We start from the raw sequence: 57,671 nt of genomic DNA, 5'->3' as shown, positions 1-57,671 counted from the left end.
TCATCGCCACCATATCCAATGGTCAATAATTGGCAACTCTTAAAATGCTTATCAAAGTAATCTTGAACGACAACTACAGCATCCTGAATTTCTTTTTCCGAGTATAATTCCGATGCTTCCATCGGCTCAATCTTTGCCTGATAAGCTGCTCCTGTCCGACATCCTACCAAAAATAGACAACAAAACAGACTACAAATAGCTAAACATTTTCTCATCTTTGTTACCCCAAGTCAACAATCGTTGCTGAAAAGCCAATCTCTTCTACAAAACGCAAAACATCTTCTGTCTTTACAAAAATCGTTTTCGTATTAACATTGGGGTGGAAGGTTAGAATGGGTTCAGAAAGGATTTCTTTATCAAAAAAGACTTGAATATCCTTATCAACATTATGTAACAAGCCAAAAACAGATACCGCACCCGCAGGCAAGTGCATTTTTTCCATCAAGCTATCGCTCGAGGCCATCCGAATACGGTTTGCCCCGACCAAATCCCTAAATAAGTCCATATCCAGCTGCTTCTGGTCATCCATGATCAGTAAATAAAATGCAGTCTTTTTCTTATTAGTCAGAAACATGGACTTGGTCCGTACTCCTTCTAACCCTTCAATGTAAGAGTCTGCTTCCTCAGTTGTCCGAGCTGGTGGATGCTCTACAATGGTGTAGTCCATTCCCAAGTCAGCTAATGTTTTAAAAACCAATTTATCCATGATAGCACTCTTGCTATATTTAGTATATTATACTGCTTTTTAACCGAAAATTCAAAGGATAAGAAAAGCCTGGATTGCTCCAGACTTTAGTCAAACTGACTGCCCTATTTAATAATCAATCTTCCCAATACTCCTCAACATTTGTCACGCTCTGAGGGATACCAATTAACTGAATATCAAATTTTAAGGACGGTTCTACTCTTGAAGAAGCATTGTGAATGCGAAAACTGATAGACCAACCATTATCCATAATCAACTCCAGAGTATTTTTAGAACCTCTCTTGTAGTCTAAAGAGAAAATTCTTGTTGGTAAAACAGTTGACAAGCCCTTAACCCTTGTCTTTGGACGAATGGTTTGATAATTGATAGATAAGGTATCGTTTAAGTTAAATGCCTGAACAATCGTTTTCCGTTCCTTATCCTTTGCTATTACTTTATAAAAGTCTTTTCGTCCTAGTAGATACTCAATTAGAAGTTGGGGGACATCCTGATGTTGCTCGTATAATCGAAGCAACTCAAATTTAAAAGCTTCAAGAACAGGTAAATAAATCTCCACTTCTTTATTTTCAAACATAGTCCATTTATGCTGCTCAGCTTTATCAAGGTGCTTGGTTTCATCCCTCAAAGTTGCTAACCTAGTGAATACGGGCTTAATGGCTTCAAAGTAATCGTTAGAAACTGGAAGTCCCAACCATTTCAAACCAAAATCTATGTCATTGGATAGCCTAGAATGTTTTAGGGCATGATGATTATGTTTACAAGAAATCCCAATCTCCCAATCAGTTTCACCTTTGATAAATACAATATCCCTAACATCACCATCTCCACCACTTTTATCAACTAAAATGGATAAGGTTACTAATTCCTGACCATTAGACAGATTTGGTTCTGCCTTTAGAATGGTAGTTAGACTCGCCTTAGCCGCTTGGAACATATCTTCTTGTAAAACGCTATCTAATTTTTGGAAATTATCCCGTGCAGTTAGATAGGCCTTGCTCTCTTCAATTTCACACCTCATCCCCAACTCCGTTAAAGCCTTGTAAAAAGTTGTAATACAAGCATATTCAAATCCTTTTCCTTGTACTGTCTGCTTAGCCATTTCTACTACTCCTATATTTTTACTAGCTTTATTATCCCACAATAGTTTCTACTGGCCAAGTTTATTTTTTTTTGTTATACTTGTAAAGTATATATTCAGTTGGGAGTTCTTATGAAAAAAACAGACAAGCAATTCATATCTTCATCCACCTTCACTGTGGAAGAAATTGAAGAAATACTACAGGCGAAAATCAAGGAAGAAACTCAAAAAGTCGAAGAGGCCATTACGCAAGAGGAAAAAGATAAGGAACAAGCTATTATTGATACTATTCAATACGATGAAAGTAAAATCAATATTGTTTCTCTCTTTAGTGGCTGTGGTGGACTTGATTTAGGTATCGAATTAGCTGGCCTTGTTGCTCAGTACGGTCAGGAAAAAGCCTATCAACTATTCCAATCAAAGCTGTCCTATGATAGTCACAGAAATAAGCTTATCAATTTCATTTTTTCAAATGATTTATTTGAATCAGCAAATCAGTCTTACCTGAAAAACTTCCCTCATACGATTTACAAAAGTTCTAAAAATATCCAGAAAGTTTCCCTTTTTCCAAAAGCTAATATCATGCTCGGAGGATTTCCTTGCCCAGGCTTTAGTGTGGCAGGTCCACGCTTGCTTGATGATGAGCGTAATTTTTTATACATTCATTACATCCGTGCACTCATGCAGTCAAAACCTGAGTTCTTCATTGCAGAAAATGTTAAAGGTCTAATGACTCTCGGAAAAGGAAAAGTGCTAGAACAAATTACAGAAGACTTTGCAGCGGCTGGCTATGTCGTTACTGCCCACCTTGTAAATGCACGAGATTATGGAGTTCCACAATTAAGAGAACGTGTTTTCATTATTGGTGTAAGAAAAGATATTCAGAAAAAATTCAACTATGTCTATCAACTGCCACCAGCAACACACGGACCAGAAAAAGAAGCATATGTCACACTCAAAGATGCCATCGGAGATTTACCTCTTGAACCGAGCGATGTCTTTGATTCAACATATTCTTCTATATATATGAGCCGTAACCGTAAGAAATCTTGGGAAGAACAGAGCTTTACAATCCAAGCCAGTGCTAGACAGGCACCCCAGCATCCCCACGGATTGCCTATGAAAAAAATAGACAAGGAAACATGGGTATTTCAAGGAAACCATAATCGTAGACTATCTGTCAGAGAATGTGCTCGCATTCAAACCTTTCCGGATTGGTTTGAATTTTCTAATGGAAATAAAGGAAATGTGACAGAGAACCATCGATTAAATGAACAATATAAGCAAATCGGAAATGCAGTCCCTGTTGTTCTTGCTGAGAAAATTGCCAGACCTATTATCGAATTTTACTACAAAAATCTACTATAAAAAATAAGAATCCTGCTACAAACACAGGATTCTTTCTTTACCTTTATTGACACATAAACATCAAACTAATCAAACAACTTATAATAATCTTCCAGCTTCATCTGGGACTTCTCTTCGCTAGTCTGGTCTTGGATAATCTGACCATTCTTCATGACAATCAAGCGATTGCCGTGGCGAAGCGCATCTTCCATCTGGTGAGTAACCATGAGAGCTGTCATTCCCTTGGTCGCAATCAACTCATCCGTTAAGTGCATCAGGGATTGGCTGGTTTTAGGGTCAAGGGCTGCGGTATGCTCATCCAAGAGCAAGAGTTCTGGTTGCTTCAAGCTAGCCATTAACAAACTCAAGGCCTGTCTTTGCCCACCTGATAAAAGCCCTGCTGGTGTGTCCAAATGCTTTTCCAAACCATTTCCCACTCTCGGCAAGAGCTGGGCAAATTCTTCCCTTTCTTGGACCAATCTACGTGGCACCAAGCCCCGCCCCTCACCACGATACTTGGCAATGAGCATATTTTCTGCCACTGTCATCCGCGGAGCAGTTCCCATTTTAGGATCTTGGAAGACACGAGCCAGATACTTGGCCCGTTTTTCAGCAGGCCAGTTGGTCACATCCTCACCAAGTATGTGGACCGAACCACTTGTCAAGGGCAGGGTACCAGCAATGACATTGAAGAGGGTTGATTTCCCAGCACCATTGCCACCTAAAATAGTAATAAAATCCCCTTGGTAGATGGTCAAATTGACATTGTCCAAAATCACGCGCTCTTCATCAAAACCGTTGGTCACCACCTTGGTGGCATTTTTTAATTCAACAATTGCTTTCATCGTGACAGGCTGGCTCCTTTCAAGACTTTATTTTTCAACTCAGGAACCATGAGGCAGACTGCCAAAATCATAGCTGAGAAGATACGGAGGTAGCTGGTATTGATACCGAGGGAGATAACCACCAAAATCAAGAACTGATAGAAAATGGCACCCACTGCAATGGCCAAGAACCGTTCCAACATGGTCAAATTTCCATATAAGACCTCACCGATAATCAAGCTAGCCATCCCAACTACGATGACCCCGATACCACGGGATACATCCGCATAACCTTCTTGTTGAGCAATCAAGGCACCCGCAAGAGCAATAATCCCATTAGAAAGAATCAACCCAAGCAGTTCCATTCTGCTAGTATTGATACCAAAACTGCGAGCCATATCTGGATTATCCCCCGTCGCGATAAAGGCTTGACCCAGGCGAGTATAAAGGAAGAACATCAAGGATCCAATGACTAGGGCAACACTTCCCAAACCAAGCAAAAGACCATTTACTTGCTCGGAAAAGGGAAGCAAGTCCTGCAAGCGACTGGTATTTAGCAAGCCTAAATTTGCCCGACCCATGATAAAGAGAATAATGGAGTGACAGGAAGACATGACCAGAATACCAGCTAAAAGTGTAGGGATTTTCCCCTTGGTATAGAGCAAGCCCGTAATCAAGCCTGCCAAACAGCCTGCCAAAACGGCTGCTAGGGTAGCCAAGACAGGATGAACTCCCTGGGTCAATAAGGTTACTGCAACTGCTCCTCCCAGCGGAAAAGAGCCCTCTGTCGTCATATCCGGGAAATTCAAAATCCGAAAGGTGACGAATATTCCCATTCCTAGTACAGCCCATAAAAGAGCCTGTGATACTGTTGATACAATCATAACTTTCCTTTGTTTTATTCGATAACCTTGCTTGCCTTATTGATAATCTCTTCTGACAAGCTGATACCTAATTCTTTTGCAACTTTCTGGTTAACAACGACCGTACCTTCATTGAAGATTTGGACTGGTGTATCCGCTGGATTGGCACCATCAAGAATTTTCGCAGCCATTTTACCTGTTGCCACACCCAAGTCATATTGGCTGAGGGTTACAGATGCAATACCTCCACCTTCGACCATGTCTTCTACACTAGTGAAAATCGGAGTTTTCGTTTTATTTGCCACAGAAACAACTGTTGAAAAGGCAGAAGCAACAGTATTGTCTACTGGTGTGAAGAGAACATCTGTCTTACTTGTTGCCACTTCTACTGTAGAGGCTAATTCATTACTTGATGCCACTGCATACTCCAGAACGGTATAGCCAGCTTCTTCCGCTGCAGCCTTAAATTCCGCTACTTGAATTTTTGAATTGTCTTCGTTTGAAGAATAGAGGACGCCGATTGTTTTTGCCTCTGGTGTGATTTCCTTGATGAGGGAAACAGCGTCTGCTACAGGTGTCTGGTCAGACACACCAGTGATATTCCCACCAGGATTTTTCAAGTCTTTTACCAAGTTGGCACCAACTGGGTCTGTTACCGCACCCATGATGATTGGCAATTCAGTCGTTGCGTTTGCCAAACCTTGTGCAGCTGGTGTCGCGATACCGATTAAGAGTTCATTACCATTGTCCACCAATTTTTTACTCATGGTCTGTACCTGTGACTGGTCAGCCTCAGCATTCATAAAATCAATGTCCAAATTATCCGTCGTTGAATAGCCTCCCTCTTTCAGTCCATCCTTGATCCCCTTATAAATCTCATCTAGTGAATCATGGGTTACGAACTGAAGAACCCCAATCTTAACTTTCTCCGTTGATTTAGATGAATTGCTCTGCTCTTTTTGTGTCATAAACAAAGCAGCAACTACCATAACAGTAAGGGCAACAATTGTAGCAAGTAAGTTTTTATTTTTCAACATATTCATTCTCCTCGTAAAATACATAATATTCAATTTCTACGTCTTCAAAATTTTATTCCACCATCGCCATCGTTTCATCTTGATTACCTCGTAATTTCTATCATTGTCAAAGTAGAAGGTCATTATCTGTATTTCATTTTTCATTTGAACGACAATCTACCAAGACAATGGAAAAGCCCCCGCATACTGAAAAACAGTATGCGAGGGCGTCAATGACACGGTGCCACCTCACTTATGGGATTTGTCTAGAATCCTCCCATATCTCATCTCCTCTAACAAGGAGTTGCACTGTAAGGTGTGCGGACCGAACTATCATTGTTTTAAGTTCTTTTACGTGACTGTTTTGGTCGATTACTTCGTTAGCTCTCCTTGCTATACCACCACAAACAATCCTTGTGAATTTAGGGCATTTTAGGACTAGGCAGTCGAGTGAAGGCAGTACTGGTGGTACGGCAAGCACGACTAACGACGTCATAAAATAGACATAAATACACATCAGCCCATTTCATAAAACTCCGCCACCTGTTCTCAGCACCACAGGCTCCCTGAAGACTTCTGCTTTACTACTTCTTCTGATTACAGACGATTATACGGTATCAAAATCACTTTGTCAAGACTTTTGATTAAATTTTCTGAAAATTTTTCTACTCCCATTCTGCAACTCTCATCAAAAAATCAACGAAGTGTGATATACTAGACAGAGTTAGACCAGTTAGAAAGAGGAACACCATGTCTTTTGACGGATTTTTTTTACATCACATGACAGCTGAATTGAAAGCCAACCTAGAAGGCGGGCGGATTCAGAAAATCAACCAGCCCTTTGAGCAGGAAATTGTCCTTAACATCCGCAGCAACCGCCAGAGCCATAAGTTGCTCCTGTCTGCCCACTCTGTTTTCGGACGGGTTCAGCTGACCCAGTCGGATTTTACCAATCCCAAGGTGCCTAATACCTTTACCATGATTTTACGAAAATACTTGCAGGGTGCTATTATCGAGGATATTCGCCAGTTGGACAATGACCGTATCTTAGAATTTTCGGTGTCCAATAAGGACGAGATTGGCGACCATATCCAAGCAACCTTAATTGTGGAAATCATGGGCAAGCACAGCAATATCATCTTGGTGGATAAGTCTGAACAGCGGATTATCGAAGCTATTAAGCACGTAGGTTTCTCGCAAAATTCCTACCGGACCATCTTGCCAGGTTCCACCTACATTCGTCCACCGGAAACACATTCTCTCAATCCTTATGCGGTGTCTGACGAGAAATTGTTTGAAATCTTATCCACACAAGACTTATCAGCCAAAAATCTCCAACAAGTCTTTCAAGGTTTGGGACGGGATACAGCTTCTGAACTAGCAAGTCGCTTACAGACAGACCGCCTCAAGAACTTCCGTTCCTTTTTTGACCAGGCTACACAGCCTAGCCTAACGGACAAGTCCTATGCTGCTCTGCCATTTGCCAATAGCCCTGAAAACCAGCCACACTTTGAGAGCCTGAGCAGTCTGCTGGACTTCTACTATCAGGACAAGGCGGAGCGGGACCGAGTGGCCCAACAGGCCAATGAGCTGATCAAGCGGGTGGCCAGTGAGCTGGAGAAAAATCGCAAAAAGTTGGTCAAACAGGAGCAGGAATTGGCGGATACAGAAGGTGCGGAGTTGGTGCGGCAAAAGGGTGAGCTCTTGACCACCTATCTGCATCAGGTGCCCAATGACCAGGCGAGTGTGACCTTAGACAACTACTATACGGGCCAGGAGTTGGAGATTGAGTTGGATGTGGCTCTTACTCCTAGCCAGAATGCCCAACGTTATTTCAAGAAATACCAGAAACTCAAGGAGGCGGTCAAGCACTTGACCAGCTTGATTGAGGAAACCAAGACGACCATTGTCTATCTGGAGTCCGTTGATACCATGCTGGGACAGGCGAGTTTGGCAGAAATCGATGAAATCCGTGAAGAATTGATTGAAACAGGCTACCTCAAACGTCGTCATCGTGAGAAAATCCATAAACGTCAGAAACCTGAGCCTTACTTGGCAACGGATGGAAAAACCATCATTCTGGTTGGGAAAAATAACCTGCAAAATGATGAGCTGACCTTCAAAATGGCTAAAAAGGGCGAACTCTGGTTCCATGCCAAAGACATTCCAGGCAGTCACGTGGTCATCACAGACAACTTGGACCCAAGCGACGAGGTCAAGACCGATGCGGCGGAGTTAGCTGCCTATTTCTCCAAGGCAAGGCATTCTAACTTGGTTCAAGTCGATATGATTGAAGCCAAGAAACTTCATAAGCCAACAGGTGGCAAACCTGGTTTTGTGACCTACCGCGGTCAGAAGACCCTCCGTGTCACCCCAACTGAAGACAAAATAAAATCCATGAAAATCTAGTTCATGGATTTTTTTGCTACTTATAACTACTCCGCCTTATCAATATCTTCTCTAACTTCCTTAGCATTGAACTTAGCAAACAGATACTGGCGGTCCTGAACTGGAAAGCGTTGATCCAGCTGATCGACTGGGCCAACCTCGATATTTCCTTGTGAAATGATATAGTCCATGACATGACCCCCAAAGGTCAAATCGTCTGAGATAAAATGCAAATGATAACCTGCCACACTGACACCATGAAAAATCTCTGGTGTCCAAATACCAACAATAGTACCCGAAATGTTCTCGGCGGTATACTCAGGCTGACGACTAGCCACCTCCGCAAATCGAACATCCGAAGCCGATTTAGGAATCATACGGACATGCATCCGTGAAAACGTCCCTTTGATTTTGATAGAACGAAAAAGATTTTCTCCATCATAATAGGATTCAATCCGCTGGTGCAATTCATCGCTAGTCATTTCAAAGCGTTGTTTAAAAATCACATCTGCTTCATGGAAAATAACCGCCGCATAGGGAACCTTCATATCGGCAGGAACTTCAACCACTTCTGGTTTCTCCCCAGCCCCCTTGGCCTGATAAGCCTTTCCATCTAGGACAATCAACTCACCATCAATAGAATCCAGTGTACCTAAACCCAAATCACCATGTTCCAACAATTCGCCCACCGTCAAAGAACCGTCATATAAACCCGCCATCAAGGCACCGAGTGTATTGTATTGAAATAATCGATTTACTTGCATAACTTACTCTTCATTCAAAAATTCTTGCATGGCCAAGTCATCTGGCACCAATTGGATATAACGGCTAGCTTGTTCTCTTGCCTCCTCCAAACGACCAAGTTGACGTAATAAACCTACATAATCAGCCAAAAATTCAGGATTTTCTGCCAATTCTCTAGCTAATTCAGCGTAAATCTCACTCGCTTCCTCATCTCTTTCCAGAGCTTGATAGGCCTTAGCTACATTCCAACGCGCCAAGACATTGGCCAAATCCTCGTCAAAGAGGGCCACAACCTCATCAAACCGCTCCTGCTCCAAATAGAGATTGGACAAGCGCAGAGCTAGTTCGTTACTGTCATCTGCCACTTCCCTTGCTTTGAGAAGATAGTCTTCAGCAGCTGCCTCATCGTGCATTTCATAAGCATACTGAGAAGCTTGCAGCAAGAGATTGGCATCAAAATCATTTTTGGTCAAGCCCTTTTCTGTCATTGCCAAGGCTTCTTCAATCTTATGCTCGGCATGAAGGGATTGGGCGTAGGCATATTCATAGCCCTCAAAATCAGGATTGATGGTGTCCAGCTGCTTGAAGTAGAGATTGGCCTTTTGGTATTCTTCGCTTTCAAATAGCAGAGCAGCTAACTCAAAAACAGTCTGGTCATCGTATTCCAACTCGACAGCTTTTTCCAGAAATTCAATGGCCGCTTCAAATTTCCCCAAACTTGCATAGGCAATGCCAATTCGCTGATAGGTAGACACTCCCGTTAATTCGTAGATTTCACGATTATCCAGCTGGGCATAGTAAGAGATGGCTTCATTAAAAAATTCCAACTCCATATCCAACTCTGCTAAGCCAAATAAAATAATTGGTTCATCTGATAAGTGACTTGCTTCTAACAATTTTTCACGCGCCACATCTGACAATCCTTCTGCCTGATACAAATCTGCCTTGACCAATAAAGCTTCCACATAAACTGGGCTATCTTCTGGGATTTCCTCCAAGTATCCGAAAGCTTCTTCAACCAGGCCATCCTCAAAAGCAATCTGAGCCAGTTGTAAGGCTAACTCAGGAAAGTCAGGCAAGAGCTTGGTATAGATATCCCGTGCCTGATGAAAGAAGCCAATACTTTCCAGATAAGTGGCCAAGGATAAGAGCGTGTCGCTGTCATCTTCTGCCAAGGCACGTTTGAAATACTTATCTGCCTTCTGTAAATCCTGCTCTTGCAGGCAAATCAACATTTTTTCACTATTATTCATCTCGAACCGTCTGTTCCCCTTCCTCAACATATAAACCGCTATACTCTCTATACCAGTTAAAAGCCGCCTTGACCACTACCTTAATAGAGGCATAAATTGGAATTCCTAACAAGACCCCTAACACACCATACATCTGACCAGCAGTCAACAAGACGAACAAAATGGTAATGGGGTGAATACTCAAAGAGCTACCAATAATAAGTGGAGTTACAAAACGACCTTCAATGGTCTGCTCCAACATGAAAACAATCAAAACCTTGACCAACATGACAGGTCCAGCAATCAATCCTAACACTACTGCAGGAATCATAGCCAAAAATGAGCCCAAGTAGGGTATCAGATTAAGGAAACCAGCCATAACCCCCAAGGTTACAGGATAACTAAGTCCAATCACTGAAAACATGACAGAAAACATGAGAGCAACAATAATAGCAACCGTCACCTGACCACGAACATAGTTAGACAACTGAGCATTGACATCTGTCAAAACCTTGCTGACGGATGAACGCCATTTTGTCGGCAAGTACTGGGTGACATGACGATTTAAATGCTGACCATCTCGTAATAGATAGAAGAGAATAAAGGGCATAATCAAAATAGCCACGATAATCTGCGATGCCGTTGAAATCAAGCTACTAGCCCAGTTTACCGCACTGGAAGAAAATTTCTGCGCATAGGAAACAATTTGGTCATTGACCTTATTCAAAATTTCCAAGGCAGTTGGACGGAACTGTTCAAATTGTTCATTTTCCAATAAGGTCGTCACTTGACTTTCAATCTTTTGAATATTAGACGGCAGATTTTGGGCGAAAGAAACGACCTGCCCTTGAATACTTGGAATAACAACAGCCAAGCCCCAAACCAAAAGCATGCCAATCAATACAAATAAGACCGAAATAGCAGCTGTCCGTGTAATCTTATATTTCTCTAACCAATCCACAATAGGATTTAAGAGATAATAGAGCAAACCTGTCAACAACATGGGCAGGAGAATAATTTCAATAAAACTCCCAATCGGCTTCAGCAAAAAGCTGACCTTAGTAAAAACAAAAATAGTTAATAGAACCAATAAGGTTACTAGAAAAAAAGTAACAGCCTGATTGTTTACAAACCACTTAAAAAACCAGGACATTCTAAATCGTTGCTGCTGTTCATCCATCTCGCTCACTCCTCATTCTTTTTCTCTATTGTATCATGTAATGGAGTATTTTAGACAAATAAACCATAGGCTTTCTCAGACTTTACAGGAGAAATATGGTATAATTTTAGCAACCATTTTCAAAGGAGATAAGCATGGCTGTCTATTTCGGTACTTATACCAAACGTGAATCAAAAGGTATTTATAAGGCACAATTTAATAGCGAAACTGGGCAACTCAGTAACTTAGAATTGGTTGCTGAAGAGCCAAACCCAACCTACCTTGCTTTCGATAAGGCTGGTCGACTATACTCAGTCGGAGCTGAAAATGGACAAGGGGGAATCGTAGCTTTCGATACAGATTTCAGCTTGCTAAACCATGTCGTCAGCGAAGGGGCGCCCCACTGCTATGTAGCCATAGATGACGAACGAAATCTAGTTTATGCCGCCAATTACCACAAGGGACAAGTTCTGGTCTATAAACGACTAGAAAATGGCTCCCTAGAACTTACTGATATTGCTCAGCACCAAGGTTCTGGTCCACATGAAAATCAAGCATCCGCCCATGTTCACTTTTCTGATTTGACACCTGATAAGTTCTTGGTGACCTGTGATTTAGGTTGTGACCAGGTCGTGACCTATAAGGTCAATGAACAAGGAAAAGTAGAAAAATTGGCAACCTATCAGGCCGCTGCTGGAAGTGGTCCACGCCACATCGTTTTCCATCCGGTTGCGAAAATTGCCTACCTCATCTGCGAACTTAATTCAACTATTGAAGTCCTTATTTACGATGGCTGGGGAGAGTTCGAGCACCTACAAACTATCTCTACACTTCCACAAGACCATACAGGCTTCAATGGCACAGCTGCTATTCGTATCACCAAAGATGGAAAATTTGTCTACGGTTCTAACCGTGGTAACGACTCAATCGCCGTCTACAAAACACTTGGTGATGCCAGTCTTGAATTGGTCCAAATCGTGTCAACCCAGGGCAAGACACCTCGTGACTTTACCCTAAGCCCAGACGAGAAACATCTGATCGCCGTCCACCAAGATTCTGATAATGCGACTGTTTTTTCAAGAGATACAGAAACAGGTCGACTGACGGAACTTTCTCATGATTTTTACCTACCAGAAGCTGTATGTGTCACATTTTTTGAAGACTAATCAGTTGTGAAATCGCTCTATTTTTGGTTTAATATTTGTATAGGAGGTGAATTACATGAATCCAGTAGATCTTTTCAACGAAGTTAAAGACTTAATCGCAAACAAAGACTTTGACGGAGCTAAACAATTTATCGAAGAAAACAAAGACAACTTCGGCGAATACTTGGAGCAAGCAAAAGGCTTGTTGTCAGGTTCTGAAGGCGTAAGCGGTCTTTTGGACAAGGTTAAAGGCTTGTTCTAATACATGTAAAAACTAGGCTGAGAATGTTCAGTCTAGTTTTTTTGTTTCTTCAAAAATATTTGTTATCTCTTGCAATGAAGTAATTACCCAATCACTCTTCAATCTTTCATTTTCACTTGTTCTTACTATAACCCTCGCTATTCTAACTCGAGGATAAATTAGTACACTGGACTACGAAAAACAAGTCTGGAGATTTCCAGACTTGTTCTTACTATAACCCTCGCTATGCTAGCTCGGGGATAAAACAGTCTACCAGACATTGAAAAACAAGTCCGAAGATTTTCGGACTTGTTTTTATTATAACCCTCGTTATACTAACTCGGGGATAAATTAGTACACTGTACTAATTTATTTTTTCAAGTTGTAGAATGAGTTCAAGCCTTTGTAGACTGCAACTTCACCAAGTTGATCTTCGATACGAAGTAATTGGTTGTATTTAGCAATACGGTCTGTACGTGACAATGAACCAGTCTTGATTTGGCCAGCGTTAGTTGCAACTGCGATGTCAGCGATTGTTGAATCTTCAGTTTCACCTGAACGGTGTGACACAACCGCAGTGTAGCCAGCTTCTTTAGCCATTTCGATAGCTTCAAATGTTTCAGTAAGAGTACCGATTTGGTTAACTTTGATAAGGATTGAGTTAGCAGCACCTTCTTTGATACCACGTGCAAGGTAGTCAGTGTTTGTTACGAAGAAGTCGTCACCAACCAATTGAACGCGTTTGCCAAGACGCTCAGTAAGAGCTTTCCAGCCATCCCAGTCGTTTTCATCCATACCATCTTCGATAGTGATGATTGGGTATTTGTTAACCAATTCTTCAAGGTAATCGATTTGCTCTGCAGATGTACGAACAGCAGCGCCTTCGCCTTCGAATTTAGTATAGTCGTAAACTTTACGCTCTTTGTCGTAGAATTCAGATGACGCACAGTCGAAACCGATCATGATTCCGTTTTCGCCAGCTTCGTAACCAGCAGCTTCGATAGCTTCGATGATTGTTTCAACACCATCTTCAGTTCCTTCGAACTTAGGAGCGAAACCACCTTCGTCACCAACAGCTGTTACCAAACCACGAGCTTTCAAGATTTTCTTCAAAGCGTGGAATACTTCAGCACCCCAACGAAGACCTTCTTTGAATGAAGGAGCGCCAACTGGCAAGATCATGAATTCTTGGAAAGCGATTGGAGCGTCTGAGTGAGAACCACCGTTGATGATGTTCATCATTGGAGTTGGCAATACTTTAGTGTTGAATCCACCAAGGTAAGTGTAAAGTGGCACTTCAAGGTAGTCAGCAGCTGCACGCGCAACAGCGATAGAAACACCGAGGATTGCGTTTGCACCCAATTTACCTTTGTTAGGAGTACCGTCAAGAGCGATCATAGCGCGGTCGATAGCTTGTTGATCACGAACGTCATAACCAATGATAGCGTCAGCAATCACGTTATTTACGTTGTCAACAGCTTTTTGAGTACCAAGACCAAGGTAACGAGATTTGTCACCATCGCGAAGCTCAACTGCTTCGTGCTCACCAGTAGAAGCTCCTGAAGGAACCATACCACGTCCGAAAGCACCTGATTCAGTATAAACTTCAACTTCAAGTGTAGGGTTACCGCGTGAGTCAAGGACTTCGCGAGCGTAAACATCAGTAATAATTGACATTATATTACTCTCCTTTGAGTTTAAAATAGTTACACTGCTATCATACCCTAAAATAAGAGATTTTTCAAGAAAAAATAGGCTATTTTACTGAAAGAAATAATGTAAACGCCTTCCTTTGCGTTTTTACTGGGATATGCTATACTAAAACTATGACTAATTTACATACTACAATCCTACAAAAAGCCTCTGGTGAAACCCGTCTAAACCCTGATGAACAGCGCTTATACATGGGCACCTATCGCGAGCGCGTTGTCCTTCTTCTCACCTTCGAGGACCTAGCAAATGAGTTTGTCATATCGGCATTCGATACCATCTGCCAAAAGCTAGCAAATAGCTACATACCTCTCTTTCTTAAACTCTCTCCCTCCCTGGCGGACAAGCAACAAATTTCCTTGATGAAACTCGCTCAAGCCCATGGAATTACTACTTCCATCATCGATGAGAAAATTGGGCAATCTCCGTACGCTCTGGTCTTCCATACAGATCATGCAGTTGATTTAGAAGAAATTAACTTAGAAGTTATCTTTCCAAATCTTGTCCAGAAGGAAGAAAAAAAGGAAGAGCAAAAACCCTCCTTCTGGAAAAAATTATTTGGATAAGCTATTTCTTTAATCAAATTCCTCCAATTTTCCTCCCAACTGAAGAATTCTTGCCACCTGTTCTGCTGTGCGGACCAGGGTTTTTTCTGCTTTTTGAAGCGTGTTTTCTAGGTTATCAACTTCCGCAATAATAGGAAAAGCGGCGCAGATATTTTCAAAAGGAAAATCAGGTAAATCATCCTTCAAACTGCCACAAATAGCGATGATGGGAATAGGTGCTGGGGTCCTTCGAGCTACACCGATTGGCGTTTTGCCTGCTAAACTCTGGGCATCCAGCCGCCCCTCTCCGACAATAACTAGGTCAGCCTCAGCTACTCGCTTGTCAAAATCTAATTGATCCAGAACAAAGTTTATACCTGTTTGGATGCGGGCACCTGCAAACTGCACCAAGCCTGCCGCCATACCGCCTCCAGCACCAGCTCCAGCCAATGTCAAGATTGCTGGGTTAACAAGCTGATAAAATCTTTCCATCTCTCTATCCACTTGCTCAAACTTCGTGGCCTCCAGCCCCTTCTGACCAGCAAAAACATAAGTGGCTCCCTGAGGCCCGCAGAGTAAATTATCCACGTCAGTTACCAAATCAATCTGAACAGACGACAAATCAATACCTATGTCATCTTGGGAAAAGTCCGCAATCTTACCCAGATTAGCCCCAATGGCTTCCAGTTCCTGCCCCTCTCTGTCATAGAATTTCATACCAAGGCCTGCTGCCATTCCAATGCCACCATCATGGCTGGCAGATCCACCAATTCCGATGAAAAACTGGTTGGCACCTTTCTGCACCAGTTCAACCAGCAGTTCACCCACCCCTCTAGTAGAAACTTGCAAAGGATTTCTTTTTTCTAGCGGAATGCTGGCAAGTCCCACTATCGCAGCCATTTCAAAAACAGCAAGACCATCTCGCATTGCATAGGTAACACATATCCTATCCCCAAATGGTCCTGTCACTTCTGTCTGGTATTTCTCTAAATCCAAGGCTTGCGTCAAACTGTCGAGGGTTCCTTCACCTCCATCACCCAAGGGAAGCAAATCATAACTTGCCTGGGGATAGACCTTTGCAAATCCTTGCTTTATGGCTTTAGCAACCTCTGCTGCTGAAAGAGATTCTTTGAAGGAATCTGGAGCAATTAGAATACGCATAGATATCCCACCTTTCTATATAAATTGTAGCACTCCTTTCCAGGTCTTTCAAGAAAAATTCGAGTATTTCCTTAAAACATGATATACTGGACAAAAGGAGGCTTCCATGTATCAGACTATTTTATTTGACCTTGACGGTACCTTAACAGATTCTGGGCAAGGTATCCTAAATTCCGTCGCCTACGCATTGGACCAAATGGGTATTGAAGAGCCTGACTTGGCTAGTTTACAACGCTTTATCGGTCCACCGCTCTATGAATCCTTTTCTCGTTTTTATCAACTAAATCCAGCAGATACCCAGGTAGCTGTTGATGCCTTTCGAGTTTATTTTAAAGAAAAGGGCATGTTTGAAAACCAACTCTACGACGGTGTTATTCCTCTTTTAGAAGCTCTGACGGAAGCAGGTAAAACCTTGGCTATCGCCACCTCTAAACCGGAAGTCTTTGCTAAGCAAATTCTAGAATATTTTGGCATTGCTCATTATTTTGATATTATTGCTGGAGCCAGTTTAGATAGCAGCCGTATTCGTAAGTCAGATGTCATCACCTATGCCTTAGCACAGCTGGATTACGATCCGCAAACAACCATTATGGTCGGGGACCGTGAACATGATATCGAAGGAGCCCAGGCCAACCAACTAGCTTCTATCGGCGTCCTATATGGCTACGGAAATCGACAAGAATTGGAAAAGGCTGGCGCAACAATGATAGCCGAAAACCTTCTGGACCTAAAACAACTCTTAGTCTAAGCAAACAGAAAAAGCCAGCAAACAGCTGACTTCCTCATTATTTACCATCCAAAATCTCTATTAGTTTATAGAGATTTTTTTCATTGATTTGATAAGGTGCCTGTTCTTGCACAATTGGCTTGGCACAGAAGGCCACACCAATTCCTGCTCTTTGAATCATCGGTAGGTCATTTGCCCCATCCCCCATAGCAATAGTCTGAGATAGAGCTAGGCCATTTTCAGCCGCCCAGGCTTCCAAACAAGCCTTCTTGGTATCCTTGGTCACAATATCTCCCAAAACTTGACCTGTCAAAAATCCATCAACTACTTCTAAACGATTGGCACGAACATAATCTAATTCTAACTGACTAGCAAGACGATCCACTGTTTCATGAAATCCACCTGATACGACTGCAATCTTGAAACCACGATTTTTTAATTCCGTAACCAATTCCACTGCCCCTGGTGTAAAATGAATTTTTTCCATGATTCGATCAAAAACAGAAACAGGCAGTCCCTTTAACAAGGCAACACGCTCGCGTAATGCTTCTTCAAAATCCAATTCCCCACGCATAGCACGTTCTGTAATGTCTGCAACCTGCTCCCCTACACCCGCTTCCTCACCAAGAAGGTCAATACCTTCTTCCATGATAAGTGTTGAATCCACATCCATAACCAATAAACCTTTTGTCATTTTCATATCCTTTCTTGTATAAAAATAAAAAGCCAAACGGCTTTTTATTTAGTAACGAATTGCTTCGCGTGTTTTTTCATAGGAACGAACAAAGCGTTCTGTTACACCGGGTTCAACTGTTTCCAAGGCAAATGAAATTTCTTCAAAAGCTGCTTGGTAGTCAAAGTCTCTTTCAAAAATGTCTAGTGAACGATTGAAGGCTGCTTGAATTCCTTCATCAGTTGAACGATAGCGGTTAGAATACTGCAAGAGTTGTTCTGTCAAGGTCGCATTCTGAACGATAAGGTAAGCTAATTCTTCCAACTGATTCATATCGTAAGTCGCATTTTCTAACAAACGATTAACAACTTCGATGTTAATTCGTTTATAATCCAATTCTGCAATCAGACCTTCCACATGGTCACTGGTTCTGAAGAAGTTTGTCAGAAACTCAGCCGGGATACCAGGAAGATTGCGTTTCTCCATGTAGCGTTTTAGGGTATGAAGCTTATTGATATAGAGAGTAGCTTTCTTACGAGCTGTACTTTCTGATAATTCTTGTGATTTAAGATATTCAGCCAATACAATTTGTTCTTCTTCGATTTCTTTCAAACTAGAAAGCGAATGTTCCAAGCGTTCTTCCAAGATTGAGTAAGCCACTTGTGGTGTCTCAATCCCCTCAACACTCTCAGCTACGACGATTTCAATGGTTTCCAAACGTTTTTTCAGCTGGTTGATACGAGAAAGCTTGCTATCTGCCAAGAGGTAATGGGCATTCAAACGTTGGCTTTCTTCATCCAAGAGCTTGGTATTTTGTACCACATGCTCCAAGAATTTTGGCAAGTTCTTGCTAATCTTATTAGCGGACTTATTCGCCTCAATCTCACGATTAAAGAGCTTATACAAGTGATCAATCTTCCCTTGAATACCTTCATTTTCAGCTTCTGCAGCATCCAAGTCAAAGGAAACAATCAAGGCAGTATTTTCACGAATTGAAACGCGGATATTTTGGAATTGGGACTCGATATTTCCTTCTGTAAACAAGTAGTTTTGCTCCACAAGTTTACGATAGCCTGATTCCAAATCTTCCAACTGTTCTGGAAAATCCTTGCTCACACGTTCAATCAAATGAGGAATGCGATCCATAATCTGATTGAGGGCAATCATATGCTCCTCAGTCTTATCAAGGATTTCAGAAGCTTCAATCGGATCTCCAGATGAATTGAGCATAACAAACTCTGAGAACTCAACTTCAATATTCTTCAGTTGTTTTTCAAGTTCTGGCAGGGTTTCTCCAAAACTTTCAGAATTATCACGAACAGCGGCTTGTAGATTTTCAAACAAATCCAAGGCGTGTTTGACACGACCAGAGTTCTTCTCCTCTTGCTCTTTCAAATCCATCAGACCGTGACGGATAGAAGCAATGTCTTCTTCAATCAAGTCGATTTGGCTTTCAATGCTGTCAATCGCATTTTTAGCACTGACAAAACGGAAAGAATTGTTAAAGGCTTCTGCTTCAAAAATATGATTTTCAATATCGGCAAATGAATTGAGGGATAGATCAACCCATTTTTGATTCCACTCACGGAAGGAAACCTGGCTTTGACCAATCAAATGAAGGGATTTTACCGCTTCAACTTCTTCATTTACAGGGAGGTTAAATAGCTCTTCCTTGCGCTCTTCTAATGCAACCAAGAGGTTGTCATTACGTTTGCGAACAATCAGGCAGGCTACGTAGGCAACGATTAAAATAATAACAATCGAAACGATTAAGATGATTGTTCCTGTAGGCATGTAAATCTCCTTAGTTCATAGTAATTACTAGAAAATATTGCTTTATTATACCATAAATCTCTAGCTTATGCACTTGTTTTCTCAGTTTTTAGACATCTAATGTTGAATATACCGCATTTTCTTCGATAAACTCACGGCGAGGCTCAACCTTGTCCCCCATCAACATATCAAAAATCTTATCTGCTTCTGCAGCATCATCAACTGAAACACGCGCCATCAGACGATTCTCTGGATTCATGGTTGTTTCCCACAACTGATGGTCATCCATTTCACCCAATCCCTTATAACGTTGGATGGTTGGTTTAGAACGTCCAGTACTATGTCTTTCTAAGGCTTCTTGTAATTCTTGTTCCTGATTGGCACCCGGTTGAATGTATTCTTTAATCTCACTTCCAACCTTAACACCATAAATTGGTGGCTGGGCAATGTACACATATCCAGCTTCTACAATCGGACGCATATAGCGGTAGAAGAGGGTTAAGAGCAAGGTACGAATATGGGCTCCGTCAACATCGGCATCGGTCATGATGACCAATTTCTGATAACGTGCCTTCTCTACATCAAAATCCGCTCCAAAGCCAGTTCCCATAGCTGTAAACAAGCTGCGGATTTCCTCGTTGGCCAAAATCTTATCCATGCTGGCCTTTTCCACGTTCAAAATCTTACCACGAATAGGCAAAATAGCTTGGAACTCACGGTCACGACCAGATTTTGCTGAACCACCCGCAGAATCCCCCTCTACAATGAAGAGCTCTGTCTTGGTTGCATCGTTTGACGAACAATCCGCCAATTTACCTGGCAGGTTAGAAATTTCAAGACCTGACTTCTTACGGGTCACCTCACGCGCCCGTTTGGCAGCAATCCGCGCCTTGGCCGCTACAATCCCCTTGTCCACAATCCGACGAGCAATCTGAGGATGCTCCAAAAGGAATTCTGAAAAGGCATCCGAGAACAAACGGTTAGTGATTTTGACAACCTCGCTATTTCCAAGCTTGGTCTTGGTTTGTCCTTCAAACTGAGGACCTGGGTGCTTAACAGAAATAACAGCTGTCAGACCCTCACGCACATCCTCACCAGTTAGGTTGTCATCATTTTCCTTGAGAATTTTATTCTTCTTTGCATAGTCGTTGATGACACGCGTCAGAGCCGTACGGAAACCTTGTTCGTGGGTGCCACCTTCGTGGGTGTGGATATTGTTGGCAAAGCTGACCACATTTTCATGGTAGCTAGTCGTGTATTGCATAGCTACTTCGACTGTGATGTCATCCATTTCACCCTCTGTGTAAATAGGTGTTTCAAAGATAACATCTTTGTTCTCATTGAGGTATTCCACATATGAAGCAATACCACCTTCATAGTGATATTCCTTAGTCTGTTCCATTCCCTCACGCTTGTCCGTAATCGAAAGATTTAAACCGCGGTTTAGGAAGGCTAGTTCTTGGATCCGCTTATTTAGTTTAGCAAACTCGAACTCCGTCGTTTCAGTAAAGATTTCTGGGTCTGGTGTAAAATGTACAGTCGTACCAGTGCGGTCTGTTTCACCCACAATCTTCAAATCAGCAACCACCTCACCACGACGGTATTCTTGGAAATAAACCTGACCATTTTTATAAACATGGACATCCAACTGGGTCGAAAGGGCATTTACTACGGATGAGCCTACGCCATGCAAACCACCAGAAACCTTATATCCGCCTCCGCCAAATTTTCCTCCGGCATGGAGAACGGTGAAAACTGTTTCTACGGCAGGTCGACCTGTTTTTTCCTGAATATCGACCGGAATACCACGACCATTGTCCACAACTGTGATGGAATTATCTGGTTCGATATAGACTTCAATCTTGCTGGCAAAACCGGCCAAAGCCTCGTCAATGGAGTTATCGACAATTTCCCAAACCAGATGGTGAAGACCCTCTTTAGAGGTTGTTCCGATATACATACCTGGACGCATACGAACAGCTTCCAGACCTTCCAAAACCTGAATCTGACTGGCATCATATTCCTGTGCTTTTTCTTGTAAATCTTTGATTTCTTCTGTCATTCTTATTCCTTTATTTCTAAGCTCTACTCTCAAAAACGTTAAACCATCCGACAAGATTTGAAGTATCTGGATAGGAAAAACAAGAGTATAAAAACTTTACAATCGTACCCAACATTATACCATATTTTTCATAAAATTCCCACCAAAAAGGAGCTGAATTTTCTCCTTCAGCTCCCTAGTGTTGAACACATTGTTCCTCTAATTTTTATGAACCATGACCTTTGCCAGCCCTTGACCATCGCCACCAAGTAAGTCAACCAATTTGTAGGCAAACTCCAGGCTAGTACCTGCGCCTCGGCTGGTAATAATCGGTCCATCGACGACTACATTTTCTTCAACATGACTGCCTAAATCAATGTCCGCCTCTTTTCCTGGGAAACACGTATAGCGACGACCATCTAGTAAACCAGCCCTATCTAGAACGATTGGGGCCGCACAGATAGCCGCAACCCGTTTCCCATTTGCAACAGCCTTTTGCAATTCTGCAATCAAACGGTCATCATCACGGAGATTTATTGAACCAGGCATCCCTCCCGGTAGGACAATCAAATCATACTGGCTCAAATCCCCATCAAACAAACTGTCTGCTTCAACCTTGATAGCATGGGAACCTTCCACACGAATACTGGTTAAACCAATCATATCGCATTGAAAATCTGCTCTTCGAAAAATATCGACAGGGGCCAAGGCTTCAATTTCTTCAAAGCCATTTGCCAACATAACTGCAACTTTTACCATAGTAACCAACTTTCTAACGTTCTAACGTAATTTTCCTGTATTTCCGTGATCTCACTTCTTCTTTTTCATCCGCCAGATGCGACTGGTAACTCATGGATAGTACCAAGCCAATCCCAATCAGATTGGACACTATAGAAGAGCCACCTTGAGAGATGAATGGAAGTGGGATACCTGTCAGAGGTAGTAAACCAGTAGCTGCCCCGATATTTTCAAATACATGGAAGAGGAGCATCATAATATAACCTGTAGAAATGTAGGTATAATATCGATTATTGGATTTTAGTGTAATCCGTAACATCCGATAAATCAGCAGGAGGTAGAGGCCAATCAAGACTGTCCCACCGATAAAACCAAAATCCTCACCGATAACTGTAAAAATCATATCACTTTCTCGAACGGGAATGAGCAGATTTGTTTTATTGAACCCTAGACCTTTCAGACCACCGCTACCGATAGCAATCAAACTTTGAGCCTGTTGATAGGTCGTTGATTGTGCGTGTTTAAAGGGGTCTAACCAAGCTGAAATACGGTTGATTTTATAGGTATCCATTCCCATATTATGCAGGAAGGTTGTTCCACCTGGCGATACAAAAATCAGCATAAAGCCTGCAAGCAGTACTAAGATGGTCACAGCTGTCGGTAGGAGGATTTTCCATGACACCCCCGACAGGAGAAGCATCCCGCTGAATATGGCCACGAATACCAAAGAAGTTCCCAAGTCACTCTGCAAGGCCAGTAGTACCAAAACAGGAAGAGTAAAGAGAGTCATATAAGCAATCAGCATAAAATCTTCTCGAAGACCTCGTTCAGTATGGTGCTTATGGAAGGTGACAATAACCCTTGCAATCATGACAATATAGGATATTTTCATAAATTCCGACGGCTGAAAGAGGGTCATACCGCCAATGGTTACCCAGTTTTTCGCACCTGTCGAAGCCACCAGGTCTGGACTGTAGAAGAACAGGGGAAGGACCATCAATCCTAGGCCAAGTACATATAAAAATGGAGTTATCTGCCAGAGAAATTTGGTCGAAAAGAACATCACCAGGAATGCTGCTCCGATTCCAATACCTATCCAGGCAATTTGTTGCCCCACCATTTGTAGGACGCTATCTGGATAGTCCTGACTCACTGCAATAAAAAGAGCTAAGATGCCTACAACCAATAAAAAAAAGACTGGTAAAATAAGAGAGTAGTCAATTCGACTATCTATCGTTCCTCTGTATTTCATAGATTACCTCATACTTTCGTTTCTAAGAACTGGTATTCACAAGTAAAGTGCTAAACTGTGAATACAGCACTAAATATAGCTTTTAACATTATAGCAAAAAAAACGAAAAGGCTCTAGCAGGAAGAAAAAATCGACTGGTCAACACACTAAAAACTCGAACATTTATCTACAATGTATATTCAGACAAATGGCAATCATTTTGGCAATCACTCACCAAAAAAGCCCTCTTTTATTTCTAGAGGCAAAGAAAAAATGGTCCACTGGACCATAACTCGCTCTTTTATTTTCAAGCTCGTGAAAAAACAACCCGTTGGGGTTGTATTCGCCTTTTCGTATTTAAAGATGCGAAGAAAAAACAACCCGTTGGGGTTGTTTTTTACTTGAGACCGTATTTTTTGTTGAAACGATCCACACGTCCATCTGCTTGAGTGAACTTTTGACGTCCAGTATAGAATGGGTGTGAGTCTGATGAAATTTCCACACGGATCAATGGGTAAGTTTCACCTTCGAATTCTACAGTTTCGCTAGTTTTCTTAGTTGAACCACTAAGGAACTTGTAGCCAGTAGTTGTGTCCATGAAGACAACAGTGCGATATTCTGGATGGATATCTTTTTTCATTTTAAAAATTCCTTTCTGCCATGGACTCTTTCCGAGCCATAGATTATAACCATTTAAGTTTACCAAAACTTTTTTCTTCTGGCAAGTCTTTTTACCGATTTTTCAAACATTTTTAGCACATTAGAGGACAGAAGCCCCAGAAGCCAGGTCTGAGGTCACTCTTGCCCCAAATCCCCCTCTGGATGGGCTCCCCAAACTATCTGAGATTCGCTCCTTGCCTGCCAGAATTTTTTCAGAAAGTCCTGAGGTCACAAAAATCTTCCCATCGAGACCTATCAAGACCGCCTCAAGACCATCCGTCTCTTCGACTTCTTTCAAAGTCTGATTTATGGTTTGACCGAACAGTCTGGTCGTCCAAATTTCACCATCGACAGAGTTTTTAGACACAATGGTCACACTGGCCAGCTGACTCTGGATAGGATAACCCGTTTGCGAACTTAAAATGTGGTGGTAGGTCTGACCATCTACCGTGAGGCTACGTTCGTAAATACCAGAGGTGACAACCGACTCTTCGCCTATCTTGAGGACGAGGGCATTTTCACCCCGTGTTTTCTGAGGATCCTGAATCCCAATTCGCCAGCAACCATCTGGATTATGCGGAGCCTGTCCAAACGTCAAGACATTGCCTCCCAGGTTAATCAGCCCAGCCTCTACTCCAATCCTTTTTAGAAAATCAACAATCCTATCTGCTACATAACCTTTGGCTAGGGCGCCCAGATCAATGGCCATGCCTTCTTTTTTTAGATAGACCGTCTGCTCTTGGTCATCGAGTTCGATATCCCTTGGATTGATGAGCTGGAGTTTTTCTGAGATGACTTCGGGACTAGGGAGCTTAGCATCACTAAATCCAATCCGCCAGGTTTGCACCAAAGGACCAATAGTAATGTTCAGAAAACTAGCCTCAGCCAGACTGTGTTCCTTGCCCAATTTTATCAATTCATACAGGTCATCGGCAACAGGAACTGCTTGAACTCCTGCGTTTAGATTGACCTCCATCAATTCAGATGTCAAATCATTGGCAGAAAACCGATCTTTATAGAGATAGAGCAATTCTTCTACCTGATCCAAAATCGGTTCAGCTTCTGGATGCCATATTTTAGTTTCTATGATGGTTCCCATTAGACGAAGGGAACGGCTACTTGCTTGCATTCCTCACGACCTCTTGAATTTCTTGATAGATTTGCTCATTTTCGGAAAGGGAATAAGAGTTAGCACCGCTGGCTAGTGGGTGGCCACCGCCATCGTGGCGCTTGGCAATCTCGTTTATCGGAATGTACTTGCTGCGTAAGCGAACCCTGTAATTTCCGTCAGTTTGTTCCACAAAAATCCCCCAAGATTGTACAGTGCCAATCCGCCCTGGAGCCCCAACGATAAAGGATGTATCCGCATCAGTCACCCCGTATTTTTTGAGGATATCCTGAGTCAAAATGACCCGTGCCGCACCGTGCTCATCGACTTCCAAGTTGTCGTAAACGTAACCTGTCAACTTGGCAATCTTGAAATCAATGGTATCCATCTGGCGAGACATCCTTGCGAAGTCAAAGTCTTCATGACGAAGTCGAGCAACAATTTCAAAAGTGCGTGAGCTAGTCGCCGGATAAAGAAAACGTCCCGTATCACCAACAATACCAGCATATAACAGACAAGCAGTTTCCCCATCCAATTCCAACTGGCTTTGAAGGGCCAATTCTGCAATCATTTCACTGCATGAGCTAGCCTCAGTATTGACCCAGAGCAAGTCGCCGTATGGCTCTTCATTTGGATGGTGGTCGATTTTAATCAGGAAATCACCCTGAGTGTAGCGGTCATCATCCACACGCGCCGTATTGGCAGTGTCTGTCACGATAACCAAGGCCCCTTGATAATCTTGGTCGGAAACCTGATCCATTTCTGCCATCCAAGCCAGATTCGGCTCATTGAAACCAGTTACCTTGATGGTTTTTTCAGGAAAATTCTTCTGCAAGAGTTTTTGCAAGCCAACCTGACTGCCAATAGCATCTGGATCTGGTCGTTGGTGACGATGAATGATAATGGTGTCGTATTCGCGAATTTTTTCGATAATTGTATTGTAAATAGTCATAGCAACTCCTTTTCATCATTTTAGCATAAACTTCCCCTTTTGAAAATGATGGGAGTATGGTATAATAAGATTACTATGTAATTTGGAGGAAATTATGGCACTAGCAAAAATTGTTTACGCTAGTATGACTGGTAACACAGAAGAAATTGCTGATATCGTCGCCAGTAAGCTAGAAGAGTTGGGTTTGGAAGTACAGGTGCACGAATGTACGACCATTGAAACAGAAGAAATCTTGGATGCTGACTTAATTGTCGTAGCCAGCTACACTTATTCATATGGTGGTGATGGTGAGCTTCCAGATGAAATCGTTGATTTCTATGCTGACCTAGCGGACTTGGATTTGACTGGTAAGGTGTACGGTGTTTGCGGTTCTGGTGATACCTTCTATGATGACTTCTGTAGTGCAGTAGATGACTTTGATGTCATGCTTGGTTCACGTGGTGCAGTCAAGGGGGCTGAAAATGTCAAGGTAGACCTTGCTGCTGAAGACGAGGATATCGTTAACCTCGAAAAATTTGCTACTGACCTTGCTGCAAAAGTAAATGAATAATCAAATCAACCAGTAACATCTGTTACTGGTTTTCTTAAAAGGAGAAAAAATGAATCTAGATCATATCCGGGAAAATATTAACGCTATAGATAGTCAATTAGTTGACTTGCTTGAACAACGCATGGAGCTAGTTGATCAAGTCACAGCTTATAAGCAAGCCACTGGCAAACCTGTCTTAGATACTAGCAGAGAAAATGCTGTCCTTGAACGCGTTGGAAAGCTAGTCCAGAAAGAAGATTACCGCTCTACTATTCAAGCGACCTTTAGCGACATCATGGCCCAGTCCAGAGTCTATCAAGCTGGAAAACTAGCTAGCGATGACCAGTAAAGGCAAACAAATACTTCAACTCCTGCTCTTTTCCGTCCTCATGGGACTGTTAGCTGGACTGGTCACTACATTCTTCGGGAAGTTTTTATTAGAAATTGGACAAATACGGTCCGACTATTTCGATTACCTTGTTCCTTTTCTTGCATTGGCTGGGTTAGTAGTTGTATTTGTCTATCAAAAATGGGGCAGAGAAGTTCAAGCTGGGATGGGGTTGGTTTTTAAAGCTGGACAGGGTAAAGACAATCACATTTCTCCAGTCTTAGTACCGCTCATCATCTGCACGACCTGGCTCAGTCATCTTTTTGGCGCTTCTGTTGGTCGTGAAGGTGTAGCCGTTCAGCTTGGAGCCAGTCTTTCGCATGGGCTACAGAAGCAAGTTTTTTCAGGTTTGTCCAAAGATATGGTGACGAAGATGGGGATGGCGGCTGGTTTTGCTGGGCTCTTTCAAACACCCTTGGCAGCCAGTTTCTTTGCCATCGAGGTCTTGATCGTTGGTCAATATGCTTGGAGAAATTTGGTCTATTGTTTAATAGCTGCCTTTACAGCCTCTACTACTTCACATTTATTGGGCTTAGAAAAATTTGCTCATGCCATTTCGGCTCCCCCTTTCCAGCTTACCTACGGTTTCAAATTACTTCTATTGGCACTATGTTTTGGTATCATTGGTAATCTTTTTGCCTGGCTTTTAGAACAAGCAAAAAGGTATTCGTCTCGCTGGTTGCCAAATCCTTACATTAAAATAGCTATCATGGGAGTTGGACTAAGCGTTCTACTTTTCTTCTTCCATCAAGGTCGTTATGCTGGTTTGGGAACCAATTTGATTGATGCTAGTTTGGTTGGGGAGCCCGTATTTGCTTATGACTGGCTACTCAAGCTTCTGCTCACTTGCTTGTGTTTAGCTGCAGGTTTTCAAGGGGGTGAGGTCACTCCTCTCTTTGCCATTGGCGCTAGTTCTGGCGCTCTTTTAGCTGGCTTACTTGGTTTACCAACTGAACTTGTTGCAGCCCTTGGCTATTGTGCTGTGTTTGGCTCAGCAACCAACACATTACTGGCTCCGATTTTAATCAGCTACGAGGTATTTGGTTGGAATATCATCCCCTACGCCATTCCAGTGCTTGCCCTAGCTTATCTTGTAAACAGAAAACAAACGATTTATGGGATGCAGGTGAGGTGACATCTTCCTCTCTTTTTCCAAATTAAAAATGCTCCCATCTCACTGATAGAAACATGGTATCATCTTAATTGGCTTTAATCGAAAATCCTCTCTGCTATCCATGCAGACGCAGGAGTTGAGAACGATGAATAACTTGCCCTTTTTTGCCCCTCGGTCACTTTTTAGACTAAACAAAACCCTTGAAAATATTGATATTTCAAGGGTTTTTGTTATTTTATCTATCTCCCCTGCAGGAATCGAACCTGCAACTAATTCTTAGGAGGAATTTGTTATATCCATTTAACTAAGGGAAGCTACTCTTCTATTTTAACTCATAAAATAGAAGATTGCAAGGTCGGGCTAGTCCTTACTTGATATTCGATATTTTTCCATTTTCTTTTTAAAGAGTTCGGCATTGCTTGGAGCGGTATAGGAAATGGCATTGGCTCCTGCTTCGATAACACGACGGATGGATTCTTCAGTTGGACCGCCTGTCGCAATGATGGGAAAATCTGGAAGAACTTCACGTATTTTTTTCACTACCTCAGGAGTTTCTAGTCCACAGGAAACGTTTAAAATATCTACGCCAGCCTCAATTCGTGATAACAAGTCTGCCTTCTCTGAAACGACTGTGTAGATAATGGGAATATCAGCCATCTTGTTAATTTGCTCAATGGTTTTAACATCCGTAGGACCATTGACCACAACAGCGTAAGCTCCTTCGGACTCAGAAAGCAAACTCATATTGGCCGACCGCATTCCTGTCGTTAATCCACCACCAACACCAGCTAAAACCGGGACAGAAGCAACCATCATAATACTTTTAAGGATGGCTGGACTAGGAGTAAATGGATAAACTGCTAAAACGGCATCTGCATTATGATTGGCAATAATCGCCACATCCGTTGTAAATAAAACCGAGCGGATACGGCGACCATAAATACGAATACCACTACATTCCTTTATGATGTCAGGCACTTGCACAATATCCTGGCGTAAATCAGACAAAACAGCTGGAATAACTTGCTTACTCATTCGGGACCTCCTTATATCTATAGACATAGTATAACATATTTTTTATGTTAATAGCTAGATAATTCCACTCATCTTGAGTAGCACTTATAAACATAGGATACCATCTATTAGAAACAAAAAAGAAGCAACTTTCGCTGCTTCTTCCCATCTTAGCGACGGATTTCTTTGATACGCGCTGCTTTACCTTGCAATGCACGTAGGTAGTACAATTTAGCACGACGTACTTTACCGTAACGTACTACTTCAATCTTATCAACACGTGGAGTGTGGATTGGGAATGTACGCTCAACACCTACACCACCAGAGATTTTACGTACAGTGTACATTTCTGAGATGCCTTGGCCTTTACGAGAGATAACAACACCCTCGAAAATCTGGATACGTTCGCGGTTACCTTCGACAACCTTAGCGTGAACACGTACAGTGTCACCAGGACGGAATGAAGGGATATCAGTACGAAGTTGACCTTCTGTCAAACTTTGGATCAATGGATTCATTTTATTCTCCTATCTTTGTCAATCATAGGTGCTTTTAAACCCAGCGGATAAACTGTATTTTTGTGCGTCCATTACACACAAAATAAATTATACTAAAATCCTCTTTTCTTGTAAAGAAAAATACTCAAAATATTGAAAAAAACAAGCGAAAAATCGCCTGTTTTACCATCTTATTTAGCTGCTTTATAAAGTTCGTCAACTTTGTTCCAGTTGATAATCTCAAAGAAGGCTTTGATGTAGTTTGGACGGACGTTACGGTAGTTGAGGTAGTAGGCGTGTTCCCAAACATCTAGTGCCAAGATTGGTTTCAAACCTTGCATGATCGGTGTGTCTTGGTTAGCAGTTGAGATAACTTCCAACTTGCCTTCTTTGTTGACAACCAAGAAAGCCCAACCTGAACCGAAGCGAGTTGTTGCAGCTGTAGTGAATGCTTCTTGGAAGGCATCAAATGAACCGAAGGTCGCATCAATATCTGCTGCCAATTCCGCTGAAATTTCTGTTTTTTCTGGTGAAAGCAATTCCCAGAAAAGTGCGTGGTTCAGGTGACCACCACCGTTGTTGATAAGAGCTTGACGGATGTCAGCTGGAATTTTCTCCACATCTGACAAGAGTGCTACCAAGTCTTCGCCGATTTCTGGGTGTTTTTCAAGGGCAGCATTGGCATTTGCAACATAAGTTGCATGGTGCTTGTCATGGTGCAGGGTCATTGTTTCTGCATCAATATGTGGTTCCAAGGCATCGTATGCGTATGGTAAATCTGGTAAAATAATTGCCATTTTTGTACTCCTCTGTCTATATGATAATCTTATTTTACTCCATTGTGAGAGCCTTTTCAACTTATTTGTCTGACTATATACTTGAAATTTTTAGCAAAGCTAGGTCAAAAAGATAGTCTTTTTCAAACACACCTGTTTTAATTTGGTAGTCTGTTTCAATCAACAATTTGACCACCTTTTTCAAAAATCCAAGAGATAAGTAGCGCGAATCCCGAAGCGCAAATTTGATTTGATAGGGATTGACCTTTCGCCCCATGATTTCTGACAATTCTGCTACCATTTGTGGCTCACTCTTGCCTTGTTCTCGAAGAAGTTGAACCTGTAAATAAGTGCGGAATTGGGTCAACATAATGGCAATCAGCTTGATTTCATCCTCCCCCTGTAAACGTAAATCACGAACAAGTTGACGGGCTTCATCGATTTTGGATTGAAGAACCAATTGGGTCAGGTCAAAAATATTATCCTGTAAGGTCTTAGGAATGGCAGCATCAATATCTGCCATAGTAATCAAATTTTGTCCTTTATAAGACTGCAAGAAGGCTAGGTTTTTACTGACTTCCGCAAACTCAAAATTAGATTTTACCAACAAATACTGAAAGACATCTCCATCCATATTCAGACCTAGACGACCCAGTTCTTTCTGGAAATACTGTCGCAAGTCTGTTTCCTTCAAGGGATTGGCTTCCAGTACCAGTCCATCTCGTTTGAGGAGTTTGACCAGACGACGCTTGCTGTCTAACTTTCCTGGGGCTAGGATAATCAAACGGGTTGTTTCGACAGGGTTTTCCAAATAAACCTCAAATTGCTTGAGTTCGTCATCCGTCAAATACCGCTTTTTATCCGTCGTCAAATCGGCAAAATAGTCTAATATGACTACTTTTTCATCTGAAAAAAATGGCAAAGATACCAAGTCCAAATCGACCTGACTGTAGTCAGCCTCAGACATATCAAAATAGGCAAAACCCAAATCTGCGGGATCAAAATCCACCTGCCTTAAAAGTAAGTCCTTGGCAATCTGATATTGTCCAACATCCTCACCGCATAAGACTGTCAGGGACCCTAAATGTTCTTTTCTTAACTTCTCAATCTGTCCAATAATTGTCATATCATCCTCTACTTCTCTCTCCATTTTACCATAAAAAGACACCCAGTAGGTCACTGGGTGCTGGCTAACCAAGTTTTTTAGCAGTAGGTGGGATCATCAGCTTCCTGTCTTGCTGATTTGTAAATGGGACAAGGGGAGGACGCGGTCTTTCCATATAAGCCATTACTTCTTGCCCATCTGGTGCAAACTGTAGTAAGCTATAAAATGAATCATGATAAAAAAGGAAAATATAGCCATTTTCATAAGCTTCCTTTATCCACCTTGTCTTAGCAGCAATACTGTCCATTGGATAATCATCCACAGCCGCAACCCATAAGGGATTACGATGGGCATGCGTTAGAAATAAATCTGCCATGTGAATAATGGTCTGCTGGTCTTGTTTTAATAGAATGATAGAATGCCCCTTGCTGTGTCCACCTGTCCTGTGCATCTCAATACCTGGGATGATTTCAATAGATGGACCAAAGGTTTTGACTTGAGATTGAATAGCTTGCCAATTCTCCTTGAGATAGGTTGCACGGGTACGAGGATTTGGATGACGGACTTCATCCCATTCTATTTCATTGATGTAAATGTTGGCATTGGGAAAGGTCGAAACAAGACCGCCTTCTTCAAGACAGGTCAAGCCACCCGCATGGTCGTTATGCATGTGGGTCATCAGCACTCCGTCAATATCCTGTCTGCTATAACCCAATTCAGCCAAACTTTCTAACATTCTGTTCTCAGAAACAACCCCTAAATTTCTAACTTGTTTGGCATCTAATTTTTCAGTCCCCAAACTGCTATCAATCAGAAATTTCTTCCCCTTATATTCAATGAGTATAGGATCTGTCAAATCAGCTACCAAACCGTCGGCTGTTGTTGGATAATATCTGGACCAAACAGCCTTGGGGACAGGCCCAAATAAGGTACCTGCATCTGTATATTTGTCAGCTCCCCGTAGCCAGGTAATCCTCATTTCTCCAAATTCAAATGCTTGTAACATGGTTTCTCCTTTATCCGACTGGCACATTCAGACTGCCCATGCAATTGCAACCACCCGTTTGCTCTTCACTAGTTGGAACATGAAACTTCAGTATTTCCTCATAGATGAAATTCTCTGCTTCCCCCACTCGTTTACGATGCGGTCGACACAGCCAGATATTAAAGGGTAGGGCATCACGAAAGTGAGCGACCCTAAACTGACTTTCATCAATCAATTCTTCGACACTATTCGGCAACACACTAACGATATCATTTCCTGCTGTTGCAGCGACCATATAGTCCCAAGAAGAGGAATGATGTAGACGTTGAATATCTATATTCTCATCCTTCAACTTCTGCATAATATTGCTATAGCTGGTAAAGTTTTGATTAAAGGTCGTTATGGGATAGTCCTGCAAGTCGCTCCATTCCAAATATTCCTTACTGGCTAGCGGATGGTCTTTATCCATGAACGCAACATACTCATCTTTGTGGATTAAGTGTTGCTCATATTTTTTAATATCCAGATTGGTCGGCTCGATTAGGAGAGCTATATTTAGCTCATTGTCCACAAATTTTTTCCATATTTCCAATCCACCACCCTCCAAAATTTCTATATTGATAGTGGGGTAATTGATGTAGAAAGTAGGTAAAAGATGAGAAAAATAAGCTCTCAAAATGATGGAAGGAAGACCCAGTCGGATAGTTCCTTGCTGTTTGGCAGCTTCTTTTTGAATAACATCCTGCATTTCTTCATATTTGGCAACAATTTCTGTCGCAAAACGATAGACCATACGACCCGCTTCTGTCAGGCCCTCTAAGCGCCCATTTTTCCGATTAAATAGTTGAATGCCCTCACTCGCTTCAAAATGCGTGATAAATTGACTTAAGGCAGACTGGCTAATATGAATTTTCTTAGCTGCAAGGGATAAATTACATCTGCACTCCACGATATTGATCAGATATCCCATTTGTACAATATCCATGCCCATTACACTACTCCTTCTATTACAAGGACCAATTTTAAGAGAAGTGCTCACCTTCTCTTCTTATACACGTTTTGTTTATATCATTATACCATATATACTCTATTTTGCATACTTATTGATTGGACAAGTCAATTGTTTTTGAGTAAGGATAGCACTCCTTAAAAAAGAAAAAGAAAACGAACAAATCATCGGCTCTTGTAATTCCAGATGTTTGTCCGTTTCTGATACTAATTCTTAAGCAAAATCTATTCCGCTTTATTCAGCTTTTTTGCGACCAATCCAGAAACTAAAGCCTAAAGATGCAAGTAAGAATCCTAGAAGACTTAGATTGTTTCTCTCCCCCGTTTCAGGTAAACGCTTGGAAGTTGACGTGGCTGAATTGCTACTTGTCAAGGTGGCACTGAACTGGTCTGCCTGCTTCTGAGGTACGGCTACCAACGGTAACACAGCTGGCTTGGTCTCCGTATTTTTCTGCCGTTGCTGTAACAATGAAGCGGCTGGCATTGCCGGAGTATAAGCTTCACTTCTTGTTACTGTTAGAGGCAAGGTACCACTTGGAATAAAATGAGTAACCCCCTTGCCTTTTGCAGTCACCAATAATGGCAAAATCCCTTCTGGCAAGAAGTGGCTGATACTTGCCCCTTTGGAAGTTACCATCAATGGAAGTGTTCCCTCTAGTAACTGATGATTGACAGAACTACCTTTAGCAATCTCCAAACTTGGTAAACTATGGTCTAGACCATCACCTGTAGACCAAATTGCTCCATCTAATAGACCAAGTGAAATCTTATGACCAGCATTCAGGAGTTGGACAATAGCGTCTACAGAGAAAGTCGGAAGACTGTGCAATAAGGCTCCACCATTTGCCGTTTCAAGAGGTGGGAGAATTCCGACTGGCAATTCATGGGTAACTCCCTTGCCTTTGGCAGTAACCAACGGTTCTAAAACGCCTTCCGGTAATTCATGACGAACACCTCCTCCATTTGCCGTTTCAAGAGGTGGAAGAATTCCGACCGGCAATTCATGAGTAACTCCCTTGCCTTTGGCAGTAACCAACAGTTCTAAAACGCCTGCTGGTAATTCATGACGAACACCTCCTCCATTTGCCGTTTCAAGAGGTGGAAGAATTCCGACCGGCAATTCATGAGTAACTCCCTTGCCTTTGCCAGTAACCAACGGTTCTAAAACACCTGCTGGCAATTCATGACGAACGCCACCTCCATTTGCCGTTTCAAGAGGTGGGAGAATTCCGACCGGCAATTCATGGGTAACTCCCTTGCCTTTGGCAGTAACCAACGGTTCTAAAACGCCTTCCGGTAATTCATGACGAACGCCACCTCCATTTGCCGTTTCAAGAGGTGGGAGAATTCCGACCGGCAATTCATGGGTAACTCCCTTACCTTTGGCAGTAACCAACGGTTCTAAAACGCCTGCTGGCAAGCTGTGTTTGACAACTTCTCCATTTTTTATTGTGATGATATGAAGAGGTACTACAAGCTCTTCTTGGCTGCGATCATCATAGATCACCCGAACAGTCATGGAGTGGTCGCCATTAGACTGTGGAATTGGAGTGACTACTACAACATCAAATTGACCTGCGTCAGCTGGTAGACTGATTTGCTTCACAATTTCAGCTTTTATTTCATCACTACTGCTTGCCGGTAGGACACGGGCTTCCCCATTAACGTTAGGCTGGTAGCGATCCGCTTTAGGAAGAACGCCTGCTGGTAAGCTGTGTTTGACAACTTCTCCATTTTCTATTGTGAGGATATGAAGAGGTACTACAAGCTCTTCTTCGCTGCGATCATCATAGATCACCCGAACAGTCATGGAGTGGTCGCCACTAGACTGTGGAATTGGAGTGACTACTACAACATCAAATTGACCTGCGTCAGCTGGTAGACTGATTTGCTTCACAATTTCAGCTTTTGTTTCCTCACCACTGCTTGTCGGTAGGACACGGGCTTCCCCATTAACATGAGGCTGGTAGCGACTTGCTTTTGGCAGAACCAAGACTACTGGAATCTCAATCGTTTTACTGCTAGTGATAGCTGTCAACACCGTTCTGTCAAAGTTTGGATCCAACTGATAGGTTCCCTCTGTAGCTATAGGCAAATCGTTCTCCACACCTGTGATTGATTGCCCATTATCAACTTGCACCTGTTTCGCTTTTAACAACTGACCTGACTGGGTGAAGTGCAAGGTTACTGTATGAGTTTGAACAGGCTGTTTTAGCTCTACCAAGCGATAAACAATTTCATCTTTGACCAGGTCAAAACGATTATAGCCTTTCTCCAAGGTAATACGAGCTGTAGGAGATAACATTCCCTCAACCCTGACATATTCCTTGTCTATATTCTTGGCTAGATTTTGTTCAAATCCTCTAACCAGTACCTCAACATTTCCCTCAATATCTCCTATTACATTAAGACTGGATTCCACTGGAATAATGACTGTCCCCTGACCAGATAAGCTACCTAAGGTGACTGGATCATTGGCAATAGTCAACTGAGTACCCGATTCTAGCTCTACACCAGTCGAGATTTCAGATACCTGACTAGCTAAACTAACATCCGCCTGATTGACCAATTCGAGCGTTTGGATATTTTGTAAGTTAAGACCATAAACACGTGCAGTATCAATCGTAACCTTATTATCCCAACTTCCGTTGCCGTCAATTGACTTCAGACTGCTAGACTTTGATGTTACCAAAACTGGCTCCATCACAACTTCTCCATTAACACCTGACAGTTTGATTCCTTGGTCTACACTAACAAAATCCGACAGGATAGAAATAGTTACTGGAATGTTACTTACTGAATCAGCATTTCCAGCATAAATGGTGTTAAACCGAGTGTCTGAATTTCCATTAAGGATGGTAATTTTCCCATGACTGCCTGCTGGTTGACCTGAACGAGAACCGGCAACTAGAGTGGGACGTAAGTCACTTTGTGCCTGACTCATTGTTGTAGATACCTGATCTAAGGTCAAGTGATAGCCATTGGCATAAATATTGGGTTGTTTACTACCATCTGCTAACATATTTAATGTTAGATCCGCAAAGGTCACATCAGCCCCTAGCTCCACATCTGGACCGCGGAAACTTAGGCGATGACCTTGACCATCAATAGTGACAGCCTTATCAAGGAGGAAAGGTTTATCCTGCCGGTGCATGATGTTGCTAACAAGCTTGATCCTATCCCCATTTTTTGCCTGTGCAAGAGCAAAAGATAAACTCTGATAAGGATTATCAAGGGTCCCGTTACCATCTTGGGATTTCTCATCACCATTGGTTACATACAAATCACGCGCTACTTGTTCCTGATAAATGCTAGTACGGAAGTCATTTGTGTCCTGCAAATAGGCTTGGTAGAGGCTTGTTTTTAAATCCCTCACTGCTGTCACTCTATGTGACAGATAGGTATTGTTTTTCGCATTTGTTTTTAATTGAAGTAAATCCTTAGCAACAGCCTGATCCATCATGGTTTGAATCGTGGCAAAATCACTGGCTACACTAGTCGGTTTTAGTTCAGATACCTTGGCGATGCGGCGTGCAAACATGGCTTTTTTGAAGGCGGATAAATCGCCACCGTATGCAGGCATGATGGCAGAAAGGGCTGCTTGGTCGGTGGCATACTGGTTTGAGAGATAGGCTACCATTCCATTTTCATAGCCATATTCCCCTAAAATCTCATAGGCATTTCGTTTAAAACCAATGTCGCCAACACTTCCACTATTGTTTTGGAGGGCGGCATAAATTGGTTCAAAAAGAGGGATGGTATAGTAGGAATTGGTTCGGGCTGTTCCGACTGTATACATTCCATCAAATTTATAGCGCGCCGAAATCAGGCTCTGATTTATAAAATCATCAATAGAGGTCAGACTGGCTGCTAGACTGGTATCAATGTGGCTGACCCTCTCTGTCACTAGTCCGCTTCCATTATTTTTGGGGTTTGGAATGATGCTGATTTTATTAAGCAAAACAGCCCTGTCTTCTGCGCTATGGTTTAAGATAGATTGCGCCTCTGCATAGTCAAGGGTGTAAAGAACATCCAAGATACCTTGCATATAAGTCTTCATATCCTCAGTCGTTTGAAACCGAGTTGGCAGGCTGTTTTGAGTGCGATTGCCTGTCAATGTATAGGCAGTATTGAGGTTAAAAACAGGATCGTAGGCAGTACCTAAACTGTTATTGATTGACTCAAAGAGCCCTCGTGCATAAACTTCTGGACCTTGACCTGCTCTCCTACCGTGGCCATTGAGCCAAATTGTCTTATCCAGTATGTGCGTTAATTCATGGGTATAGACAGATTGCCCATCATCAGTAAGGGATTTTTTCAGGTAGAGATTGACACTGGAACTGCCATTGGCTTGACCATCTGCTCGGAAAAAATTGGAGTAGATATTCAAAGGACGAATAAACTCTCTAACTCCCTCCAACACCTTAGAACCGAATTTAGGCGAATACAATTCACTTGCACTCTGAGGCGGCTGACCGTATTTTTGCACACTATCCACCACAATAATCGGTGCATGGTTGGTCAACTGCTCTTTCTTCTGGGTCATGCGGTACCAGAAGTTTAAAAATTCCTGTTGGTGTTCTGCGTATCTGGACAAGGTAGCTAGAAAATCCTGCTGACTGCCAGCTTGGCTTGGATTTACATAGGTCTCTTTTAAGCCATAATTGACTGTATTTGAGGTTGAAATTGCATAGATACTATCTGATGATAAGCTCAACAGTGGAATAAGGTGATTTTTTAAACGACCGTCTATTTTGATTTTTTCATACAAGGAAGCAGAGCTGTAAGCATTGGTTGCTTCAACAATATGGGCTTTAGTAGTCTGTTTAAACCACTCTTCCTCTGATAGGCTCGGGTCAAAGAGACTGACTCCCTTTTCCACAAATGCTGCCAAATCTGTTTGGCTTGTAAGCGGAGCTAATTTCCTCTGATAGGTATTCGCACTCTGATCCATGGTCAAATCTTGATAAGTCAGATTTGCAAGTCCAAGGAGATTCTCAAGGGTATCTCCCCTACCTCCGAAAACTTGAGGATGGAAGAGAATTAAATCTTTGGCTGCATAATTTCCAAATGTGAATGAATAGCGGCGATCCAAGTAACTTAAGGCTGTGAGAATTTGCTCCTTCTTGGCTCTTACTCTGTCAATATTCACAGCAGCAGCCTTTTCAAATACTCCAGTTAAAATCTGTTCCAAGTCTGTCTGAACACGCTCAAAGCTTGATCTCATGTCCAGCAAATCCATGTAGGCTGTTTGCTTTTCCGCTGCGGTAGGGACTTGCCCACCTTTTTCTTGGCTAAGGCTCTTTACCAGCTCATTGTCCACAATAGAACTTACTCGATGACTGAGGTAAGGATAAAGTGAATCATAGGTCACTTTAGCAAAGTCAGCCTTCAGTGAAGCAACCTGTTGCGCAACTGCATCGCTGGTCTGGCTTGTTGTTGGCTGAGACTCCGCAGGAACTATCTGGCTACTACCATCTGAATTGAGTACTTGGAATTTATGAACAGTAGCTCCACTGACTGAAGTCATTAGCTGACCTTGGGCATCTAATGGTAGTTTTGCTACTTCAGTAACTGCCACACTGCGTGCTCTTCGTGCTGAACGTAGCACAGGCTGAACGACTTCCTCTACTGCTTGTTCAGTCGGAGCGACTTCCCCTGCTGCTGTTTCTGTTGGTTGAACTGGTTGAGTAGCCTCGTCCCTTGAACCTGCTGGTTCTTGTACCGTTTGAACAGACTCTGGTTCTACTGGCTCAATAACCTGATGAGAATTTTCTGCTGGGAGCGTGTTCTCATTTACCTGCTCCAGTGCAGGCTGCTCTTGCCCTGCTTCTGCTGGAAGTGCTGCTTGGGGGGCTGAAAGGTCTTGAGAGACCACTTCCTTCTGAATAGCTGGTTCTACTTCTACAAGCTGGCTTTCTTGAGCTGGGTTCTCCTGTATGGCTTCGTTTAGTGAGGAAGCAACGGTTTCTGGAGTTTGAACAGCTACCTCATTGGTTACCAGCTCTTGACTTGCCTCATCTGTTACTGACTGACTAGTTTGTTGACTACTAGTAGGCACTTGACTTACCTCTTGCGCAGCCGCAACCTGCCCTCCTAGGACGCTAAAGCTAATGGCCAAAGCAACTGACACGACACCAATGGAAAACTTACGAATGCCAAAATGGTGCTTCTTTTGTAAAAAATGTAAATTCATTAAAATATAGTCTCCTTTTGAGCCAAATAAAAACTCTACTACAATTATATAAGTAATAAACGTGAAATGCAAAGAAAACGCTAGCAATCTTATAGAATCAAAAAAATTTCCCAACGATAACCGTCAGGAAACTAATGAAAACCATTATTTCAAAGCAACCTCTTCAATCATCACTCCCTCACCGTTTCAATCTTCCACTCCTTCCAACCTCGGAAGCGAATGGCTCCTTGCTGGTCGGTGCGATAGACTTGGATTTTCCGACTGTCAAAACGGTCCAAGGTTTCTTGGTGGGGATGCTTGTAGCGGTTGTGTTCTCCTGCAGATACCAGGGCAATCTTGGCTCCGATATGGTCTAAAAATTCAGGATAGGAAGAACCTTTGGAACCGTGGTGACCAGCCTTGAGGACATCGACAGGCAGGTTGGGATAGGTTTCTATCAAGTCCAACTCCCCCTGCTCCAAGTCCCCTGTAAAGAGGAAATTGGTTTCCAGCAAGCGGCCGTAGAGAACAATGGAATCATTATTACCACCGTCGCCTGTCCCGTCTGGATAGAGGACCTCCAGATAGGCGTCAAACATCGGCAGGCGGTCGCCCACTTTTACCACATGGACAGGCACATTGATTTTTTTCAGAGTTGCTACAAAGTCAGGTACCGTCAGACTTCCCGGCGACACGACAATCCGACCAATCTGAACCTGCTTAGCTACTTCCAGCACATCGCCCACATGGTCTGTGTCGGTGTGGGTCAGCACTAGACTATCAATCCTATCCACACCCCGACTATGCAGATAGGGAATCAAAGTCCGCTCTGCATTTGCCTGCGAAGATCGCTCCTGCCACTCCTCCTTGGCCGCAAAATCAACTCGTCCGCCCACATCTATCAGAACCGTCCGCCCCCGCATATCCCGCAAAAAGATGCTGTCCCCCTGTCCGATGTCCACCACCGTCACCTCGTTTTCCAGCGGGTGTTTGGTTATGAAAAATAGCAGAGCGAGGACCAAGCTCAGTCCTAGAAGCCAGTTCTTCTTCCTGTGGAAATCGTAGAGCAAGAAAAGGCAGATCACTAAAAATACCAGAACCATGCTAGACGGTTTGCCCAGTATCCAAGGTCGCAAGCCCAAATCCGCCACCCAGACAATGATTTTCTCCATAAAAACGAAAAATCCGTTGACCCAAGTAATCTTGACCAAGGGCGATAGAAGAAAAATGACCGACAATCCTGGCAAAAGCAGGACATCAAAGACAAAGGAAAAGACAAAGGTCAAGAGGATAGATAGAGGCTGAAAGGCATAGAAATAGGTCATAAGCACCGGCAAAATTCCCAGCGAAATACCGAGGCTCTCCACCGCAGCCTTTTTGACCTGCCCCAAGTCTTCAAAATCAAAGACCGTCAGCAAAAAAGCATAGGTAAAGGTCAGGACACCGCCAGCTGTCAGTAAAAATCGGGGCAGAATCAGCAGACAGACAAAGACTGTCACCGCAAAGTTATCCAACTTCCGCAAGCCTAGATTACCCAGAATTTTTTTGACCAAGGACCGCACCACCGACACAGAAAAGCCTGTCAAACCAGCATAGAAAAGTGAAAAGGGAATCTGCAACTTATCTACGGTTTCCTTGGTCAAGCCCAAACGCAGTAAAATCCAGCGAAACTTGTCGATGAAAAAGCCCACCTGCATACCAGACAGGGCAAAGAGATGAATGATTCCTAGACTAGAATAGAGGTCGCTCATCTGGTCGAAATCACTATCTAGCTCCCCAAACAAAAGCCCTGTCATGTAGTGACTCATAGGAGCTGGAAAATTGGTTTTGATATAGACCAAGGCCTGCCTCCGCCAGCTTGATAGCCAGTCAAAGACATTCCAAGACTGGACTGGGACAATCTTCTTGATTGCCGTAATCTTGACTGTTCGGTAGATGCCCTGTGTTTTCAGATAGGCCTGATAATCAAAGCCCTTGAAATTCCGCTGACCTGCTGGCAGGCTAACTTCTGCTTCCACTTCAAGCTGGACCAAATCTGTCAACTTTTGAAAATAAGCCTGCTCCTCCTGACTGGCTAATTTGTAAAAAACCTGATAGGTCTGTCCGTCAGCCCGACCACGAAAGGACAGGCTGTCCCCGTTTATCTTGATGGTATCGGGAAGCAACTGGATCTGGTCGACATGACCTGGAGCTGTCTGGTCTGCCCGCTCCCATTGGACCTTTTGGCATCCGAAAAACAGGCCAAACAGGGCTAGAAGCTGCAGCGTTTTGAGAAAAACTGTCTTACCTTGCCGAAATCCAAAGACCAGCAACAACAAACTCAGAAGGGCCATTGTCAAGAGGGAAAAAGAGTGGACTGCAAAATAGACCGCCACCGCTAAGATGGCCAAGTGGATGGGCTGGCAGGGGAGCTTAATCGACCGTGACATAAGGTCGAATGCTTTCCATGGTCTTGTCGCCGATGCCTGAAACATTGTTGAGGTCATCTACCGACTTGAAACCGCCGTTGGCCTCACGATAGGCGATAATGTCCGCCGCCCGCTTGGCACCTATGCCCGAAATGGTCTGCAGGTCTGCCTCGGTCGCCGTGTTGAGATTGACCTTGCTTTCATTTCCTTTTTGAGAAATAGCCGAGCTGGCAGTCGTGCTAGCCACCATCGAGATTTGTTCATCTTTACTTGCCACATAGACCACCGCCTCGTCACTGAGCTTCTGAGCCAGATTAATAGACTTGGGTTCTGCCTGACTGGTCAATCCGCCAGCTGCCTCAACCGCGTCATTGACACGACTACCTACTTCTAAAGTATATAGCCCAGGCTTTTCCACCGCTCCTTTGACATCAACGACCAGCTGGCTGGGCTCTTCACTTACTTCTGTACTAGTTTCCTCGACCAACTCAGAGCTACTAGAAGTTTGTTCAGTCTGTGGAAAGTTTGTCAGACCCGTCTGGTCAGACTTGGCTGGTTGACTAAATACTAAAAATGTAGTCATAAGCAAACCAGCCGCTGCGGGCAGAGCAATCTGCCACTTGTATTCTTTAAGCATTTCTATATAAGTTTTAATCGTATCCATAAATTACCTCCACCTATATAGTTCGTAAAAAATACAAAAAACCCGCCATCAGCGAGTTTCATCATATTATTTTTTATCCAACTGCGTGCTTGGTTGCCAGAAGAAGCTAGCGATATAGCTAAAGACATAGGTTAGACCTAGAACAAGGGCAACCAGTAGGAGCACAGGAATACGATAGATATAGGTCAAGATATTTGGCTTTTTCTGGGTCTGGAAAGAAGCTGCATGGTTATCCAATCTCTTGAATTCCGCTTCGATACGGCTGGTCACTTCTGCCGTACCCGCGTCATCCATGCGCTTGATGTCTGAAATATCGATTGGATTTCCGAAGGCCACGTCAATTCGTTCACCAGCTAAAAGTCCTTTGATAGTCATTGGTCCCACATAGGTTGCTGGCATGAGTTTGACCTTGGCTGACTTGGCAATGACCGCCACACCTCCCTTAAGTTCCGATGAATGACGGCTACCAGAAGGGAACATGACAAGTGAGCGGTCACTTTTTTTCAACATATTGACAGGATACTTGATGGCTGCCATGCCAGGATTTTCACGGTCAATGGGAAAGGCACCACACTTGCTAATCCACCAACCAAAGCCACGTTCCTTGAAGAGTTCTTTTTTAGCCATAAAGATAAACTGCTTGGGTGCAGCCGCATAGCCCAGAAAAACAGGATCCCAGAAGGTCTTATGTGGGGCGATGAGGATATAATTTTCCTCCTGTGGCAAAATATTTTCTCTGTCATGGTAATGAATATTACCATTGATGGCCCACAGCAAGAATGTTAATAGCGTTCGTAGATAAGAATAAAACATAAACTTCTCCTTTTTCAATCCCTCCTATTATAGCATAAGTAGGCAAATAACCCTAGAGCTAAGTCAAACTTCTATAGTCTCATCCAATCTGGCTCGGGTTAAAACAGTCTATCCCAAGACTGTCCTCGCTTCCGGGTTTTCTGGCTCGGGTTAAAACAGTCTATTCCCAGACTGTCCTCGCTCTCCTATTTCAAGGCTCGGGTTAAAACAGTCTATCCCTAGACTGTTTTAATCAACTGACTTCAAAGCTTCTAGCATATCCACCTTTCTTAGATGATGGTTGACATAGATGCCAAGGGCTGCCAAAATGCCAACAATAGCTATCACTGGAATGACGTAAACTTCCAGACTGACTGCTGGATTGAAACGAATGCTATCCGAACCAATCATGGCAAGAAGAAGCTTGTGAAGGTAGATCCCGCCAATCAGCCCAACCCCCATACCAATTAAGGAAAGAACCATAGTTTCCCTATAAATATAGAGGGTCACTTCCTTATTATGGAAGCCCAGAACTTTTATGGTCGAAAGTTCTCGAATCCGTTCTGACATATTGATGATGGTCAGGTTGTAGAGGATAACTAGACCAAGCAGGATAGACAGGACCACCAAGATAGTCATAATGGTCTGTAGTGAGCCTGCAATAGTAGTGAGCATGGACATGAGGGAGGTGTTTTGCACCAGACTTCTGACCGCTGGCATGGCTAGCAGCTGGCTAGAAATCGTTTGAACATGGCTGGTCTGGCCATTTTTTAACTGCACCAGATAGGCATTGGCAGTCTTTTGCTTGCCCGTCACTTGTTCATAATAGCCTCTAGTCATATAGATAAAGTGTCCTGCATACATATCCGCCACAGCAGCAACCCTGACCTGAACTTCCTTATCCTCCAAGGTCAGCGATAGCTTGTCTCCGACTGTCACACCGTAGATAGCTGCGAGTTTTTCTGTGAGGACAATACCCCTGCCACTCAGTTGAATAGGCTGACCAGATGACGTTTCAAGACTGACTAGATTTCCTAGATCCTGACGGTCTGAAATAAAGAGGCTGATTGATACATTCTTTCTTTGGCTGCCTGTTTTCACTGTTTGACGGAGTTGCTCAAAAGCCACTGGCAAGGATTGACCAACTTGATTTGACTGGAGAAAGTCTGTTAATTTGTCTAATTCCTGCTCCCCTGCTCTGCTATTTTCCACTACCAACATATCATAATGGATCAGCTCCCCAAACTGCCGTTGGACAACCCCTGAGATAGAGGAACGAATGCCTAGACCGCCAAAGAGGAGGGCGACTGTCCCTGCCACACCGAAGATGGTCATGAGCATGCGGAGCTTGTAGCGGAAGATATTGCGGGCAGTCACCTTGTGGGTAAAGCTCAAGCGGGACCAGATGGCTGGCCATTTTTCCAGCCAAATACTGGAACCAGCAGCGGGAGGTTTTGGAAGGAGAAGCTGGGCTGGCTTCTCTGTCAATTCTCTCCGAGCTACCAAATAGGCAGGGAGGACGGATGAAATCAGAGAAAGCAAGAGGGCCAGACCTGTCCAAAGTGGATAAAAGTGGAGCTTGGCAGACCCGATGACTGTCGTCTGGGTGATAATGCTTGAAATAATAGGCGATAGGACAAGATTCCCCATAAATATGCCGACAAAGGTACCAACTAGGCCTGCTGCTAGTCCATAAAGGATAAACTTAGCCATAATCTGACCATTGGTATAGCCAAGTGCCTTGAAGAGTCCTGACTGGGTCCTCTCTTCATCGACAAATCGGGCCATGGTGGTAAAAGTAACTAGAGCTGCGACCAGATAGAGAACTACTGGAAAGACATTGCCTACTGCCGCAATGGACTTGGTCGCATTGCTATAGGTGGTGTATCCATCTCCACCAGGAAGGCTGGTCCGACTGTAAATCTGATAAGGAGATTTTTCTAATTTGCTCAAGTCGGATTTGGCTTGAGCAATCTCTGTTTGGGCTTGGCTGATTTCTTGGTTGGCTTCCGCTTGTTTTTCTGATAATTGGGATTGAGCCTGAGCTAATTCCTTGTCTGCTTCTTCCAATCGCAATTCTTCTTGACGCAGTTTCAAGTCAGAAGATTCCAATTGACTGACACCCCACTCATAATCTGAAACACCCTTTTGATAGGCTGCCAGACCTTGCTCATACTGCCCCAAACCTGATTGGTAGTGGGCCAAACCAGTCTGGTATTCCTGATTCCAGATGTTGTAGTCAGCTAGACTTGTTTCATATTCTGCAACCTTAGATTGGTAGTAGTCATAGTGAGTGATATAGGCTTGGTTGGCTTGCTCATAGTTAGCTTCCAGTTGATCTAAGCGAGCTTTTTCTGCGTCCAAGGCTTCCTGTCTAGCTAATAAGTCAGGATGGTCAGATAAGGTCTGTCCAGCCTGAACCTGACTGGCAATCAACTGATTTAAACCTTGTTGATTTTGGTACCAATCGGCACGACCAGTTGAAATTTGTGAAGCTGTCTGACTGAGGTGGGCATTTTGCCCATCCAGTTCCTGCTTGGCATTTTCCAAGCGCTGAGCAGTTTCAAGTAGACCCTCGTGGCTTCCGTCCAAAAAGGATTTTGTTTGGTCCAGTTTGGCTTTCTGGCTGTCCAATTCTTTCCTGCTTTCTTCCAATTGAAACTTGGTTTGTAGCAATTGGGCAAGAGTTGCTCGTAATTCCATTTCCGACTGAACAAGCTTTGCCCGTCCACGCGCAAATTCACTGCGACCGCTTGCTGCTTGCTCCTGACCAGTCGCCAGGTCTTCTGCTGCTTGGTCCAGCTGGCTTTGAGCTTGAGCAATGTCTTCTTCTCCCTTGGAAATTTCCGTTTGCCCTTCTGCTTGGATGGCTTCCAACCGCTGTTCATCATTATCTGCCAATAACTTTTCTAGGTCTTCTTGGTGTTGATCCAGTTTCTCCTGATAGGCCTGACTGTAGTAAGGCAAATTTGCCAAATCATCATAGACAATTCTAGCTATGGTATAAACATCAGATTGAAAAACTTCCTCCGAAACAACTCCATATCCTGTCAACTGACCATCTCCACTTGCGGCCATGCCCATGGTTTCATTGTCCCAAATTTCCGCCGAAGCTACGAAACCAACAACGGTAAAGGTCGTTTGGGTCAGGATGGTGCCATCCTTATCAGGCTCTGTTACTTGAAATGGATCTCCTACTTTATAGCTTTCTTGTAAGGAAGGAGACAGAGCTATTTGCCCCTTTTGACTGGGCAATTCACCTTCTAGCAATTTATAGGTTGAAATAGATTTTGGTGCTGAAAATAGCCGAACGGCCGTTTGATTTTTCTTGGCTACTACATCCTTAAAATGGCCAGCCTCTACTGTCGCACCTTTAATGGATGCCAATTCGTCCAGGTCAGCCTGACTGATACCCAGACCTGAAATGACAGCCAAATCCATTGTCCTATGGTCAGCGATATAGGTTTGGGCTGATTTTTCCATATTGGGAGCTGTTACTTTCAGACCTGTCAATGCTAGAGCTCCCAACATCATCAGGCTAAAAATGGACAAAAAACGCCCCTTGGAAGAAAGCAGAGATTGCCTCATATCCTTCCAGTAGATTTTCTTTTTCATCATATCACCCACTAATATTCTAGGCTAGCAATATCCTGCGGTTCTGCATTCAGCTCAACAGAATGCACACGGGCATCCCGCATCCGAATGACCCTGTCTGCAATAGGAGCCAGAGAGCTATTGTGGGTCACGATAATCACCGTTGCCCCTTGTGTGCGGGACATATCTTGCAGGATTTGCAAGACCTGCTTGCCAGTTTGGTAATCCAAGGCACCTGTCGGTTCATCACAAAGCAGGATTTTTGGCTTTTTGGCAACTGCTCGAGCAATGGCAACCCGTTGCTGCTCACCGCCTGAAAGCTGGGCAGGGAAATTATTGATACGATGGCCTAGTCCAACTTGTTCCAAGACCTCCTCGGCATCCAAGGCATCCTTGACGATTTCTGCAGCTAATTCCACATTTTCCTTGGCAGTCAAATTGGCAACCAAGTTATAAAATTGAAAGACAAAACCTACATCATCTCTACGATAATTGGTCAGTTCATGACTTGACAGCTTGGCGATATCCACACCGTCAATCCAAACCTCCCCCTCGTCATTGCTATCCATGCCACCTAAGATATTGAGCAGAGTGGATTTGCCCGCACCAGATGAACCCAGAATGATGACTAACTCACCCTGCTCAATCTCAAAGGACACACCGTCATTGGCCACAATGGTCGCATCCCCCATTTGGTAGTATTTTGACGAATTGATTACTTGGATATAGGACATGGTACACCTCGCTTTTCTTAGTAATATTATAACATAAAGAGAGGGTTTTCACCCTCTCCTTTATCTTTTACACTTGGGCAATAGCAGAGCCGCCATAGAGTTTGAGTTCTTCTCTGATGGTCTGGTAGTAATAGCGATCAAATGCCCGCCAAGCCTGCCTGCTGGTTTCACTCAATCGCAGGTCCCCTAATCCAACTAGGAAACTAGTCGAACGATAAAATTTCTCAATCGCAATCAGTTCTGTATTGGTGACCGACTTGGCCTCCGACAATAGGCGTGTCGTCTGTGTCAGATTATGCTGGAACCGTTGCTCATCAACTGTTCCTACTTTATCTGCTTGAAAGGTCCGATCCAAGTCTTGAATGTGGGCCAAAACGTCCTGAATAATCTGTGTCTTTTCCATACAAAACCCTCCTTGTTTTTGATAAATTTAGTATATCAAATTAGACAAAAATATTCAAGTTATTTGTGTATTTCCTTGATTTATATCTATATTGATATTATAATTATGAGAGATAATACACAATTACTCAATAGCAACATTTTCCCTTTCTCCCCTGGAGGTATCTATGTTTCAAATTGAAGGAAAGCTATTTTTCCGTAGCAAGAAAAACTTGTTCGCTATCTTGGTCATGCTGTTTGCAATCCTAGCTAGTTCCTTACTAGCAGGTTATCACAATCGGCAGGCCAAATTAAAGGTCATCCAACACTATGAAGAGTCTATCCAAAATTTTGAAAATATCATACAAGATTTAGAAACACAGTATCAGACTCAAACTCTCAGTGAAGAGGATTACCAGGCTGAACAAACATTTTTTACAGACTATATTGCCAACTACCAAAAGGAGATTGAGGCGGTCAAGAAGGAGGACTGGATCTATTTTTATGAGAAAAATATCCAGCACTATCAGAAGGATGGACAGTATATCAGCCATGTCTATCAAAGTTATGAATTTGCTCCACAAACCATCGAAAATACCTTCATGATTTCCAAGTATCTGCTAGAAAAAGAGATACCCTCAGCCTTTCCAACTGAGCTTTACCTAACAGCCTTTGAGAATCCCCAAACACCAACAGATAGAGAAATCGTCAAGAGCCTGGGCCAGCAGGCCTTAAAGGGAACCAGTCATGAAATCTGGCAGGGTCAAAAACAGCTAGGCCTGGTCATCACCCTTCCTCTCTTTCTCTTAACTTTCACCAATTTTTTCATCAAAGACCAGCAGGGAACTAGCCGGCAGATTCGCCTTTTACAGACCCTGGGGCTGACTAGAATTCGAATTACAACCAATAAATACCTAGCCTACCTGACACTATATACCACCCTCTTTCTCACTCTCTATCTGAGCCATTTTCTCATCGCATTTTTGCTAAATGGCAATAGTAGCTGGATCTATCCTGTAACCACCTATAGCAGTAGGGGACTGGCTTACAGTTTTATCACCACAACCATTAAACCTATATATCAAGTCATCTTGCTGGCCTGTGGCATGCACTATCTCTACCTTCTATTTCTGCTGGGAGTGGCACAGACCTTGGCTAGAGTCTTAAAAAATGGACTGGCTGGACTAGTGGTCACACTAGGACTTGTCATCTCTGCCAACTTCTTTCCCCATATCTTCAATCCATTTAGCCTATGGAATGCAGGCAATCTGGCAGACGGAAGTGCCATCATCTACCATCAATTAACAGGATACAGCATTCCAAAAGTCTTTACGGTTCTTCTCATCAGTAACCTGCTCATCTATTGCCTGCAATTCTATCTCCTGACAAGAAAAAGTGAGGTCTAACCATGCGATTATCTATTCACAATTTGTGCAAATCCTACGGGAAAAAGAAGATACTTGACCAGCTAAACCTAGAACTGGTGGATCCTGGAATCTGGGCCCTGATTGGACCAAATGGAGCTGGAAAGACAACCCTCCTAGACTGCATTGCCAACCTGCAAACCTTTGATTCGGGAGAGATTTCTATAAACGGCAAGAAGCACGATAATCCAAATGTCTACCAAACCTTTTCCTACCTGCAGGACAACCGGGTCCTCTACCCTGAATTGACAGGGCTGGAACACTTGCGATTGGTCCAAACTATCCAAGGGTTACCCAAAGAGCGGATTGAGGAAGTCATTCAAGAAATCGGTATCCGTGATTATGTGAAAATCCCTGTCAAAAATTATTCACTGGGAATGAAACAACATCTCCTGCTGGCTATCGGTATTATGAACAAGCCCCAGGTCATGCTCTTGGATGAACCCTTGAACGGACTGGACCCGACCAGCTACATCCAGACCCGAAAATTGCTCCAAAAACTAGCAAAGAATGGCTCAACCATTATCGTGTCTTCCCACCAGTTAAACGAAGTGGATCAACTAACCGACCAACTGCTCTTTCTCAAACAAGGAAAAATCATCGAGCGAAAACTGGAACAGGTTGGGCGACAATATGCCGTTCAGACTAGTGACAATCAGACAGTGTATCAGAAACTTGGGCAAATGAAGGGACTGACTTTGGCCAATGATAGCATTCAGCTAGACACCAGTGTTCACAGTCTGCATTTCTACCTTGATCAACTTATGGCTTGTCAGGTGGAAATTCTGGATATTAGCATTCAGGAACACCAGTCCGAAGAAATCTATAAAGAACTATTTGAATAGGGAGGCTTGACCATGAATCTATTGTCCCTTTTCATTCTACGACTGAAACGCAATGCTCTTTTTCTAGCCCTCATGACCGCTGTGGCTCTTATCCCACTTGCTCTGTCCTATCGGAATGTCCTAGAAGCCGAAAACCTGCGCTTTGAGGATCGAACCCGTATCATACAAGTCAAAAAAGAAGCTGAAACCTTCTTGTATACTGACGATAAGGAAGCTCAAGCCTTAGACCAGGAAAGTATGGATTATTATAAAAAACTCTTAGAACTAGCGACCACCTACTTAGAAAAGGAACATATCCAAGGAAAAAGTCAGGAGGTCTTGGAAACGGAGTTAGAACTCTACCAGACCATGCAAAACTGGGAGGCAAACGGGCACAATATCAATCATTTTACAAACAGCGAACTGGCAGAACGTATCACAGTCTATAAAAAAGTACTAGAGCAAAGCCTTAGCTTTCACTACCCTACTGCACCCAAGGATATCTATCTGACCTTGTTACAGGTTCTGCCAGCTAGCAACTATATAATCCCCCTTGTCATCTGCTGTCTCTTAGCCTGGCTCCTGATGACTGACCTTTCCAAACATCGTGGTCTCCTCTTTATCAACGGACTATCCCCTGGTCAATATGCCACTAGCCTGACCCAACTTGCTCTTCTCCTACAAGTTGCTATCTATGCCCTCATCCTGTTCATGCTACTTCTATTGGCACATCAGTTCCAATTTACCTTCCAAGAAGACTATCCTCTACTAGTCGGCACAAATACTCTATCTACCATATCTATCAGGGAACAATTACAGAAACTCCTGCTGGTAATGGCTGGAATGACAGGTTTCTATCTGACCTTTATCCGATTAGCAACGGCTAAAGTCCTACAAACATATAAGAGAAAATAGGCCACCTCGAAAATGGTGGCTTTTTGCTGGCAAAAAAACGATGCCTGTTCAGACACCGTTATATTCTTTTATTTAACAGCCTCCAAAGCCGCATCATAGTCTGGGTGTTCGTTGACATTATCCAGGTATTCTACATAGGTGATTTCATTGTCGGCATTGAGGACAAAGACCGCACGTGCCAGCAAATTCCACTCTCGCATGAGCACACCGTAGGATTTACCAAAGGCATGGTCATAGTAATCAGACAGGGTCACTGCATCTTCCAAACCTGCGGCCCCACACCAGCGTTTTTGGGCAAAAGGCAGGTCTGCTGAGACAGTCACAACAACAGTATTGTCACGGTCAGCCAGTTCCTGATTGAAGCGACGGGTTTGGGTATCGCAAATCCCTGTGTCAATAGAAGGCACCACACTGATAACCTTGGTCTGCTTGCCAAAGTCTTTCAGGCTTTTCAGGCTCAAGTCATTGGCCATGAGCACAAAATCAGGGGCAGTATCTCCCACTTGCAAACGTGGACCTACCAAGGTCACTGGTTTTCCAATAAAGGTTGTCATAAAACATCTCCCTTGCACTTATTACTCAATGAAAATCAAAAGTAGTCTAGGAAACGAAGCCGAAGATAGAACTGGAGTTCATCAAGGCGAGTTGACAACGGATAATTTTGATTTTCGAAGAGTAGAATATATTTATTGTAAGCGTTTATAAGCAAAAATACCAGTTTTTTGACTGGTATTTATATTTTCAGGCTCTTTTCATCTTCCAAGCGTCCTCATACCCACCAATCAAACATGTTGTCATTCGTCGCATTGGATGCACCGTTCTGACAATGCTAAGAGGAGGTACTTTCTCTATTAAACACAACAAGTCGCTTATTCAGACTAGGTAATTGATTGAAAAAATTTATCCCTCTTTGGCCAATCACAATGTAAACGCTTAATAACAAAGTATATTGGGCGGTTACTTTGTACATTCAATTTGTATACTCAAAAAGCTCTATTATCTCTGCGCTGGGAGTACCTATTGCAGAAATTATAGAGCCAGAAATATAGGGATAAAATTACACATTTTAAAAATTAAATTCACTCTTTATTTAAAAGTCTATTATTTTTTAAGATATACCATAACGACAAAAGCGAAATTAGGATTAAACAAATTCTCCCCAGGTAATAGGTAGACTTGACCAAAATATTACTAAGAACCTCTAAAGATAGGAAGGTATATAATACTACTCCAGAAATTACAATTAAGTATTTCAAACTGTACTCACTAATTACATATTCAACGTTTCTAAAATTTATTTTTAAACTTGAATTGATTTTTTTTATAACATAACTCAATAGAAACATACCTGCAACAATGATACTAACTGATAATATTATATGATTTATAATTGGTTCAGAATAGAATGGATTAATTTCCTTTAATAGATTCTCAAGCATTTTTATTTACCTCCTTAATTTGAATTATTTGATCACAGCTTTTAATCACCTCATCATCATGAGATATTAGCATAACAATACTTCTTTTCTTCAAAAACTTTATGGAATTTAGAAACCAATCCTTTCTAATACTATCTAAATTTGAAGTAGGTTCATCATAGACCAGAACATCTTTTCCAGATATAAAACTAGCAATTATTGCTGCTGTCTGTAAATCACCGCCGGATAAATTGTCTTGTGGTATATCCCACTTACTATCTAGAAAAGAAGAAATATCATGGTTTAATAACATATTTTTAGACAAAATATTTTCCAAAAAGTCTTTTTCACTAATATCGAAATATTCCTTAAAATAATTCTTTATAGATAAATCCATCAGATACGGCCTTTGCGTAACAAAGAAATATTTTTTTTGTCTTAAATTTACACTATCAATTAGGCTTAAAGATTTACCATTATAGTAAATCATATTTTTACTACAATGTATTATCCCAGATAGAAGTTTATATAATGTACTTTTTCCTGAACCATTCTGTCCAACTATTGAATAACTTTTACCTCTTTCAAAGTGAATAAAAAAATCTTCATATAAAATTTCATCGTAAGCATAAGTTAAGTTTCCATAAATTTCATGAATTTCCTCTTCAAATGCATCTGTTCCATCTAAAGATTGTTCAATGCCTAGTAACAAAGAAATATTTTCTATTGAGGCTTTTGTCAATTGATAGGAGTTACCAAAATCAAAAAAGTACTCTGTATTACCAAGAACTAAAGAAAAATACGACATAAGAATAGTCACTTTGCCAATATCCATTGTACCACTAAAAATATGCAAAGCAACTACTCTAAACATAATTACATTTAATATTAATGCAATCACTCCTTGAAGAAAACTCTGTAAATTTGTAATATTCATGAATCTTTTTAAGATCGAAAAATAATTATTGAATCCCTTTACAAATCGTTCGTTCTCTACTTCATAATAGCCTTGGTGAACTATGTAGTCTAAGTTAGCAACTTGAGAATAAAAATCTCCATAAAAGTTTGAAGTTGATTCTTTAACTCTATCTCCCATCAAATAAACTTTGCTTTTAAATATATAGTAAACAATAGAGTATATTAGAAGTGCAGCAACGGTCAAAAAGCCTAAAGAAACATCCGATACATATATGTATATTATAATGATTACTGTTTGAAAAAATTTAAATATAGTGGTAAATAAATTATTCAACAAAAACGACGATACTTGTGTCAAATCCAAATTAAATCGCTGAGTGATTGAACCTGCTGAAATTTTTGATAAGTCTTTATAAGAAATGTTTCTGAGTATCTTAATGAACTGAAACCTTTTTTTTTGATTAATTAATTCAGAAAAAATTAAACCTAAATATTTTACAATTGGAGATATTGATTGATTTGCTAGACCAACTATTGCAATACTTAGCAATACAAAATTTAGAGAATTCGATTTTTTAGAAACTAAATTATTCATAAACTCACCTGTTAATACAGGAAATGCCATTTCCAATGAAAATGCTATGAACAAGCAAATAGCGTATAAAACAAATTTTTTATACTCTTCGTGTATGAAAACATATAACTTTTTTATAACTGTCATCGAAAGTTCTCCAATAAAACAGAAAGTCCAGGATAACTAGCCACAATTATCATCCCAGACCTCCTTTGTCAATCAACTAAACTACCATTTTTTACAATGATTACTCACTGTTGACCAAGCGCTAGTAATAATTGTAATGGTAACCGTGGTAGCTACAGCGGCTGCTTCAACCTGTGTAGATGGAAGAGTCTGTAAACCCAAAACCTTATCCATTGAATTTGTTTTAGTTTCCATGGTTGTATCTCCTTTCTAGTAAATCCTAAAAATATTATAAATTCTAAAATTCTAATATAAAAAGTATTTACATATTAGTATCCTAAGCTATCTTTAGTGGCAACCATAGCAAGGGATCCTTTGATAACAAAGATTGAATAGACAAAATTGCACCTGCATTTCCCGACTGCACATCACATGAGCGGCGCATTGATAATTGTCCAGGTAAAAATAATTGACTATCGTTTTTTATCAAATATAAATTCAATAACCGCATTAAGTGAGGATTGCTCAAATCATCCGAACCCAGAATAGATTCTAATATAACTTGACTAAAAGCTCCTGTAAGCAACCCAGAATCATAAAACAATCCTAAGCTTCTATTATTGCTCAATTCATCAAAATACTGAATGTAATTTTTATTTAGCTTATATTTCATATAATACCAAACAAGTGAGACACCGATGATTCCATTTCCCAAATACGGCATCAATCTTCCGTCACTTGTTACAAGTTGAACAACACTACTTTTTTCTGAAATATTAATACACCCATGAACTTTGTCCAGATGAGATACTGCTAAATCATAGATTTCTTCTTTACTTGTTAATTTATAATATACTAGTAAGGCAAAAATATAGCCAGATAGCCCATCCAAAAAATCTTTTTTTTCATAATCGAAATCAAAGTCACTCTCTATTTTCTTGATAATGTCTTCTACCATAGATAGTATTTTATGATTGTCTTCAGCAACTCCCAAGTATACTAAACTTAATAGACCTAGAATTACCCCTGATAAGCCGGATCTAACTGATATATTTGTGAAATGCTGTAAACTAAATTTCGAACAATAAAATTCCAGCAGTTCGTCAGCCAACTCCACTTCTCCAATAATATACAGTACATTTATTATTCCCAATTGCCCAGATAATAGTCCAAAATCACATTCTTTGAAACGCTCTTTTTGATTTGCAATCCAAATTTTATAGCTTGAAAGATCCTCTCCGGCTCTATATAAGGCATAAATCATACCAAATGCACCATTTAAATAATTTATAGTCCCACCGACAGTTAAGTATGAATTTAAATCACCATACGAGAATAAATTAGTTAAAATAACATTTTCTTTCAATCCCTTTATTAACCCTTGTTTAATATGTAATAAATCATTACATACTTTAGGCTCCTTTATAGTATCATTATTAAAGTATTTTGGAAATTTTTCAATTATTTTCTCTCGTCCAAATCGGTAAAATATATAGTTTTCTTGAATAGGTACTAGTTTTTTATCTAAATCCGATACAGAAGAAATTGGAAGCAATAAATACTTTACTAAATTTAACAAAGCAGACTCATCATTGCTTTTTCTATCAAATTTATACCCAGAAAATCCCTTAGTGGCTAATCCAGTATATTCCTCATATAAATCACCCGCTGTCTCAAAATCGATTACTTTACAGACTAAATGTATGTCAACCATAATATTATTAGGCTGTAAATCGGACATACCTATTCCTTTGGAGTGAATATCTTCCATAATTTCTTCTATTTGATCAATAATAGTCTTCAACTTTACCAGATATTCATTGACATCATCGTCACTCGAAATTACAAAAGGATAATTTTTCGCAAGCCAATTTGCTAATGTCATTCCGTCAACAAACTCTTCAACTAGGTATTCATTTTCCCATACTTTAAAGTATTCAATAACATTTACAACCGCATCATTTTCTCTTAATTTATTTAATACGTTATATTCTTGACGTAAGCGAGTAATTGCTGATTTATCGTCGGCATCAAACCCTACGTTTGCCCTTGCCTCCTTTATTACTACTCTTCTGCCATCAGAAATATTTTTTGCTAAATAGATACCTCCAGAAGTTGTATATTTAAGCGACTCTGTAATCTCATAGTTATCTAGACCATTACTATCTTCATCGCAAGATATCACATTAACGCTAGATTTCAAACAATCCGGAACATCTACAAAATTAGGTATACTGAAAAATGGTTCTCTTTTATCTGGAATCAGATTTCCTGAATTATCAAAAAGACATAGAACTCCATTAGATAACATCTCTTGAAATGCACCATACCGAAAATAGATATTAGAATCCAAATATCTCCTGTCTGTTAATATATATGTAGCCTGGTTATATTTTTTTAGTTTCTCATATAATCTTTCAAGTACCAATTCCAAAAATTTATCCGGAGGATAAATTGTAATGAACTTCCCTGAAGTTCTTCTATCAGCGTTTTTCGAATGCATTGCTATAAACTGAGGTTTTGTATATATATGTTTAAACGAGATTTTTAAATCAAATAATATTTTAGCAACATCCTCTAAAACCTGAGAAGCATCCTCTTTTTTTGAACTAACATGGAGTTTCCAACCTTGTATTGGCACATCATCTTGCTTATTTTGATAATAACACCAAACTTTATCTTTACTTACTATAACTTCATAATCAGATGGAATGTCATCAATTATGAACATATCAGATTCCTCTAGTTTTTCAAAAGAATCTTCAAAAAAATCTGAGTTATCAACTAAATATCTCATTAAATTTTCCATAGAAACCTCACTATAAAAAAATAAAATTGAGAAACTGACATCAAACAAACTGTTTAGACTGTCACTAATAATCTACTGCAATATGTCACTTTGCAACCTAGTCTGCTTTCCCCACATCAAGCCCTCCAGAATTATTCTGTGTTCTCACCTGTACTTCATATCTATGATTTAAACATTTTAGGGGAATCGACTGTCTGCAAGTAACAGAATTGTTTAAAACAATGCTCCCTAATAACAAAAATGCTAGCAACGCATGAACACCACGATTTTTCTTCATCTTAATGAAACCCCTTTCTTTTTCCTTACCTTAATTCTAAAATATATATTTTATTTAGTCAAGTATTTTTATTGTTTTTTGAACTTTTTTTTTTTTTTATCACAATATGTAATTTTTTATTCTTGTAACTTGCCATTTTGAACTAAAAGAAATATAATTA

49 protein-coding genes, 1 tRNA gene and 1 pseudogene (1 of these 51 running past the window's edge) are annotated in these 57,671 nt (G+C 41.8%); 12 read left to right on the top strand and 39 right to left on the bottom strand.

All coding sequences use genetic code 11. The features are described from left to right. From C1G49_RS04855 to C1G49_RS04845, 3 genes are all read right to left on the bottom strand, one after another. On the bottom strand, nt 1-215 hold the 5' portion of the coding sequence (locus C1G49_RS04855) for a hypothetical protein (protein WP_105117429.1). Its footprint begins 190 nt before the window's first position; only the first 215 of its 405 coding nucleotides appear in the window; it begins with the start codon at nt 213-215; its stop codon lies beyond the left edge, outside the window. 5 nt (nt 216-220) lie between these two features. Then, on the bottom strand, nt 221-706 hold the full coding sequence (locus tag C1G49_RS04850) for a prolyl-tRNA synthetase associated domain-containing protein (RefSeq protein ID WP_105124829.1): 486 nt from the start codon (nt 704-706) through the stop codon (nt 221-223). A gap of 115 nt (nt 707-821) precedes the next feature. Further along, nucleotides 822-1,847, bottom strand: a complete 1,026-nt coding sequence (locus C1G49_RS04845) for a HaeIII family restriction endonuclease (protein ID WP_161942084.1) — start codon at nt 1,845-1,847, stop codon at nt 822-824. A 69-nt stretch (nt 1,848-1,916) separates the two neighbouring features. Here C1G49_RS04845 and C1G49_RS04840 point away from each other — a divergent pair, with 69 nt between their 5' ends. Then, a complete protein-coding gene (locus C1G49_RS04840; RefSeq protein ID WP_105124827.1) occupies nt 1,917-3,152 on the top strand; it encodes a DNA cytosine methyltransferase in 1,236 nt (411 codons plus the stop codon). A 65-nt stretch (nt 3,153-3,217) separates the two neighbouring features. Here C1G49_RS04840 and C1G49_RS04835 read toward each other — a convergent pair whose 3' ends face one another. The 3 genes from C1G49_RS04835 to trpX are packed head-to-tail and all read right to left on the bottom strand — an operon-like array spanning nt 3,218 to nt 5,855. Next, nucleotides 3,218-3,976 (bottom strand): ABC transporter ATP-binding protein, encoded by a 759-nt coding sequence (locus C1G49_RS04835; protein ID WP_105124826.1) that lies wholly within the window; start codon nt 3,974-3,976, stop codon nt 3,218-3,220. Continuing rightward, nucleotides 3,973-4,839 (bottom strand): ABC transporter permease, encoded by an 867-nt coding sequence (locus C1G49_RS04830; protein WP_105124825.1) that lies wholly within the window; start codon nt 4,837-4,839, stop codon nt 3,973-3,975. The genes C1G49_RS04835 and C1G49_RS04830 overlap by 4 nt, the downstream gene beginning before the upstream one ends. Nucleotides 4,840-4,853: 14 nt before the next feature. After that, nucleotides 4,854-5,855: a tryptophan ABC transporter substrate-binding protein gene (gene trpX, locus C1G49_RS04825; protein ID WP_105124824.1), complete on the bottom strand. Its 1,002-nt coding sequence runs from the start codon at nt 5,853-5,855 to the stop codon at nt 4,854-4,856. Nucleotides 5,856-6,584: 729 nt separating this feature from the next. Between trpX and C1G49_RS04815 the strand changes: the two genes are divergently transcribed. Continuing rightward, complete coding sequence (locus tag C1G49_RS04815) at nt 6,585-8,243, top strand: Rqc2 family fibronectin-binding protein (RefSeq protein WP_105124822.1); 1,659 nt, start codon at nt 6,585-6,587, stop codon at nt 8,241-8,243. Nucleotides 8,244-8,269: 26 nt separating this feature from the next. Here C1G49_RS04815 and budA read toward each other — a convergent pair whose 3' ends face one another. Genes budA through C1G49_RS04800 form a run of 3 tightly spaced genes read right to left on the bottom strand, consistent with a single transcriptional unit; the run spans nt 8,270 to nt 11,378 of the window. Continuing rightward, nucleotides 8,270-8,986 carry an acetolactate decarboxylase gene (budA, locus tag C1G49_RS04810; protein ID WP_105124821.1) on the bottom strand — a complete coding sequence of 239 codons (717 nt, stop codon included), beginning with the start codon at nt 8,984-8,986 and terminating at the stop codon, nt 8,270-8,272. 3 nt (nt 8,987-8,989) lie between these two features. After that, nucleotides 8,990-10,219, bottom strand: a complete 1,230-nt coding sequence (locus C1G49_RS04805; protein ID WP_105124820.1) for a tetratricopeptide repeat protein — start codon at nt 10,217-10,219, stop codon at nt 8,990-8,992. Further along, complete coding sequence (locus C1G49_RS04800) at nt 10,212-11,378, bottom strand: AI-2E family transporter (protein WP_105124819.1); 1,167 nt, start codon at nt 11,376-11,378, stop codon at nt 10,212-10,214. Before C1G49_RS04800 ends, C1G49_RS04805 begins: the two co-directional genes overlap by 8 nt. A 134-nt stretch (nt 11,379-11,512) precedes the next feature. Here C1G49_RS04800 and C1G49_RS04795 point away from each other — a divergent pair, with 134 nt between their 5' ends. After that, a complete protein-coding gene (locus tag C1G49_RS04795; protein ID WP_105124818.1) occupies nt 11,513-12,523 on the top strand; it encodes a lactonase family protein in 1,011 nt (336 codons plus the stop codon). A gap of 55 nt (nt 12,524-12,578) precedes the next feature. Beyond that, nucleotides 12,579-12,764 carry a hypothetical protein gene (locus C1G49_RS04790; protein ID WP_105117419.1) on the top strand — a complete coding sequence of 62 codons (186 nt, stop codon included), beginning with the start codon at nt 12,579-12,581 and terminating at the stop codon, nt 12,762-12,764. A 27-nt stretch (nt 12,765-12,791) separates the two neighbouring features. On the opposite strand, the pseudogene C1G49_RS11455 reads toward C1G49_RS04790, so the two are convergent. After that, a pseudogene (locus tag C1G49_RS11455) lies at nt 12,792-12,881 on the bottom strand (haloacid dehalogenase); the annotation flags it as partial. Between the two features lie 231 nt (nt 12,882-13,112). Further along, on the bottom strand, nt 13,113-14,420 hold the full coding sequence (eno, locus tag C1G49_RS04780; protein ID WP_099871461.1) for a surface-displayed alpha-enolase: 1,308 nt from the start codon (nt 14,418-14,420) through the stop codon (nt 13,113-13,115). 149 nt (nt 14,421-14,569) lie between these two features. Here eno and C1G49_RS04775 point away from each other — a divergent pair, with 149 nt between their 5' ends. Then, nucleotides 14,570-15,019, top strand: coding sequence for a DUF1694 domain-containing protein (locus C1G49_RS04775; protein WP_105124817.1), 450 nt, complete (start codon nt 14,570-14,572; stop codon nt 15,017-15,019). A gap of 9 nt (nt 15,020-15,028) precedes the next feature. Here the strand turns inward: C1G49_RS04775 and C1G49_RS04770 are convergent, their stop codons facing one another. Next, nucleotides 15,029-16,159, bottom strand: coding sequence for a glycerate kinase (locus tag C1G49_RS04770; RefSeq protein ID WP_105124816.1), 1,131 nt, complete (start codon nt 16,157-16,159; stop codon nt 15,029-15,031). Nucleotides 16,160-16,265: 106 nt separating this feature from the next. On the opposite strand from C1G49_RS04770, the gene C1G49_RS04765 reads away from it, so the two are divergent. Beyond that, entirely contained in the window at nt 16,266-16,907 is a 642-nt protein-coding gene (locus C1G49_RS04765) for an HAD family hydrolase (RefSeq protein ID WP_105124815.1), read from the top strand. 37 nt (nt 16,908-16,944) lie between these two features. Here the strand turns inward: C1G49_RS04765 and serB are convergent, their stop codons facing one another. From serB to C1G49_RS04720, 8 genes are all read right to left on the bottom strand, one after another. Then, entirely contained in the window at nt 16,945-17,586 is a 642-nt protein-coding gene (gene serB, locus C1G49_RS04760; protein WP_161941341.1) for a phosphoserine phosphatase SerB, read from the bottom strand. A gap of 42 nt (nt 17,587-17,628) precedes the next feature. Then, nucleotides 17,629-19,353, bottom strand: a complete 1,725-nt coding sequence (ezrA, locus tag C1G49_RS04755; RefSeq protein WP_105124814.1) for a septation ring formation regulator EzrA — start codon at nt 19,351-19,353, stop codon at nt 17,629-17,631. Nucleotides 19,354-19,441: 88 nt separating this feature from the next. Further along, the gene (gene gyrB / locus C1G49_RS04750) at nt 19,442-21,394 is read right to left on the bottom strand and encodes a DNA topoisomerase (ATP-hydrolyzing) subunit B (protein ID WP_105124813.1); all 1,953 of its coding nucleotides are present in this window, start codon (nt 21,392-21,394) and stop codon (nt 19,442-19,444) included. A gap of 198 nt (nt 21,395-21,592) precedes the next feature. After that, entirely contained in the window at nt 21,593-22,132 is a 540-nt protein-coding gene (locus C1G49_RS04745) for a DJ-1 family glyoxalase III (RefSeq protein ID WP_105124812.1), read from the bottom strand. A gap of 13 nt (nt 22,133-22,145) precedes the next feature. After that, a complete protein-coding gene (locus tag C1G49_RS04740; RefSeq protein WP_105124811.1) occupies nt 22,146-23,363 on the bottom strand; it encodes an FtsW/RodA/SpoVE family cell cycle protein in 1,218 nt (405 codons plus the stop codon). A gap of 376 nt (nt 23,364-23,739) precedes the next feature. Beyond that, the gene (locus C1G49_RS04730; RefSeq protein ID WP_029944240.1) at nt 23,740-23,982 is read right to left on the bottom strand and encodes a type B 50S ribosomal protein L31; all 243 of its coding nucleotides are present in this window, start codon (nt 23,980-23,982) and stop codon (nt 23,740-23,742) included. A gap of 120 nt (nt 23,983-24,102) precedes the next feature. Further along, nucleotides 24,103-25,131 (bottom strand): FAD:protein FMN transferase, encoded by a 1,029-nt coding sequence (locus C1G49_RS04725; RefSeq protein ID WP_105124810.1) that lies wholly within the window; start codon nt 25,129-25,131, stop codon nt 24,103-24,105. Continuing rightward, a complete protein-coding gene (locus tag C1G49_RS04720; RefSeq protein ID WP_105124809.1) occupies nt 25,118-26,062 on the bottom strand; it encodes a DHH family phosphoesterase in 945 nt (314 codons plus the stop codon). The genes C1G49_RS04725 and C1G49_RS04720 overlap by 14 nt, the downstream gene beginning before the upstream one ends. 94 nt (nt 26,063-26,156) lie before the next feature. Here C1G49_RS04720 and C1G49_RS04715 point away from each other — a divergent pair, with 94 nt between their 5' ends. Genes C1G49_RS04715 through C1G49_RS04705 form a run of 3 tightly spaced genes read left to right on the top strand, consistent with a single transcriptional unit; the run spans nt 26,157 to nt 28,114 of the window. Next, nucleotides 26,157-26,612: a flavodoxin gene (locus tag C1G49_RS04715; protein WP_105117408.1), complete on the top strand. Its 456-nt coding sequence runs from the start codon at nt 26,157-26,159 to the stop codon at nt 26,610-26,612. A 49-nt stretch (nt 26,613-26,661) separates the two neighbouring features. Further along, a complete protein-coding gene (locus C1G49_RS04710) occupies nt 26,662-26,940 on the top strand; it encodes a chorismate mutase (RefSeq protein ID WP_105124808.1) in 279 nt (92 codons plus the stop codon). Continuing rightward, nucleotides 26,930-28,114 carry a chloride channel protein gene (locus C1G49_RS04705; RefSeq protein ID WP_105124807.1) on the top strand — a complete coding sequence of 395 codons (1,185 nt, stop codon included), beginning with the start codon at nt 26,930-26,932 and terminating at the stop codon, nt 28,112-28,114. The genes C1G49_RS04710 and C1G49_RS04705 overlap by 11 nt, the downstream gene beginning before the upstream one ends. 221 nt (nt 28,115-28,335) lie before the next feature. On the opposite strand, the gene C1G49_RS04700 is transcribed toward C1G49_RS04705, so the two are convergent. From C1G49_RS04700 to C1G49_RS04635, 14 genes are all read right to left on the bottom strand, one after another. After that, nucleotides 28,336-28,407, bottom strand: a tRNA-Arg gene (locus C1G49_RS04700). 46 nt (nt 28,408-28,453) lie between these two features. Then, nucleotides 28,454-29,128 (bottom strand): hydrolase, encoded by a 675-nt coding sequence (locus C1G49_RS04695; protein WP_105124806.1) that lies wholly within the window; start codon nt 29,126-29,128, stop codon nt 28,454-28,456. A gap of 149 nt (nt 29,129-29,277) precedes the next feature. After that, nucleotides 29,278-29,625 (bottom strand): 50S ribosomal protein L19, encoded by a 348-nt coding sequence (rplS, locus tag C1G49_RS04690; protein WP_011921928.1) that lies wholly within the window; start codon nt 29,623-29,625, stop codon nt 29,278-29,280. 170 nt (nt 29,626-29,795) lie between these two features. Continuing rightward, the gene (gene sodA / locus C1G49_RS04685; RefSeq protein WP_105124805.1) at nt 29,796-30,401 is read right to left on the bottom strand and encodes a superoxide dismutase SodA; all 606 of its coding nucleotides are present in this window, start codon (nt 30,399-30,401) and stop codon (nt 29,796-29,798) included. 73 nt (nt 30,402-30,474) lie between these two features. Then, a complete protein-coding gene (holA, locus tag C1G49_RS04680) occupies nt 30,475-31,506 on the bottom strand; it encodes a DNA polymerase III subunit delta (protein WP_105124836.1) in 1,032 nt (343 codons plus the stop codon). A gap of 64 nt (nt 31,507-31,570) precedes the next feature. After that, on the bottom strand, nt 31,571-32,491 hold the full coding sequence (locus C1G49_RS04675; protein WP_105124804.1) for an MBL fold metallo-hydrolase: 921 nt from the start codon (nt 32,489-32,491) through the stop codon (nt 31,571-31,573). A 10-nt stretch (nt 32,492-32,501) separates the two neighbouring features. Beyond that, complete coding sequence (locus tag C1G49_RS04670) at nt 32,502-33,455, bottom strand: LysR family transcriptional regulator (RefSeq protein WP_105124835.1); 954 nt, start codon at nt 33,453-33,455, stop codon at nt 32,502-32,504. 258 nt (nt 33,456-33,713) lie between these two features. Further along, nucleotides 33,714-39,674, bottom strand: coding sequence for a ZmpA/ZmpB/ZmpC family metallo-endopeptidase (locus C1G49_RS04665; protein WP_105124803.1), 5,961 nt, complete (start codon nt 39,672-39,674; stop codon nt 33,714-33,716). A 170-nt stretch (nt 39,675-39,844) separates the two neighbouring features. Further along, nucleotides 39,845-42,082: a DNA internalization-related competence protein ComEC/Rec2 gene (locus C1G49_RS04660; protein WP_105124802.1), complete on the bottom strand. Its 2,238-nt coding sequence runs from the start codon at nt 42,080-42,082 to the stop codon at nt 39,845-39,847. Continuing rightward, nucleotides 42,066-42,725 (bottom strand): helix-hairpin-helix domain-containing protein, encoded by a 660-nt coding sequence (locus tag C1G49_RS04655; protein ID WP_105124801.1) that lies wholly within the window; start codon nt 42,723-42,725, stop codon nt 42,066-42,068. Before C1G49_RS04655 ends, C1G49_RS04660 begins: the two co-directional genes overlap by 17 nt. Nucleotides 42,726-42,791: 66 nt before the next feature. Continuing rightward, complete coding sequence (locus C1G49_RS04650) at nt 42,792-43,538, bottom strand: lysophospholipid acyltransferase family protein (protein ID WP_105124800.1); 747 nt, start codon at nt 43,536-43,538, stop codon at nt 42,792-42,794. Between the two features lie 228 nt (nt 43,539-43,766). After that, nucleotides 43,767-47,132, bottom strand: a complete 3,366-nt coding sequence (locus C1G49_RS04645; RefSeq protein WP_105124834.1) for an FtsX-like permease family protein — start codon at nt 47,130-47,132, stop codon at nt 43,767-43,769. A gap of 11 nt (nt 47,133-47,143) precedes the next feature. After that, nucleotides 47,144-47,845, bottom strand: a complete 702-nt coding sequence (locus C1G49_RS04640; protein ID WP_105124799.1) for an ABC transporter ATP-binding protein — start codon at nt 47,843-47,845, stop codon at nt 47,144-47,146. Between the two features lie 67 nt (nt 47,846-47,912). Beyond that, the gene (locus tag C1G49_RS04635) at nt 47,913-48,248 is read right to left on the bottom strand and encodes a helicase BlpT (protein ID WP_105124798.1); all 336 of its coding nucleotides are present in this window, start codon (nt 48,246-48,248) and stop codon (nt 47,913-47,915) included. 166 nt (nt 48,249-48,414) lie between these two features. Between C1G49_RS04635 and C1G49_RS04630 the strand changes: the two genes are divergently transcribed. Genes C1G49_RS04630 through C1G49_RS04620 form a run of 3 tightly spaced genes read left to right on the top strand, consistent with a single transcriptional unit; the run spans nt 48,415 to nt 51,389 of the window. Continuing rightward, nucleotides 48,415-49,632: a hypothetical protein gene (locus tag C1G49_RS04630; protein ID WP_105124797.1), complete on the top strand. Its 1,218-nt coding sequence runs from the start codon at nt 48,415-48,417 to the stop codon at nt 49,630-49,632. Between the two features lie 2 nt (nt 49,633-49,634). Continuing rightward, entirely contained in the window at nt 49,635-50,495 is an 861-nt protein-coding gene (locus C1G49_RS04625) for an ABC transporter ATP-binding protein (protein ID WP_105124796.1), read from the top strand. A gap of 12 nt (nt 50,496-50,507) precedes the next feature. Next, nucleotides 50,508-51,389, top strand: a complete 882-nt coding sequence (locus C1G49_RS04620) for a hypothetical protein (RefSeq protein ID WP_105124795.1) — start codon at nt 50,508-50,510, stop codon at nt 51,387-51,389. A 68-nt stretch (nt 51,390-51,457) separates the two neighbouring features. On the opposite strand, the gene tpx is transcribed toward C1G49_RS04620, so the two are convergent. The 5 genes from tpx to C1G49_RS11505 form a co-directional block, all read right to left on the bottom strand. Further along, complete coding sequence (tpx, locus tag C1G49_RS04615) at nt 51,458-51,943, bottom strand: thiol peroxidase (RefSeq protein ID WP_105124794.1); 486 nt, start codon at nt 51,941-51,943, stop codon at nt 51,458-51,460. Nucleotides 51,944-52,820: 877 nt separating this feature from the next. Further along, nucleotides 52,821-54,446 carry an ABC transporter transmembrane domain-containing protein gene (locus C1G49_RS04605; protein WP_105124793.1) on the bottom strand — a complete coding sequence of 542 codons (1,626 nt, stop codon included), beginning with the start codon at nt 54,444-54,446 and terminating at the stop codon, nt 52,821-52,823. 81 nt (nt 54,447-54,527) lie between these two features. Further along, complete coding sequence (locus C1G49_RS11070; protein ID WP_161942083.1) at nt 54,528-54,680, bottom strand: class III lanthipeptide; 153 nt, start codon at nt 54,678-54,680, stop codon at nt 54,528-54,530. Between the two features lie 82 nt (nt 54,681-54,762). Continuing rightward, nucleotides 54,763-57,234, bottom strand: coding sequence for a class III lanthionine synthetase LanKC (gene lanKC / locus C1G49_RS04600; protein WP_105124792.1), 2,472 nt, complete (start codon nt 57,232-57,234; stop codon nt 54,763-54,765). A gap of 97 nt (nt 57,235-57,331) precedes the next feature. Next, nucleotides 57,332-57,511: a PhrA family quorum-sensing system peptide gene (locus C1G49_RS11505; RefSeq protein WP_419153288.1), complete on the bottom strand. Its 180-nt coding sequence runs from the start codon at nt 57,509-57,511 to the stop codon at nt 57,332-57,334. Nucleotides 57,512-57,671 lie beyond the last annotated feature (160 nt).

The sequence above is a fragment of the Streptococcus suis genome (genome assembly GCF_002960625.1).
GTDB lineage: Bacteria > Bacillota > Bacilli > Lactobacillales > Streptococcaceae > Streptococcus > Streptococcus suis_T.
This window is presented reverse-complemented; position numbering and strand designations above follow the sequence as displayed.

Bases quoted from the DNA above. Each gene is read 5' to 3' on its own strand.
- budA (WP_105124821.1), bottom strand. From the start codon at position 8,986: ATGCAAGTAAATCGATTATTTCAATACAATACACTCGGTGCCTTGATG.
- rplS (WP_011921928.1), bottom strand. From the start codon at position 29,625: ATGAATCCATTGATCCAAAGTTTGACAGAAGGTCAACTTCGTACTGAT.
- C1G49_RS04715 (WP_105117408.1), top strand. From the start codon at position 26,157: ATGGCACTAGCAAAAATTGTTTACGCTAGTATGACTGGTAACACAGAA.
- C1G49_RS04730 (WP_029944240.1), bottom strand. From the start codon at position 23,982: ATGAAAAAAGATATCCATCCAGAATATCGCACTGTTGTCTTCATGGAC.
- C1G49_RS04675 (WP_105124804.1), bottom strand. From the start codon at position 32,491: ATGTTACAAGCATTTGAATTTGGAGAAATGAGGATTACCTGGCTACGG.
- ezrA (WP_105124814.1), bottom strand. From the start codon at position 19,353: ATGCCTACAGGAACAATCATCTTAATCGTTTCGATTGTTATTATTTTA.
- trpX (WP_105124824.1), bottom strand. From the start codon at position 5,855: ATGTTGAAAAATAAAAACTTACTTGCTACAATTGTTGCCCTTACTGTT.
- sodA (WP_105124805.1), bottom strand. From the start codon at position 30,401: ATGGCAATTATTTTACCAGATTTACCATACGCATACGATGCCTTGGAA.
- C1G49_RS04605 (WP_105124793.1), bottom strand. From the start codon at position 54,446: ATGACAGTTATAAAAAAGTTATATGTTTTCATACACGAAGAGTATAAA.
- C1G49_RS04745 (WP_105124812.1), bottom strand. From the start codon at position 22,132: ATGGTAAAAGTTGCAGTTATGTTGGCAAATGGCTTTGAAGAAATTGAA.
- C1G49_RS11070 (WP_161942083.1), bottom strand. From the start codon at position 54,680: ATGGAAACTAAAACAAATTCAATGGATAAGGTTTTGGGTTTACAGACT.
- C1G49_RS04630 (WP_105124797.1), top strand. From the start codon at position 48,415: ATGTTTCAAATTGAAGGAAAGCTATTTTTCCGTAGCAAGAAAAACTTG.
- C1G49_RS04740 (WP_105124811.1), bottom strand. From the start codon at position 23,363: ATGAAATACAGAGGAACGATAGATAGTCGAATTGACTACTCTCTTATT.
- C1G49_RS04650 (WP_105124800.1), bottom strand. From the start codon at position 43,538: ATGTTTTATTCTTATCTACGAACGCTATTAACATTCTTGCTGTGGGCC.
- C1G49_RS04625 (WP_105124796.1), top strand. From the start codon at position 49,635: ATGCGATTATCTATTCACAATTTGTGCAAATCCTACGGGAAAAAGAAG.
- C1G49_RS04805 (WP_105124820.1), bottom strand. From the start codon at position 10,219: ATGAATAATAGTGAAAAAATGTTGATTTGCCTGCAAGAGCAGGATTTA.
- C1G49_RS04640 (WP_105124799.1), bottom strand. From the start codon at position 47,845: ATGTCCTATATCCAAGTAATCAATTCGTCAAAATACTACCAAATGGGG.
- C1G49_RS04670 (WP_105124835.1), bottom strand. From the start codon at position 33,455: ATGGATATTGTACAAATGGGATATCTGATCAATATCGTGGAGTGCAGA.
- tpx (WP_105124794.1), bottom strand. From the start codon at position 51,943: ATGACAACCTTTATTGGAAAACCAGTGACCTTGGTAGGTCCACGTTTG.
- serB (WP_161941341.1), bottom strand. From the start codon at position 17,586: ATGAAAATGACAAAAGGTTTATTGGTTATGGATGTGGATTCAACACTT.
- C1G49_RS04645 (WP_105124834.1), bottom strand. From the start codon at position 47,132: ATGAAAAAGAAAATCTACTGGAAGGATATGAGGCAATCTCTGCTTTCT.
- C1G49_RS04665 (WP_105124803.1), bottom strand. From the start codon at position 39,674: ATGAATTTACATTTTTTACAAAAGAAGCACCATTTTGGCATTCGTAAG.
- C1G49_RS04635 (WP_105124798.1), bottom strand. From the start codon at position 48,248: ATGGAAAAGACACAGATTATTCAGGACGTTTTGGCCCACATTCAAGAC.
- eno (WP_099871461.1), bottom strand. From the start codon at position 14,420: ATGTCAATTATTACTGATGTTTACGCTCGCGAAGTCCTTGACTCACGC.
- C1G49_RS04705 (WP_105124807.1), top strand. From the start codon at position 26,930: ATGACCAGTAAAGGCAAACAAATACTTCAACTCCTGCTCTTTTCCGTC.
- C1G49_RS04695 (WP_105124806.1), bottom strand. From the start codon at position 29,128: ATGAGTAAGCAAGTTATTCCAGCTGTTTTGTCTGATTTACGCCAGGAT.
- C1G49_RS04725 (WP_105124810.1), bottom strand. From the start codon at position 25,131: ATGCAAGCAAGTAGCCGTTCCCTTCGTCTAATGGGAACCATCATAGAA.
- C1G49_RS04850 (WP_105124829.1), bottom strand. From the start codon at position 706: ATGGATAAATTGGTTTTTAAAACATTAGCTGACTTGGGAATGGACTAC.
- C1G49_RS04800 (WP_105124819.1), bottom strand. From the start codon at position 11,378: ATGGATGAACAGCAGCAACGATTTAGAATGTCCTGGTTTTTTAAGTGG.
- C1G49_RS04770 (WP_105124816.1), bottom strand. From the start codon at position 16,159: ATGCGTATTCTAATTGCTCCAGATTCCTTCAAAGAATCTCTTTCAGCA.
- C1G49_RS04655 (WP_105124801.1), bottom strand. From the start codon at position 42,725: ATGGATACGATTAAAACTTATATAGAAATGCTTAAAGAATACAAGTGG.
- C1G49_RS04775 (WP_105124817.1), top strand. From the start codon at position 14,570: ATGACTAATTTACATACTACAATCCTACAAAAAGCCTCTGGTGAAACC.
- C1G49_RS04815 (WP_105124822.1), top strand. From the start codon at position 6,585: ATGTCTTTTGACGGATTTTTTTTACATCACATGACAGCTGAATTGAAA.
- lanKC (WP_105124792.1), bottom strand. From the start codon at position 57,234: ATGGAAAATTTAATGAGATATTTAGTTGATAACTCAGATTTTTTTGAA.
- C1G49_RS04660 (WP_105124802.1), bottom strand. From the start codon at position 42,082: ATGTCACGGTCGATTAAGCTCCCCTGCCAGCCCATCCACTTGGCCATC.
- C1G49_RS04835 (WP_105124826.1), bottom strand. From the start codon at position 3,976: ATGAAAGCAATTGTTGAATTAAAAAATGCCACCAAGGTGGTGACCAAC.
- C1G49_RS04765 (WP_105124815.1), top strand. From the start codon at position 16,266: ATGTATCAGACTATTTTATTTGACCTTGACGGTACCTTAACAGATTCT.
- C1G49_RS04620 (WP_105124795.1), top strand. From the start codon at position 50,508: ATGAATCTATTGTCCCTTTTCATTCTACGACTGAAACGCAATGCTCTT.
- C1G49_RS04720 (WP_105124809.1), bottom strand. From the start codon at position 26,062: ATGACTATTTACAATACAATTATCGAAAAAATTCGCGAATACGACACC.
- C1G49_RS04710 (WP_105124808.1), top strand. From the start codon at position 26,662: ATGAATCTAGATCATATCCGGGAAAATATTAACGCTATAGATAGTCAA.
- gyrB (WP_105124813.1), bottom strand. From the start codon at position 21,394: ATGACAGAAGAAATCAAAGATTTACAAGAAAAAGCACAGGAATATGAT.
- C1G49_RS04840 (WP_105124827.1), top strand. From the start codon at position 1,917: ATGAAAAAAACAGACAAGCAATTCATATCTTCATCCACCTTCACTGTG.
- holA (WP_105124836.1), bottom strand. From the start codon at position 31,506: ATGACAATTATTGGACAGATTGAGAAGTTAAGAAAAGAACATTTAGGG.
- C1G49_RS04790 (WP_105117419.1), top strand. From the start codon at position 12,579: ATGAATCCAGTAGATCTTTTCAACGAAGTTAAAGACTTAATCGCAAAC.
- C1G49_RS04830 (WP_105124825.1), bottom strand. From the start codon at position 4,839: ATGATTGTATCAACAGTATCACAGGCTCTTTTATGGGCTGTACTAGGA.
- C1G49_RS11505 (WP_419153288.1), bottom strand. From the start codon at position 57,511: ATGAAGAAAAATCGTGGTGTTCATGCGTTGCTAGCATTTTTGTTATTA.
- C1G49_RS04795 (WP_105124818.1), top strand. From the start codon at position 11,513: ATGGCTGTCTATTTCGGTACTTATACCAAACGTGAATCAAAAGGTATT.